The sequence below is a fragment of the Sphingobacterium endophyticum genome, from assembly GCF_009733535.1.
Classification (GTDB): Bacteria; Bacteroidota; Bacteroidia; order Sphingobacteriales; family Sphingobacteriaceae; genus Sphingobacterium; species Sphingobacterium endophyticum.
Map to the genome: position 1 here is coordinate 1 of NZ_SMMI01000010.1, position 57,671 is coordinate 57,671.

The window sequence follows — 57,671 nt, forward strand, 5'->3', positions numbered from 1 at the left end:
TTGAGGGTATGGTTCCGATTATTGGTAAGGGATGCCACCGCTCTGCGGTTTTGTGGTTCCGCCAATTAGTTAACGATAAAGTTCCGTTTGGTGATTGATGGTATGGTTCTGGTAATTGAGGTGATATGTTCAGTCTAGCGCTGTTATAGTACTATGGAGCATCAATTCAGGCCTCTTCCGATATTCCATCCAATTCCATCCAATTTCATCATTTGCGATCCTATTACACACTGATAATTCTGCCATACAACTTTCTTTTTTGAAATTAGACAATAGACAGCTGGACAGTCATCTTAATACTACCTACTAACTACTACCTACTACCTACTACCTACTACCTACTAACTACTAACCACTCTTTGTTACAATTCAGTTTTATTGTAATTCACTAATTGTTTTATAAATTAACTTGGAACATAGCTAATAATCATATTTTTGAGTGCCGTAAACTATGTTTTAATGTATAGTTTCACTTATTTTTTAATTTTACCCTTAGGTATAGTTTAAACTTTGTGATTATAAAATAATTAATTTATAAATAAAAATTATAATTTTGTTTATAGTTGTTTTCTGTTTGTCAATACAAATTGTATATTTATGTTACAGGCGAGTAGCCAAATGATTGATCCTAAATCAATCTAGTGAATTTAAGATAATAGTATATGCGAACAATTAAGTTAGGTATTATCGATGATAGTATCTTTTGTCGGAATTTGACCAAACTTCAGTTAATGAATGTAGATTCTGTACGGTTTGATTTTGTCTTGGAGGCTGAATCAATTGCCGATATGGAAACTAAAGTTAACCAATCAGAAGTTCCCTCGCTTATTTTATTAGACATTATGATGCCCGGAATAGATGGTATTTCAGGAATACCAATTATTAAAGCATTGTATCCTAATGTTCATATCATCATGTTATCTGATGTTACCAATCAATCCATCATTCGGAATAGTATTCTTGCGGGGGCTTATGCCTTTGTTAAAAAAGGGACAAATACAGGCGATCTTGTACGAATTATAAGAGATGTTTTGGCTGGAAAATCCTATGCATGCCCCGAATTAATTAAATCTTTGTTTTTTGGCCTTCAGAAACCACCCCAGGATAGACGTAAACTCTCTGAAAGGGAATTATTGATCGTGCATCAACTTTTGAATGGACTGAGTTTTGCAAAAATTGCAAGCTTGATCAAAACCAGTATTGAAAAGCTCCAGGAATTAATCAAAAGGATTCTAATCAAACTGAATATTAGCAATCAAGCTAAATTTTCCACTTAAATACTTATAGCTAATCTTTTGTAGGAATAGTATAATAACATTATTACACTATCCTATGCCTTTTTTTCCTATTTTTCAGGATAATTATACTTAAATAAATTACGCTTTTTAGCAGCCTGAAAATGAAGAGAAAATCAATCATAATTTTATTAATTGTAGTTCTTGTTATTGCTGGTATGGTATTCTATAGGATCAGTACCAATAAAGAGAATTCTGCAAAGCAAAATGGTCCGAGAGGAGCTCGATCTGCTATGAAAGTTTATGGCAAAGTTGTTCAAGGCCAACCTTTTTCAGATTTCCTTTCGCTTTCGGGAGCTATTGAGGCAGATGAACAGATTGAATTGCATTCTGAAATTTCCGGTATTGTAGAATCTATCAATTTTTCTGAAGGAGGACGAGTTAGTCAGGGTCAGCCCTTATTAAGAATTAATGATGCTGAGTTGCAAGCTCAATTGGCTCAAGCGAAGACAAGGAATAATTTAGCCGCAGAGAATGAAAGAAGGGCGAAACTGCTTCTTGAAAAAGAGGCCATTTCTCAAGAAGAATACGATATTGCAAGTGCTGATTTTCGTACTGCACAATCTCAAATTCAATTAATTCAGGCTCAACTAAATAAAACCGTTATCAAGGCGCCATTTTCTGGTAGGATCGGTCTACGTAATATTTCAAAAGGTAGCTATGTCACTCCCGCGACGGTTATTGCTCAATTAGTAAATACGAATCGATTAAAAGTATCTTTCTCAATTCCTGAAAAATATGCAAATAAGGTTAGGGTAAACAATTCAATCAAATTTACCGTACAAGGAGTTGAAGGGGAATATAGTGCCAAAATATACGCTACGGAGCCTGCAGTGGAAGCAAATACAAGAACCTTATTGGTGAAAGCCGTTACATCTAATCCTTCTGATCATATCATTCCAGGAACATTTGCCAATATTATTTTTCCATTAGAAACGTTAGATAATGGATTGCTTGTTCCAGCCGAGTCATTAATACCTGTGCAAAATGGAAAGAAAATTTTTGTGATGAAAAATGGAAAGGCGAATGAGGTAATGGTTGAAACGGGAGCTAGGACAGATGAGGATGTCTTAATTACATCAGGAATACAAGCAGGAGATACAGTGTTAACTTCTGGAGTTATGTCATTAAGAAACGGTTCGGCGGTTCAAGTCACCCTTCAATAATCCGAAGCCTATGAGTTTATCTACTTTAAGTATTAAAAGACCGGTTCTTACGATAGTAATGAATCTGCTCTTGATTTTATTTGGAATCATCGGATATACCTTTTTGGGCATTAGAGAGTTTCCGTCGATTGATCCAGCACAAATATCGGTACGTACAAATTATGCGGGGGCTAATGCGGATATCATCGAATCTCAGATTACTGAACCATTGGAGAAATCTATCAATTCCATCGATGGGATACGAAATATTTCCTCCTCATCAAACCAGGGATCTAGTAATATCACCATTGAGTTTAATCTAGGGAAAAACTTAGAAGAAGCGGCGAATGATGTTCGGGATAAAGTTTCACAAGCATTGCGCAGCTTACCACAGGATATCGATGCCCCACCAGTAGTGTCAAAATCTGACGCTGACTCAGAACCCATCATCACGATGACGATGCAGAGTTCGACAAAGAATGTACTGGAGCTCTCAGATTATGCTGAAAATGTTATTGCTCAAAGGTTGCAGACTATTTCAGGAGTGAGTTCAGTTCAGATTTGGGGTCAGAAAAAATATGCTATGCGATTATGGATAGACCCTGTAAAACTAGCATCATATGGATTAACTGTTCTAGATGTACGATCGGCATTGACGACACAAAACGTAGAATTGCCATCCGGAAAGTTGACCGGCGCTAATACTGAGTTGGCCATTAAAACCATCGGAAATCTTGCCAGTGAGGAAGAATTCAATAATATTATTATTCGTTCGGATAATAATAGGACCATTCGTTTTTCCGATGTTGGAAAAGCTGCTTTAGAAGCGGAGAACTTTGAAACTAAAATGTCAGATTCGGGTTTTCCAATGGTTAGTTTAGCAGTTATTCCCCAACCAGGAACCAATTATCTTGATATTGCAGATCAATTTTATAAAGAATACGATAGACTTCAGAATGAATTACCAGAAGGATTTGAACTTAATATAGCCATAGATAATACGTTATTTGTTAAAAGAGCGGTATTAGAAGTAGTTGAAACACTATTGATTGCAATAGTCCTTGTTGTCATCATTATCTATATTTTCTTCAGAAATTGGTCGATTGCCTTCCGTCCTTTGATTGATATTCCGGTATCCCTGATTGCGACATTTTTTATCATGTACTTATGCGGTTTTTCAATAAATGTATTGACCTTATTGGCGATCGTATTAGCGACGGGTTTGGTTGTGGATGACGGGATTGTGGTAACTGAGAATATCTTTAAAAAAGTAGAGGAGGGTATGCCACCTATACAAGCCGCAATCAAAGGTTCTAATGAAATATTTTTCGCAGTTATTTCAATTTCTGTAACACTTGCTGCAGTTTTTCTTCCTGTCATATTTTTAGAAGGATTTGTGGGACGGCTTTTTCGAGAGTTCGGGGTCGTTATTGGTGCTGCTGTATTAATTTCAGCATTTGTGTCACTGACCCTCACCCCGATGTTAAATGCCTATCTAATGAAAGGAGGAGAACAGAAGAAATCAAAATTTTATATGCGTACAGAGCGATATTTTGAGAAAATGAACTCAGAATATGCAGATTCATTAAAGGGATTTTTAAAGTTTAAGTGGCTTAGTTTTGCAACTGTATTAGGATGTTTTGCATTAATTTATGTCTTTTACCAATTATTACCCAAAGAAACCGCTCCATATGACGACCGTAGTTATATCAGTTTGAGAGCTACGGCTCCTGAAGGTGTATCTTATGATTATATGGATCGCTTTATGACCGATCTTACATTATTAATTAATGATTCCGTGCCTGAGAAAAAGGTAAGTTTAGTAATAACATCTCCTGGATTCGGATCGGCCTCTTCCAACTCAGGTTTTGTACGATTGGGATTGGTGCAACCCGATGAGCGCGAAAGAACTCAGCAGGAAATTGCTGACGATCTGTCAAGGTTGACCAGTGGGTATTCTGAAGGTCGAGTATCTGTTTCACAACAACCGACAATCTCGGTCAATAGGAGAGGTGGTCTACCTATTCAATATATTATTCAAGCTCCTAATTTTCAGAAATTAGAGGAAAAGATTCCAGAATTTATGGATGAGCTTTCCAATGACAATACCTTTTCCATAACCGATGTCAATTTGAAATTCAATAAGCCTGAGGTTTATGTCAGCATTGATAGAGAAAAGGCACAATCTTTAGGTGTATCCGTATTGGATGTAGCCCAAGTTCTTCAGATGTCTTTGTCTGGGCAGCGGTTTGGTTATTTTATGATGAATGGTAAGCAGTATCAGGTTATGGGACAATTTGATCGGAAAGATCGGTCGACCCCTATGGATTTGGCATCCATTTTTGTTAAGAACAATCAAGGGCAATTGATTCAACTGGATAATATTGTTGAAATTGAAGAGCGTAGTAGTCCACCACAATTATTCCATAACAATCGTTATATGGCAGCCACAGTTTCCGCGGGATTAGCACCTGGGAAAAGTATGGGCGATGGTATCGAGGCTATGGAACGTGTGAAGGCGAAGGTATTAGATGAAACCTTTACGACGGATTTAGGCGGGGAATCTAGGGATTTTGTGGAAAGTGGATCGAATACTATGTTCGCATTTGGACTTGCAGTATTATTGATTTTCTTGATTTTAGCTGCCCAGTTTGAAAGTTTTATTGATCCAATTATAATCATTATTACAGTTCCAATGGCAGTTGCGGGGGCAATGTTTTCACTTTGGTTATTTGGGCAAACCTGGAATATTTTCTCTCAAATTGGAACCATTATGCTGATTGGTTTAGTAACCAAAAATGGGATTTTAATTGTTGAATTTGCAAACCAATTAAGAGAAGAAGGATACAATAAGTACGATGCTGTTGTGACTGCTTCTGAAGCGAGGTTACGACCAATTTTGATGACTTCATTAGCAATCGCATTAGGAGCACTACCCATTGCATTATCTTTAGGAGCTGCCTCAACAAGTAGAATTGGTATGGGAGTAGTTATTGTTGGGGGAACTATTTTTGCGTTGATTTTAACTTTATTTGTTATTCCTGCATTCTACTTGATGATGTCAAGGAAAAAGAATCTACACCCTGAATTAGAAGAAATAAAAAAGCTTGAAGAAATTGAACAATAAAATGAAGAAACTAGTTGCTATTTTCCTTTTGATGCAATGCGCTAGTTTTATGCTAAATGCGCAGGGCTTGCTGACACCTAAAGATGCTGTTCAGATTGCTTTAGAGAATAATTTTGAAATCAAGCTCTCTCAAAATGATCTCAAAATAGCTCAGGAGAATACAACATATGGGAATGCTGGAATGCTTCCAAATGTTACCGGTAATTTTTCGCAAAGTAATAGTGTAATGAATTCCTCACAGGTGCAAGCCAACGGGGATGAGCGCTCTTTGTCCAATGCGAAGAATAACAATATGAGTTATGGAGTAAGTATTGGTTGGACGGTTTTTGATGGGTTTGCAATGTTCTCTAGATATGAGCAATTGAAAGAGTTGCAGAAACAAGGCGAATACGAATTAAAAAGAACTATCCTGGCCAAAGTCTCTGATGTTATTTCAACTTACTATACGATTGTTGAACAACAGAATTTGCTCAATGCTATTGACTCAAGCATTAATATTTCCATGGAACGTCTTCGCACGGCAGAAAATCGATTTATGATTGGGAAGGCCTCTCGCTTAGAGGTTTTAAATGTTCAGGTTAATTTAAATGAGGATGAATCAAGTAGGCTGAGACAAGCCAATGTGGTGAAGAACTTAAAGATAAATTTGAATAGCTTGATGGCACGTGCATTGGACATTGAGTTTGATGTAGAACGTGAGGTTGAATATGATGATTCATTAATTTATGATGAACTATTAGATAAGGCCAAGCAATATAATCCAGATTTACAGATCATCTCTATTAATAGAAGAATGGCGGAATTAGAGATTAAAAGAATCAAGGGGAACCGATATCCGGTAGTGAGACTGAACACGGGTTATAATTTTTCATCTTCTGAATCAAGTTTAGGATTCGTATCTAGTTCAAATTCTCGGGGACTCAACTATGGGGTTACTGCTTCGATCAATCTATTTGACGGATTTAATCAAAGAAGGAATGAAAGAGTGGCTAAAATACAGTTAGACAATTCTAATTTAATGATAGATCAGCAGCAATTATTGATAAAAACAGCGATGTCTACAGCTTTTCAATCCTATCAGACGAACCTATCATTGGCGAGGCTGGAGGAAAATAATGCGGATATTGCAAGGCAGAACTTGAATATTACATTAGAGAAGTATAAAATAGGGACAATATCAGCGGTAGAGTTTCGCGATGCGCAGGAAAATTTTATCAATGCGGTTTCAAGGTTCAATTCTTCACGGTTACAAGCCAAGTTATCAGAGTTGGAGCTGAAGGAAATGATAGGAAATATCAATTTATAAGGAATTGTCTCAAGAATTTGACAGAAAGCAAACGGTTGTGCAAATTGGGCAAACGTTTGCGTGCCTAAATAGTTTTTGTTTTATCAAAAATCATATTATAATTGTATTAGTGGTTTGATAATCAAGCCCCTCAACCAAATTATACCGTTCGTTAATTTGTGATAAATCAAAATTTGACTGTTTAGTTTGTTTTAAAATAGGTGATTTATAGGGGGACCATGTCCCCCTTAATTTGTACATTAGTTTGATAATAAATTTATACTATGAATAATTCCCGTAGAGATTTTTTGAAAAAGGCTGGTTTGTTGTCCAGTGTTGCGATAACATTGCCGTCTTTGCAAAACGAGGTTTTTGCATCTACTAACTTTAATATGTCTGGATTTGCAGCGCCAAAAATCGATAAGATTAAGGTGGCTATCATTGGTCTAGGTATGCGTGGTCCAGGTGCAGTGGATCGTATCTCTTATATTGAGGGTGCAGAAATTGTTGCATTATGTGATAAACATCCAGACCGCGTTGCCAAAGCACAAACTATTTTAACAGGAAAAGGCTTAAAAGAGGCAAAATCTTTTTCAGGTGAAGATGGTTGGAAAACCATGTTGAAAAACGAAGAATTAGATTTAGTTTATATCTGTACACCATGGGAATACCATGCTCCAATGGCGATCGAGGCAATGAAGTCAGGTGCACATGCTGCAACAGAAGTTCCGATCGGATTAACAATCTCTGAGATTTGGGAAGTTGTTAAAACCTCGGAAGCCACTAAAAAGCACTGTATGATGTTGGAGAACTGTTGTTATGATTTCTTTGAAATGCTAACATTAAATATGGTTCGTCAAGGATTATTTGGAGAATTAGTACATGCAGAAGGTGCATACATTCATGACTTATTAGATTTGAACTTTAACAAAAAGGGATATGACAATATGTGGAGATTGCGTGAAAACATTAAAATGAATGGAAACCTTTATCCAACACATGGAATTGGTCCAATTGCACAATGTTTGAATATCAACTGTGGAGATAAAATGAATCACTTGGTTGCTATGCAGTCGAATGATTTTATGATGGCTGATAAAGCAAAAGAGTTAGCAGGAAAGGATAGCTTCTTCCAGGAATTCGTAGGTAAACGCTACAGAGGAAACATGGATACAACCTTGATCAAAACAGAAAAAGGAAAAACCATCATGGTTCAGCACGATGTAACTTCACCACGTCCTTATTCACGTCTTCACTTATTAAGTGGAACCAAAGGGTTTGCACAGAAATATCCAGTTGAAGGAATTGCCTTCGGCCATAGTTTCGTAAAGCCTGAAGAGCTGAAAAAATTATATGATCAATATACTCCTGAATTGGTGAAATTCATCGGTGAACAAGCGAAAGAAGTAGGTGGTCACGGTGGTATGGACTTTATGATGGACTGGAGATTAATAGACTGTTTACGTAATGGATTGCCATTAGATCAAACAGTTTATGATGGTGCAGCTTGGAGTTCAATCGTTCCATTAAGTGTTGATTCAGTAGCTAAAAACAGTAGAACTGTTGATATTCCTGACTTTACAAGAGGAAATTGGAAAACAAATAAACCGCATGACATGACTTTGAATGGCGGTGGAAATACAACCATTCGTCCTAAGGTATCTGCAAAGGATGTTCAATTAAAAGTACAATAGTTAAAATCCCATATTTTCATGAAAGCTGCCTTTTTTTAGGGCAGCTTTTGTTTTTATGATTACCAAGCAAATTTCCCCTCAATTTTCGTTTTTAAATTACTCTATTATCTTTGTAAGAGGATATTCAAATCCTTAGTCTATGAACTTTATTAAAACCTTACCCTTAGCATTCGTATTATTTGCAGCATGTCAATCTGGTGCTAAGAATCATGATAAGCTCATATATCCTGATTCTGCAGCTGTTTGCCATACTGCGACCATTCCTTCACGATTTTCGAGTTTGAAACAAGATTCTTCTACATCACGTTTGGTAGGAGATGACCAAGGAGAAATGGTAAAAATTAATGGTGGTACGTTTGAAATGGGCAGTACTAGTTTTCAAGATGCCCAACCCTTGCACCAAGTTACAGTTGAATCCTTTTACATGGATGTTCATGAAGTGACGAATGCACAATTTGAGGCGTTTGTAAAAGCTACAGGCTATAAAACTGTCGCGGAACGTCCTTTGAATCCGCAGGATTTTCCGGGAGCTGATCCAGCTTTGTTAGTTCCAGGTTCGGCTGTGTTTAAAGCGCCTCAACAAGTTCAGGGATTGCAAACTCATTTACAATGGTGGGAATATGTGCCGGATGCCAATTGGCGTCATCCTGAGGGTCCTAATAGCTCGATAAAGGGAAAGGAGAATCATCCTGTTACCCAATTGGCTTATGAGGATGCAGAAGCATATGCGAAATGGGCCGGTAAGAGATTGCCGACGGAAGCTGAATGGGAATATGCTGCTAAAGCTGGTAAGCACCAAAATGAGACCTACTATTGGGGTTCAGAAAAATTGGAAGATGGTAAATGGTTAGCGAATATCTATCAAGGGGAGTTCCCTACAAAAAACACAAAAGAAGATGGTTTTGAGACGACATCCCCAGTGAAGTCATTTCCTGCCAACGCATACGGACTATATGATATGGAAGGGAATGTTTGGGAATGGTGTTCAGATTTTTATAGACCGGACTATTACCAAAGTAGTCCCAAAGAAAACCCTAAAGGGCCATCGGATTCCTATGATCCACAAGAACCCGGTGCAGTAAAACGAGTACAACGAGGAGGTTCATTCCTATGCAATGACCAATACTGCGAACGATACAAAGCAGGAAGTCGTGGAAAAGGAGAAATTAATTCACCGACAAATAATGTTGGATTTCGATGTGTGAAGGGGGCGGAATAGTAGTTAGTAGTTAGTAGTCCCTTCTCCCCCAGATTATGCGTGTCAATCTCCATCGCAAGATGAAGAAACTATTTTTAAGAAGAAACACGGAGCCATTTAACAAAAAAGCCGTATCAAAATTTGAAGTATTGATACGGCTTATATTATTCTAGTTAAGAATCTAAATACTTAATACTTAATACTAAATACTCATCTACTGTGCATTCAAGAACATTGATTTTTTGCTATATAATTCTCTGAAGTGAGGATCATTAAGGTCTTTGATAAAGCGAATGGCTTCACCGGTGGACTTCATTTCAGGACCTAATTGTTTGTCTACCTCTGGGAACTTAGAGAAAGAGAAAACAGGTTCTTTAATAGCATAACCATTAAGTTTGCGTTCGATGTTAAAGTCTTTCAGTTTGTTATGGCCTAACATAACCTTTGTTGCAATATTAATGTAAGGGACATCATATGCCTTAGCAATGAAAGGTACTGTACGTGATGCTCGAGGGTTAGCTTCGATTACAAATACGTTTTCATTTTTGATTGCGAACTGAATATTAAGTAAGCCTCTTACATTTAATGCTTTAGCTAGTTTAATTGTATATTCAGCCATTTTATCTTGCACTTGTTCAGAAAGGCTGAATGGAGGCAATACTGCAGAAGAGTCACCAGAGTGAATTCCTGCTGGTTCAATATGTTCCATCATTCCGATAATGTGAACATCTTCACCGTCGCAAATTGAATCAGATTCAGCTTCTTCAGCTCTATCTAAGAAGTGATCGATTAATATGTGGTTTCCAGGAAGATTCTTCAATAAGTTTACAACTGCTTTTTCTAAATCCTCATCATTGATTACAATACTCATTCCCTGTCCACCCAATACATAAGAAGGGCGAACTAATACTGGATAACCCACTTCATTTGCAACTTTGATAGCTTCTTCAGCTGAAGTAGCCACACCATATTTAGGATAAGGAATATCCAATTCTTTCAGAAGGTCAGAGAAACTACCACGGTCTTCCGCTAAATCCATGTTAGAGAAATTTGTTCCGATAATTTTAACTCCTTCCGCTTCTAGAAGTTCTGCCATTTTTAAGGCTGTTTGACCACCTAATTGAACAATTACACCTTCAGGTTTTTCAAGTTCAATGATTTCACGTACATGTTCCCAGAATACAGGTTCAAAGTATAGTTTATCAGCCATGTTAAAGTCTGTAGAAACCGTTTCAGGATTACAGTTTACCATGATAGCTTCATAACCACATTCTTTGGCTGCTAATAGGCCGTGTACACAAGAGTAGTCGAATTCGATACCTTGTCCGATACGGTTAGGTCCCGATCCAAGAACGATGATTTTTTTACGATCAGAAGCGATGGACTCATTTTCGTCCTCAAAAGTAGAGTAATAATAAGGAGTCTGAGCAGGGAATTCAGCAGCGCAGGTATCAACCATTTTATAAACGCGACGGATTCCTAATTCCTTACGGCGAGCATATACTTCATCTTCTGTTGTATTGCCTAGTAACCAAGCAATCTGAACATCAGAATATCCTTTTTGTTTTAAGGTCATGAAGAAGTCTCTAGGAATATTATTCAATTGATATCTACGTAATTCACCTTCTAATTGCACAAGTTCTTGGATTTGTAATAAGAACCATTTGTCTATAAGGGTTGCTTTACGAACAGATTCCAAAGGAACACCTAGTTCAAATGCATCTTTAATATGAAACAGGCGGTCAGCACTTGGATGTTCAAGGCTATGCATGATTTCTTCCAAGTTTCTAGATTGACGGCCATCGGCACCTAAACCAGCACGTCCAGTTTCAAGGGATTGGGCTGCTTTTTGAAGCGCTTCGATGAATGTACGACCAATTGCCATAACCTCACCTACAGCTTTCATCTGAAGACCTAATTCTTTATTTGCTCCTTTGAACTTATCGAAGTTAAAACGAGGTACTTTTACGATTACATAATCCAGAGTAGGTTCAAAGTAGGCAGAAGTATTTTTAGTGATTTGGTTTTGTAACTCATCCAAATTATAGCCAATCGCTAATTTTGCAGCGATTTTAGCGATAGGGTAGCCTGTAGCTTTAGATGCTAGCGCTGATGAACGAGATACACGTGGGTTGATTTCAATTGCAATAATTTCTTCGTTTTCAGGATTGACAGAGAATTGTACATTACATCCCCCTGCGAAGTTTCCAATAGAGCGCATCATCTTGATAGCTTGATTACGCATATCTTGGTAGCATTTGTCAGAAAGGGTCATTCCTGGAGCAACCGTAATGGAGTCACCGGTATGGATTCCCATTGGGTCGAAGTTTTCGATAGTACAGATGATAATGACATTATCGTTTGTATCACGAAGTAATTCCAATTCAAATTCTTTCCATCCAAGGACAGCTTGCTCTACCAAAACCTCATGGGTTGGAGATGCATGAAGACCTCTATTTAATGCTGCGTCAAATTCTTCTTTGCTGTGCACAAAACCACCTCCGGTTCCTGCCAACGTATAAGAAGGGCGAATTACTAAAGGAAATCCAATTAATTGAGCTGCTTCTTTACCTTCTAAGAATGAATTTGCAATTTTAGAATTTGCAACACCTACACCAATATCAATCATTAATTGGCGGAATTCTTCACGGTTTTCAGTTTTTTCGATAGCAGCAACATCTACTCCGATTACTTTAACATCGTATTTTTCCCAAAGGCCACGATTGGAAGCTTCGATACAAAGATTCAAAGCAGTTTGACCACCCATAGTTGGAAGAACAGCGTCAATCTGACGTTCTTGAAGAATCTGTTCGATACTTTCACAAGTAAGTGGCAATAAATAAACGTGATCTGCTACGACGCTATCGGTCATGATCGTAGCTGGGTTTGAGTTAATAATGGATACGGAGATACCTTCTTCTTTTAATGACAATGCTGCTTGTGATCCTGAATAGTCAAATTCACAGGCTTGTCCAATAACAATAGGTCCAGATCCAATGATTAATACCGAATTGATGGAGGTGTTTCTAGGCATTATTTTTTATTTCAATTGTTAAATACAAATAATTAAGCGGACAGTTGCAGACAGATTTTGCCTTAATGGGAGGTGTATTTCCGACTGCTTTGTCGGAGTGCAAAGTTACATTTTTATTTTAATAATGAACGAATTATTTCATCTAAAAATTGACGACCTGGCCTTCCGACATGTAAATATTCTTAAGAACATTGCAATTATCCTTAGGAAATTTCAAATGATACATTAATATATTACAATTTCATCAGCAAAAAGATAACCCTTCATCGGATTACTTGCTTTGATTTGAATATACCTAGCCATAACTGGTTTGTCTAATTTAATTTCAAATTTTTGAAATTTCAATGCAGGATCAGTATTGGAAATTTGGTTTACTACGGTTCCAAGTTCACGGTAAGTTTTACCATTATCTGACACAGATACCACAAATTCTCCTGGGAAATAAACTCCCGGACCTGGAATCTGCATAAAGTTCAATGCCACTGATTTTATTTCTTCGCGTCTTTCAAAATCAACGATAACATCTAGATCTTTGGTAAATCCTTGCCATTGACCATCTTGGTAGGTCAAGGTTCCTTTTATTCCATTTGTTAATGTTCTTTCACCCTGTGCTGGATATCCTTCCCATGCTGTTTTGTAAATAACCTCTTTTCCAATAGCTTTATGAACGTCTAGTTCGATCATTTCTATTGGACTAACGCGAGCAGAATCTAAGAATGAAGCTGCTTTAATGGTAGCAGATTTAGATAGTTCGATGGGTAAATTATAGGGCGTTGAACTATGTATAGGGTCTGAACCATCTGTTGTATATTTAATGTTTGGCTTGAATTGTTCTGAAGACAGAATTACGGTATTCTTACTGTGAAGGGAGTCGAATTGAACGGTATTTATTACATTATAAGACGGTCGATAATAGTTAACTTCCAGTTTTTGCAAAATTTTATAGTGGTTTTGCAGTCTTTTCTGAAAATCCTTCCATGATTTTTGGTCTTGATCGGTCCAGACAACTTCCGACAATGCCAATGCCCTTGGAAATGCCATATACTCTACTTGTTGATAAGTTGGAATATATTCTGTCCAAATATTTGCCTGAGCACCAATAATATGTTTCTTTTTATCCTCTTGTATATCCTTTGGTATAGGATTGTAACTGTAGACCTTTTCTAGAGGCAAGTATCCACCAATAGCTTCAGGTTGAGTCCTAGGGTCAGTTTGATACCCGTCAAAATAAAGGTATCCTCCTGGAGTCATAATAACATCGTGTCCAGCGTTTGCGGCTTTGATACCACCTTCTTCACCTCTCCAACTCATGACGGTAGCCCCTGCTGTTAATCCACCTTGTAAAATTTCGTCCCAGCCAATCAGTTTCCTTCCTTTAGACTGAAGGTATTCATCCATTTGCTTGATTGCATAAGCTTGAAGTTCATCTTCATTCTTCAAGCTATCTTTTTTCATTAATTCCTGACATTTTGGACAGGATTTCCAATGGGATTTGTCAGCTTCATCACCTCCGATGTGAATATAATGAGAAGGGAATATTGTTAAAACTTCATCAAGGACATTTTTTAGAAATTGATAACTTTCTTCATTTCCAAGGCAGAATTCACCCTGGGTATAAGGTTTACCTGTGCAAGAAAGCTCGGGATATACAGCAAGGACTTCTTCAGAATGTCCGGGCATTTCTATTTCCGGGATAATGGTAATTCCGCGTTTTTCGGCATAAGCAACTAATTCACGGGCTTGATCTTGGGTGTAAAAACCACCACTTGCATTAGGGCTACCTTGTTCAACATATTGTCGGCCATTGTTCCACCAATCTTTCCACAAGCTATGAGTTCTCCAAGCTGCTTTCTGAGTTAATTCAGGATATTTTTTTATTTCTAAACGCCAGCCAGCACCATCAGTCAGATGCCAATGAAAATAATTGAATTTATAGAGGGCAAGCAGATCAATATATTTTTTTAGAAAATTGAAAGGCATAAAATTTCTGGATACATCTAAATGCATTCCTCGATATTGAAATCTGGGTTTGTCGTCAATTCGGATATAAGGTAAAGATTTGCCATCATTCAAATAGCTTAATTGCATGATACTGTAAATTCCTGGGAGCATTGCTTTCGCTGAATGAGCTTTCAATAAGATTCCTTTATCGTCAATTTCTAATAAATAACCATTAGGATCAACACGGTCAAAATCTTCTGCTTTAAATAGCCGAATTCCAGATTGATGTTGTTTTTTTATTTTTTTTACGACTTCTGTATTTCCAATTTGTAATCCTGGGATTTCATTTAGGAGATCGGCAAGTTGTGCGAATTCATCAGTATAATGGAGGTCAATTTTCTGATTGAGGTTCATTTCACCTTCCTGCAGCAATATTTTGGTAGGTCTGGGGATGATTGAAATTTCCTGTTCTTGAGCAAATAAGAATAGGGGAAATAAGCAAATCAGAACCAATAGTTTTCGAAGATGAGTGATCATATTGGATAATAGGGGTTTGAATTAAAACAAATATCTTAAAAAATTAGTACTTGTTTAACAATAAAAGTTGTTACAAAGTTTTTATGAGATTATCCTAACATTCAATTCATATTCATAATGTAAATATGATTAACTTTGTTGCATGATTGAACTTCCTGTAATTCCAGCAAACCAGACGCAACGCAAACCAGATTGGTTACGTGTTAAGTTACCTGTAGGTAAAGAATATCGTCATGTACGAAGTTTGGTTGATGAACATAAACTGCATACAATTTGTGAAAGTGGTAATTGTCCTAACATGGGAGAATGTTGGGGGGCAGGTACTGCAACATTTATGATATTGGGAAATATTTGCACGCGCTCATGCTCATTCTGTGCAGTTGCAACAGGAAGGCCATTGGCGGTTGATTTAGATGAACCCAATCGTGTTGCCAATTCTGTTAAGTTAATGCAGGTTAAGCATTGTGTGATAACATCGGTAGACCGGGATGATCAGAAAGATGGTGGTTCACAAATTTGGGCAGAGACCATTTTAGCAATCCGCAGGGAGAGTCCCGAAACAACATTGGAGACCTTAATTCCTGATTTTAAAGGTCAATGGGAAAATTTAGACCGTGTCCTAGCTGTTCGTCCAGAAGTTGTGTCACATAATATCGAAACTGTGAGAAGGCTTACACGTGAGGTTCGAATTCAAGCAAAATATGATCGTTCATTAGAATGTTTACGTAGAATTTCTGAAGCAGGATTACGCACCAAATCTGGAATTATGTTAGGTCTAGGCGAAACAGAAGAAGATGTAATCGAAACTATGCAAGATTTGTTCGATGTTGGTGTTGATATCTTAACAATTGGACAATATTTACAGCCTACCAAAGCTCACCACCCTGTTATTGATTGGGTAACTCCTCAACAATTTGAAAAATATAAAGAGATAGGTTTGAAAATGGGCTTCAAGTATGTTGAGTCAGGACCACTCGTGAGGTCATCGTACCATGCTGAAAAACATCTTTTCGATATGCAATAAAATATAATCCTTAGAATTTCTAAGGATTTTTTTTTTGAAAACCTTAATTTTAAGGTTTATAAATCTACAAGACCATGTTTTTCAAGAAAGTATTCCTACCTATATTATTTCTTGAATTTGCTATTTTAATTTTTGTTAGCATCTGTTATGGATTTATGGTTTATACATGGAATGCTATCTGGCCAGAATGGACCGCCAATCTCATTCCAATACTTATATCATTACTTTTTCTTTTCTTAATAAAAAATAAGATTTTCGGGATTCTTCTACCGGATAATGAGGACGGAAAATCCGTTCGAAAGTTGACGGTCATTTTATTTCTTTTCCTTCCGATTTTAAGTGCTGTTTTGTTTTCTCCGATTTCCCAAAGTTTACGCTATAATTTGGGCAAAGTGCTAACAATTAATAGTATAAATGATTTAAAACGATATGAAACTCCTGCCTTTGTTCAGGTAAATGATTGGTACGTAGATAGGATGCGGGTTATTCCCTTAAAGACTGTCAGTAAGGCAAGTTATTTCGGTCTTGGAAAACATACCGTCAATTTACTATTGATAGTGCCGATTTTTTCGAATGATCAAGCATATAGGTCTTATGCAAGAGCTTTTTTGGCGTTTGAATATGAAGAGGAATTTACGGGTAAAGAACTAAGTGAAGGAAAAGATGAAACCTTTATTAATGGATCCTTGACACATTTTAAACGTATGAACATCCGGGATTTTAGATATTTAGAAGCATATCCGAGAAATGAGAAGCATATGGCATTTATAAGAATGGCCCAGATTCACAATTATTTTGAAAGTGGCTTTGGCAATGTCTACAAAGGGCAAGAAGTGGACCGAGATATTTTATCAGCACACTTCTTGAAGTATTTCTTGTTTTTATTTGTTGTTTTAGGGATTCCGATTTTGTTTTTGCTATCGGGAATTATTTGGAAATATTTATGGAAAACTTCATGAGGATTAATTAGAGGAGTTTAAATATTCAGTTTTTCCTGCAATGACAGTTCTTAAAGTTTTGATATTTCTTAGCTTTTCATTTGGTGCTTTCATAATGTCATCATCAAGGATTACAAAATCGGCGTCTTTACCTTTTTCAATACTGCCTCTTTTTTTCTCCTGGAAACAGGAGTAAGCAGCCCAAATGGTCATACCTCTAAGCGCATGTTCACGGGAGATTGCATTTTCCATTTGGAATCCACCATTTGGAAAACCCTCTTTATCGACCCGTGCTACAGCAGCATGAAAACCATAGAGTGGATTATAATGTTCCACGGGAAAATCACTGCCTAAAGCAAGCATTCCATATTCTTTTAAAAGTTTATTGTAGGCATATGCACCTTTCATTCGTTCAGGTCCAATGCGTTCTTCTGCCCAGTACATATCAGAGGTAGCATGGGTTGGTTGTACAGAAGGAATGATTTGAAATTCTTTAAATTTATCAAAATCATTAGGTGCGATAATTTGAGCATGTTCAATTCTCCAGCGTCTTTTTTTACCGTCTTTTAAATATTTTCCATAGGTGTCTAAGATAATCCTATTTGCAGAATCACCAATGGCATGGGTATTAACTTGGAAATTACTATTTGCTAATTTTTTGATGATTTTATCGAATTCATCAGGGCTTTGAAGAAGGAACCCACTTGTAGGGGCATCATGGTAAGGATGTAATAAACAGGCGCCTCTTGAGCCTAAAGCTCCATCTGCCATCAATTTAAAGGATCTTACAGTTAATCGATCCGACTCAAATGTTCCGGCTCTTAAATATTCCTTTATACTTTCATTGGTTGCCGCAACCATAGCATAGTCTCTGATAGCTAAAGAATCTTCGTTATAAAATATTTTGAGCGACTCGATTTGGTCTTTTGTAAGGCCGGCATCGACAATACTTGTTAATCCTACAGCAAGCAGAGAATCTTGAGCACGTCTAAGGATTTTTAGCAAGGCAGAATTTTGTTCTTTAGGAATATGATTTTTCACCAATTGCATGGCATTATCGATCAAAATACCATCAGGTATTCCTTGCTCATTTATAGAAATTACGCCCCCTTCAACAAAATAGGAACTATCCAATTGGGCTTTTGATAGGGCTTTTGAGTTTACTAGAGCGGCATGATAATCAACTCGAGTTAAGTATAAGGGTGTCTCAGGGAAATATTTGTCGAGCGAGTCTTTAGTAGGGAATTTTTGTTCTGGCCATAGGTTTTGGTCCCATCCATTTCCAACAATCCATTTTTTATCTGGATTTGCAGCAGCATAAGATTTTAAACGTTCTAATACTTCATCAAAAGATTTGGATCCGACCAAATTAACTTCATCCATTGCCTCTGCAAGCATAAAGAAATGAGCATGGGCATCGTAGAATCCTGGATAAATAAATTTTCCGTTAACGTCTATTTTTTCCTTTGCGTCATATTTATTCAACAGGTCCTGGGAATCTCCTAATTCTACAACTACGCCATTGTTAATGGCAAACGCTTCCACAGTAGTAAAAGCTGAGTCTACGGTATATACCTTTGCGTTATATACGATTAGATCAATTTGTTTATTTGTTGTACAGCTCAGGAAAAAGCCAATAATAGATAGAAATATTAGGTTTGTTTTAAGATTCATCGTCTTTTTTGGATGATAAAGAACAAATGTACTAAGAAAATGCTGAAATAGAATGTAATAGAAAAAGCTTCTTTTAATTTAAAAAGAAGCTTTTTCCTTATTCAAAAATCAAAATACAACGATTGTTAGCAGTACTCGTCGAAAGCAGCAACTAAGTTATCTGCAATCATTTGAGCAGGACGGCCTTCAATCATATGTCTTTCTATCATATGCACCAGTTTACCATCTTTAAACAATGCCATTGCCGGCGAAGAAGGAGGGTAAGGAAGCATATATTGACGAGCTTTGTCAACTGCATCTTTTTCCATTCCTGCGAATACAGTTACCAATTTGTCTGGGTGTTTGTCATTTTTTACGGCAGCCTTAGCAGCAGGGCGAGCATTTGCAGCAGCACATCCACATACTGAGTTTACCACAACAAATACAGTACCTTCAGCTGGAATAGCTGAATCTACTTCTTCTACAGTTTTTAATTCTTGAAATCCGGCGTCCACTAATTCTTGACGCATTGGAGCTACTAAATATTCTGGATACATATTTTTATCTTAATGATTTATGCAAATATAGGTCTAAAAGACAGGACAGTCAAGGAGCTATCCTCAAGAAAATGTCAATTTATAGTGAATATTACCACAATGTTTTGAATTGAGTTGGCTATCAAGTATTTTTGTGCTTCTATAACAAAAAGGAAAACTATGTCATCATTAGAAACTACGTACGTACCTTTCAAAGTAAAAGATATCACTTTAGCAGAATGGGGTCGTAAAGAAATAGAATTAGCAGAAGCGGAAATGCCAGGGTTAATGTCCTTGCGTAATGAATTTGGTGCTTCAAAACCATTAAAGGGAGCACGTATTGCAGGCTGTCTTCACATGACAATTCAAACAGCGGTCTTAATAGAAACATTAGTTGAATTAGGCGCAGATGTTTCATGGTCTTCATGTAATATCTTTTCCACCCAAGATCATGCAGCTGCTGCGATTGCCGCTGCAGGAATTCCAGTTTACGCGTGGAAAGGGATGAATGAGGAAGAGTTTAACTGGTGTATAGAACAAACCTTGTTTTTTGGAGAAGACCGTCAACCATTGAATATGATTTTGGATGATGGTGGAGATTTAACCAATATGGTTTTTGACCAATTTCCAGAATTAATCAACGGAATAAAAGGACTTTCAGAGGAAACTACAACAGGAGTTCACCGTTTATATGAGCGCATGAAAAATGGTACGCTTCATTTACCGGCAATCAATGTAAATGATTCGGTTACTAAGTCTAAGTTTGATAATAAATATGGCTGTCGCGAATCATTAGTTGATGCAATTCGTCGTGCTACAGATTTAATGTTGGCGGGTAAAGTAGCTGTTGTTGCCGGATATGGAGATGTAGGCAAAGGATCTGCAGAATCATTACGCTCAGCAGGTGTCCGTGTAATCGTTACTGAAATTGACCCAATTTGTGCATTACAAGCGGCAATGGAAGGATATGAAGTAAAGAAAATGTCTGATGCCATTAAAGAAGCTAATATTGTTGTAACAACAACAGGGAATAAAGATATTATCCGACCTGAGCATTTCAAAGCAATGAAGGATAAAACGGTTGTTTGTAATATCGGTCACTTTGACAATGAAATTGATGTTGCTTGGTTAAATGGAAACTATGGTAATAGTAAAGTTGAAATCAAACCTCAAGTGGATAAATATACGATTGATGGAAAAGACATTATTTTATTAGCAGAAGGACGCTTAGTAAATCTAGGATGTGCAACTGGTCACCCATCATTTGTGATGTCAAATTCCTTTACAAACCAAACTTTAGCGCAATTGGAACTGTGGACAAATACAGATCAATACAAAAAAGAGGTTTACACTCTTCCTAAACACTTAGATGAGAAGGTTGCTCGTCTGCACTTAGCGCATATCGGTGTTGAATTGGATGAATTAACTCCTGAACAAGCTGAATATATTGGTGTAACCGTGGAAGGACCTTACAAGCCTGAAGCTTATAGATATTAGGGAAGTATTTAGTATTGAGTAGTTAGTATTTAGATAGGTATAGCCTGTTAAGATAGTAGCTAGGATATTTTGAATAAGCGATATTTAATAAAAGCCTTTACTGAAAAGTAAGGGCTTTTATTTTAAGTTATGGAGTTTTAAAAGTTATTTTGAATTGCCTAATAATTCATTAAAAATGCTTTGACCGTATTCAGACCATTTTCTAGCCTTTGATTTTCCAAGCCAGATACTATAGTATAATTAGCCTGAACTTTATTAAGTTCATTTTTCCAAACATTCATAAAATGCTCTCTTTCGTTAGGGAAATCACGTAATGGATCATCTTCCCATGGTAAATCAATATCCATCAGGAGATATAAGTCGTATTTTCTCGTCTTAATTTCATCAGTAACTAATTCGGGGGTATGTTCAAAGAGATGATCTGACCAAATCTTTACAGTCAATATTGTTGTATCACAGATAATCAATTGATTATTGGCTAATGGAATAATGGCTTCTTCCAATGCAATTTGACCATGAAACATATTTACTTCATCTTGCAGACTGTATTGTCTGTTTAAATTCTCGCAATAATAGCGAGCATATTCAGGGACGCAGACCGTATTGAGATTTGCGGCAAGAAACTTTGCCATTGTAGACTTTCCAGTAGATTCTGGGCCAACGACGGCAATTTTTAAAAGAGATTCCTTTAATGATTTCATGGAAAGGCAATATTACTGAAAATTTTTAAAGGTTTTGCCCCAATCTCTATAGCCATTCCATGCAATCACTGCAAAAGCAAGGTAAAGGAAGGATGTAAGAACTAAATCTTTGTGTAAATAAAGTGGAATATAACAGATATCTACAAAAACCCATAAAAGCCAGTTTTGAAGGACTTTTCGAGTCATGAGAAATTGAGCGACGAAACTTGTTGCGGTACAAAAACCATCAGCATAGGGTACGTCTGTATCCGTAAACTTATCGAGGACAAAGCCGAGTATTCCAGAAACGGCCAGAATAATTATAATCGTCCAGAAGAATTGTCTAGTGCTTAAAGAACTGATTGGCTTTTCTTGGGAATGAGCTCTTTTGTTCCAATAATACCATCCATATACTGCTGTACCTAAGAAATATAGCTGCAATAAAGAGTCACCATATAGCTTATTTTGATAGAAAATATATAAATAGGTTAGTACTGAAACGATGCTGATTGGCCAATTCCATATATTTTGTTTAGCGGCGAGGTATACACATAAAAACCCTGTAATAGTTGCCAACCATTCCAATGAAGAAGTCATTAAGAATTGGTTGAAAAGCTGCTGGATTATGTCCATTGTTTTAATTGAGAAACTTGTTTTAAGGATTAAAGATAAAAACTTTATAACATGTATTATTTTTCAAGAGATCCTTTGATGGGAAAAAAATTAGAATTTGATGGAATAATTAGGGGAGAAGATTTCGACTGGCCTAATGGATTAGGTCAAAGAAGGGTGTTAATTGATAAAATCTTTAATTAATGAGATAATTAAAGACGAGATTAATTCTGCTAAGTTCTACAATGGGATTATTGAACTAGCTTATTGGCACAATTTGTACTTGCAAACGATTCAGGTTTTGCTTTAAAAATAAAACCCATACCAAGAATATAGCCCATGGCTTCTTTGAGTGCGGTATTGGATTGGAAATTGGGATTAGTATTGATGTCTGCATGGACTTCTAGATCGATTTGTTGCTGATCTAATAGAGGACAAAGTTCATAGGCTGTTTCGATTGAATGCTGAACTTCCAAGAGCATTCTTTCTTTGATTGTCATGTTGTGGCTTTTCTTATCTTTTCTGATAAACATAAAACCACCACGGTGTTCTCTGAGAAAAACTACGACAGTTGCAAACTCAACGGTACCTCTTTTAACTTGAGAGTCAGTACCAATAAAGACTTTGAGTTTATTGCCAGCCTTTTTTTCTCTAATGATGGTCTCTTCAACTGCGGACCATAAAGGACGTTTTAATGTCTCTCCATTGTATTTTTGCCATTCCATAGTATGAAAATTTGTTAACTAAATTTACGGATATGTACTTCATTATCTTTGTGTTATATGTTAATTAATTGCTAATTATTTGTTTATTAAAACTTAATGATTATTCTTTATTTCCAAAGGCAAGGTCCCCTGCATCACCTAATCCAGGAACTATATAGGATTTACTGGTCAATTCATTATCTACTGCCCCCACCCAAATATGGACATCGGGAAGAAAAGCCCTTACATGTTGCAATCCTTCTTCAGATGCGATCACCGTGGCTATATGTAATTCTTTGATATCGTAATCACTTAGGAGATCTTTACAGCATAAGACTAAGCTTCTTCCGGTAGCAAGCATGGGATCAGCCATGATTACTATTTTGCCGTCGAGATTAGGTGTGTTCTGATATTTTTTATGAATTTCAAATTCACCACTTTTTTTGGTATGTCTAAATGCTGCGATGAAAGCACTATCAGCAGAGTCAAAATAGTTTAGAATCCCTTGATGAAATGGTAAACCTGCACGAATTATAGTTGCTATGACCGGTTGCTTGCTTAAAAGATGTGTGTTTGCAACCCCTAGAGGCGTGTCAACATCGGAACTTTTATATTCGAAAGTTTTGGAGATTTCATAGGCCATGATTTCTCCCAATCGTTCAAGGTTACGTCTGAAGCGCATTCTATCGGTTTGAATGTTAACATCCCTTAGTTCTGCTAAGAAATGATTTGCGATGCTGTTTTGTTTAGTTAAGATTGTGACCATGACAAAAAGTCTTGTTGAATACCAAAATAACAATAATTTTTTGGATTATTTTGTTTGCAATCAAGATATCTAGAAAGGGAATAAAATTTGATAACTTAGGGGTACGAAAGGCATTCTATGAAATTTCAATTAACATCAGAGTATAAACCGACGGGCGATCAGCCAGCTGCAATTGAACAATTAGTAGCGGGAGTAAATCAAGGAGAAACATATCAAACATTGTTGGGAGTAACAGGATCTGGTAAAACATTTACGGTTGCTAACCTAATCCAACAAACTCAGAAACCAACTTTGATTCTCAGTCATAATAAAACATTGGCAGCTCAATTGTATGGTGAGTTTAAGCAATTCTTTCCTAATAATGCGGTTAATTATTTTGTGTCTTATTATGATTATTATCAGCCAGAAGCGTTTATTGCACATACGAACACCTATATTGAGAAGGATTTAGCTATTAATGAAGAGATTGAAAAATTACGTCTTGCAACCACTTCTTCATTAATGTCTGGTAGGCGCGATGTGATTGTTGTTTCGTCTGTTTCTTGTATTTATGGTATGGGAAACCCTGAAGATTTCTCAAGATCAATATTCCGATTTGGAGTAGGGACTACCATAAGTAGGAATGCTTTTTTACATAAGTTAGTAGAAATCCTTTATGCTAGGACCACATCTGAATTTAAGAGGGGAACATTTCGAGTAAAAGGGGACACGATTGATGTTTATCCGGCTTATCTGGATACTGCGTATCGGGTTTCATTTTTCGGAGATGAGATCGATGAGCTTAGTGAAATCGATCCGGTTTCTGGCAGGACGCTAGAAAAACATGAAAGCTTAGCATTGTTTCCTGCAAATTTATTTGTTACACCGAAAGAGAAATTCACCCAATCCATTTGGTCTATCCAAGATGAATTAGTGTCGAGGAAAACGCAATTGGAAAATGAAGGGAAGATGTTGGAAGCAAAACGCTTAGAGGAACGTGTTAATTATGATTTGGAAATGATGCGAGAATTGGGGTATTGTTCAGGGATAGAAAATTATTCACGATTTTTTGATGGGAGGGATCCCGGAATGCGTCCATTCTGTTTGTTAGATTATTTTCCAGAGGATTATTTATTAGTGATTGATGAAAGCCATGTTACGATTCCACAACTGAGAGCCATGTATGGTGGGGATCGGTCTAGGAAAATTTCCCTGGTAGAGCACGGATTTAGATTACCGGCAGCATTAGATAATAGACCCTTAAATTTTCCTGAGTTTGAATCGCTTACGAATCAAACTATTTATGTTTCAGCCACACCGGGAGATTACGAACTACAACAAACAGAAGGTGTAGTAGTTGAGCAAGTTATCCGTCCAACAGGATTATTGGATCCAGTAGTAGAAGTAAAACCAGCAATCAATCAGGTAGATGATTTCCTTGAAGAGGTTGATAAGACCATCAAGGAAGGCGGACGTATCCTAGCAACAACATTGACTAAAAGGATGGCTGAGGAACTTACGAAATACATGACTAAACTGAATATTAAGGTCAGATATATCCATTCGGAGGTGAAAACATTGGAACGAGTTGAAATATTAAGAGGACTTCGCCTGGGGGAATTTGATGTTTTAGTTGGCGTCAATTTATTGAGAGAAGGGTTGGATTTGCCGGAGGTAACTTTAGTAGCCATTTTAGATGCAGATAAGGAAGGGTTCCTACGATCCGAGAGATCATTGATCCAAACTATTGGTCGTGCCGCTAGGAATGATAAGGGTCGTGTTATCATGTATGCAGATAAAATGACAGATAGCATGCGTGTAACGATTGAAGAAACCAATCGAAGGAGAGAGAAGCAAGTTGCATATAATTTAGAGCATGGTATTACGCCTAGAACGGTAGGAAAAACGAAGGAAGAGATTCTTGAACAAACTTCAGTTGCCGATTTTAAAGGAGAACCTAAGGCTTATGTGGAACCAGAACCAGGAGCTTCAGTTGCAGCAGATCCTTTAATAGAATATATGAGTGATAAGGAAATGAAAAAAGCGATCGAAACTGTACGTAAGAGAATGGAAAAAGCAGCCAAAGAAATGGAATTCTTAGAAGCTGCGAAATTACGTGATGAAATGTTTGCTTTAGAGAAAGCTTATGAAGATAAATTTGGTATTAGCTAACTCATAATTCTGGCGTTAGTTTAAATATTTTTGCACCGGAGGTTTGAAATGTAATATTGATATTGGAGTCTGTTGAAGTTTCTTCCTGACTAATTAGGTCCTTTATTTTAAATTTCCCATCCAAACCCTCTTTGTTTAGATCATACGTGAGGGTTAAATTTTCATCTTTGAAATTGAACGCTATTAAATATAGTTGATCCGCATCATTTTTCAGGTAAAGATTACTTGTTTTGTTGTCGAGAATTACCTGAAGCGGTTTAAAGCTTTTGCCATTTTTTCCAATTTTAAGGATTTCAGGGTTTTGTAGGATTGGTTCCATAGACGTTTGCCATTCTTCATTTTTAGAAAAGTCATCGCCCAATATAATTGGACCGGCAACAACTGCAGATAACAGACGAGCAATATTAGTGTTGTTAGATTCTCCAGTAAAAACTACATGGTCAGCATCGATGAAATCATAAAGGAAAGTTTGCCACCAACCGAAAGTAACAGAATTCAAGGTGTATGCTGTTTGCTCCATGGTCTTCCAAGCGTCGCAGGCGATCCTTCGCATATGTGCATACCGATAAGTCGCTATGGAAGGAGAGATGGCCGCATAAATAAGCATTTGATTATCTAATACCTCATTCAAGTATTTCATTCCAACAGCATATGCTTGCATGCCAGTTGTAATTTTAGGGTCGTAAAAAGATGTAGATTCTATAGATGCATGGGAAAGAAAATCAATTTTAATCATTTTAAAGCCGCATTCTTTCAGTTTCTCAAGAATAAATTTCATTCTTGCTTGAGTTCCAGGGTGAGTGGGGTCTAAGGCTCTACCGCCATCCAAGTCGTGAAATCCATTGTCAGTTTTAGTCCATAATTCAGCAAAAGCATAATCGGACCCTTCAGCTTTTCTGTTTGGTCCGGATTTGTACCCCCAATCAGTAAATGGTGCCCAATATGCTCCTGGTTCCAAGCCAGCTGCTTTACAATAGTTTACAAATTCCTTAAGTTTACTATAATCACCTCCCATTCCTCCGGGAACCATATTGTCCCAAAATGAATCCAAATCGATAAAAGCCTTTCCGTTTTCATTTCTAAAGTTTGGAATCTTGTTTTTGAAATAATCCACATTCCCAGTAGCATTTTCCCAGGAGAGTTTATCCTGTATAACTCCCCAACTATTCCATCCAATCGGTATAGCACCTGTCCAGCCTTTTATGTTTGGTGGGAATAATTTTTTTTGAAGTTTTGCATAGCTTTCCATTCCATCCTGCCAATTGTTTGAAAATTCTAACAGAATTTTAGAGGATTTTATGATATTTCCATTCACAAACCCATGTTTAATGGAGTCTCTTGTGATATTCACGTCCGTAAAACCGTTTATCACTTGTAATTCTGTGTGGTTTAGTGAATCTTTATTACCAAGAATTCCTGTTTTCCAAGTAGATTGGTCTAAAGATGCTGTAATTAAGCCTTTTTGATTAGTTTTATCATATAAGATTCCGACTTCAGCACTTTGGTAGGGTTGATTCTCGAGTTCATTTTGATGGTAGGAAATGAAGGTGTCGTTATCAAAGGGGACGGAAATTGTGGTTATGGGATTGCCAGAGAAAAATTGTTGCGGTTTAAGGGCTATTGGAATAAGGGTATTTGATGAAATATTTTTACCCTTAATAACTAATTCCAAAATAAAAGAGGGATTCTTTTCATAAAAATAGAAATTCTGTATTGCTTTAATTCCATTTGCTAGTGGATGTTCTATAGAATAGCAAATGCCAGAGCCTACCTGATCTTTGAATTTTTGCTTTAGCGCTCTTGCATTGGCAGATTTTACTTCAATAGGGCCTTGATTTTTTAATTGAAAGATTGAAACTGCATTTTCAAATACAGGGATATTGTTTTCAAGTAGTGAAAAAGATCCTTTTTTAAGATCATATCTAAAGACCTGATTATTATTAAGCTTTACATCGATTTGAGCGCGAATGGATTGGTTTGGTATTAATAATATGGTCAATAACCATATTATGTAAAAGTATTTTAATTGCATTATGAAATAGGTTGGTTGATATAAAAATCAAAATTGGTAGTCTTGATTTTTTTTTCAATCTACGATTATAAATTGAATTTCAGAGGCATACTAATAAAAAAAGAGGCTTACAGTATAATTGTAAGCCACTTTTTACAATAACTTATCGAGTTACAATAATCGAGATGGGAATTGCTGTATATTTTCAATACTTAGTTGCTGCATGACCTGATAAAGTTGAGCTTTGAACATGTTGATTGTATGATCTGCACCATTATCTCCTAATGCTCCAACACCATACATAAAAGGTCTACCCATAAAATTAAATTCTGATCCAACCGCATAGGCTCTACCAAGATCAACTCCTGATCTTATTCCTCCGTCCATCATTATTTTTAATTTACTGCTATAGTTTGAGTTTTGGGTCAATCTGATAAGAGAGTGAATAGAAGATTCACCAGCATCGATTTGACGGCCTCCATGGTTAGACACAATAACGCCATCGACACCGATGGATATTGCGGCTTCCATATCCTCAGGTGTTGCTACTCCTTTTAAAACCAATGGACCTTTCCAAATATCACGGATAGCTTGTACTTTTTGTACATTTACCTTACCTGTAAATGTTTTGTTCATAAATTGCCCCAACTGGGAGAGGTCTAATCCTTTTTCCATGTAAGGTTTTAGGGTTGCAAAATTGGGAATTCCATGTTGTAGGGTTTTTATTCCCCATTCCGGGCATATCAATGCCTGAAGAATATTCGATATATTCATTTTAGGAGGCATGGATAAGCCGCTTTTAATTTCTCTATACCTCAAGCCGAAGGAAGGAACATCGACTAATACGACAAGTACTGGACATTCTACGGCTTTTAAACGGTTTAGTATATCGTCTCTTAAACGATCTTCAGTAGGATGGTAGAGTTGGAACCAAGCCTCTCCTTCAGATACTTCAGCTATTCTTTCAATGCTACTCGTGGAAACAGTACTTAAGATGTAAGGTACATTATTTTTAGCAGCTGCTTTGGCTAAGATTTCAGGTGCATTCGGCCACATCAAACCTTGTAGGCCAATAGGTGATATGCCGAATGGAGCGCTATATTTCTTTCCGAAAATTTCGACAGACATATCTATATCGCCCGAAACATGAAGGTATTGAGGTTTTAATAAAATGTCATCAAAGTCATTTTCATTTCTTGCCAAATTCAATTCTTCATTACATCCGCCTTCAAGATAATCAAAGGCAAATTTTGGGATTCTCCATTTTGCTTTTCTTTTTAAGTCTGCAACAGAAGGATACCCTGGGTTATAGGGATATTTAATCTTTACACTCATTATTATTTAAGATATAGGTTGTTAGAGAACAAAAGTACGGTTAAAAAATTATAATAACCATCCTGCACTGTTTGCTAATCTATATTTAAACGTTGAATGATTTCTTTTTTTTCATGGATTCCATAAAAAAGAATGTAATCTACTTTTGTGGATAGTCCAGAGGTCCCATCTTTTTGTTTGATATAGATTCTGTTTACAATGAATTTGATTCCGTTCACAGAGGTTTCTACAAAAGGCTTTCCTTTGGCGGGAATAATTAAATTAAATTTTTGAGAGGGCAGGGAGACTATGGTTGCTTCAAAAAAATGGTCATTGATTCTTTTGGTGTCAATTCCATATGCAAAATTTTTTTGGATGGTTGTTAGAGGTTTAATCTCTCCATTTTTATCAAAGATTTGACGGTACACCCGAATTGGATTTTCGAGGTTAATTTTACGATCGTCTGTAAGATTTAATGCGTAAATAAATGTGTTTTTTCCACGATTATGTTGTATATAGAACAATAATCCATCTTTTTCAGAGGGTTTTGGGTACCCCTCTTGAGCTTTGACATAACAAAATGATACGAATATCAGAACCACCGAAATGAATTTATTCATCCTTATTTGTTTTTCGGTAATTTACTGATATTCGCGTTAAGTGATGGTGAATTTTTAGTTAAAGTTAATTTGTGCCACCCCTTCCTCCAAACATTTTAGAGATGAGCCAAATTACAAGTACAATTGCACCTACCACCAATATAATGCCCCACCACATTCCTGCCTTAAATATTCCCTCAATTAATGAACAACTGCTAAATAGAGTTGTCGTTAGGGCAATCGCTAAAAATCCAATGTATCTATTCATATTTCTTTTTTTAGTAGTTATTATAGTACCTAAACAATATTGATGTATAAAAGTTTGTTATTTCCATGTAGATTGGATGTACGTTATGATTAGAAATTCATACATCCTGATTTAATTAAAAAATGATAGAAGAAAAATTTATTTTTTTGAAATGCGATAAAAATTGAGATCATAATTATTTGTACGTTTGAAAAATTAAAACCTATTTATGAATAAAAAACTCAATTTATGGGATTCCATAATGATTGTTATGGGCTCTATGATTGGCAGTGGGATTTTTATTGTATCCTCCGATATGATGCGTCAGTTAGGTTCTGGCTATTGGTTGATTGCAGTTTGGCTCATTACAGCGATAGCAACTATTGCTGCGGCAATTTGTTATGGCGAATTATCTTCCATCTTTCCAAAAGCTGGAGGACAGTACACGTATTTAACAGAAGTTTTTGGGAAAATGACGGGGTTTTTATACGGATGGAGTTTATTTGCTGTTATTCAGACAGGAACGATTGCAGCTGTTGCAGTAGCGTTTGGAAAATTTACGGCATATTTATTTCCAGAATTAAACGATGCTGCACCGATCTATCAAAATGGATCATTCATGATTACATGGATGCAGATTTTAGCCATCCTGGTAATTTTACTCTTAACGTTTATTAATACGAAGGGAGTTCAGAGTGGAAAAATAGTACAATCAATTTTTACTACTTCTAAAATTCTTGCACTACTTGTCCTTATAATAGGAGGTGCATTTTTAATTAAAGACAATCAATTTTCCAATAATCTTAGTTATGGTTGGTCCTCATTTCAGAACTTAGATTCTTCTGGCTGGAAGGAAATTTCTGGTGAGATACTATTAGGCGGAATAGCTGCAGCGATGGTCGGATCTATTTTTAGTAGTGTGGCATGGGAAAATGTAACATTCGTAGCCGGAGAGATAAAAGATGCGAAGAGGAATGTGGTTATTTCCATGGTAGTTGGTACGTCCTTGGTGATGTTACTGTATTTATTTTGTAATTATGTTTATTTGGCGAGTTTAAATCGAGATGAAATTGCATTTGCAGCAAATGATCGGGTAGCGATAGCATCAGCTGAAAAGTTACTTGGTCATATTGGGACCATTGTTATGGCGTTATTGGTGATGGTTTCAACTTTTGGCTGTGTAAATGGCATTGTTCTTTCTGGAGCAAGAGTATTTCAAAGTATGGCTAAAGATGGATTGTTTTTAAAGCAAGCTATCCCTAACAATAAACATGATGTTCCAGAGCGTTCTCTATGGCTTCAGGGGCTTTGGGCCTCATTATTATGTTTAAGTGGTCAATATGGTAATCTATTGGATATGGTTTCATTTGTTATTGTAATCTTTTATATGATTACTGTTTTAGCAATGATTTATTTACGTTGGAAAAAACCTGAGTTAGAAAGGCCCTATAAAACATTTCTATATCCTATTCCGCCAATTCTATATTTGTTGATAGGAAGTGCTTTTTGCATCCTTTTAATAGTTTTTAAGCCCCAATATACATGGCCTGGATTTATACTTATTTTGATTGGAGTTCCGATTTTTTATTTTGCTAAGAAGAATCGGCTGAAATCTTCATAAAAAAGGCCGTACGTTCTGTACGGCCTTCCTATTATATTTTATAATACTATTAATTTTTATTCAGCTCTTAAGATTTTAGCAGCTTCTACCATTGATTCTAAAGCGGCTTTAGTTTCTGGCCAAGCACGAGTTTTCAAACCACAGTCAGGGTTTACCCATAATTGTTCAGCAGGAACTACAGCTTTAGCTTTACGTAAAAGGTTGACCATTTCTTCAGTGCTAGGAACGCGAGGGGAGTGGATGTCATACACGCCAGGTCCGATATCGTTTGGATATTTAAAGTCAGCAAATGCGTCTAATAATTCCATTTGAGAACGAGAAGTTTCAATTGTAATTACGTCAGCATCCATAGCTGCAATATCTTGGATAATATCATTGAACTCAGAATAGCACATATGTGTGTGAATTTGAGTATCATCATCAACATTTGAAGAAGAAACACGGAAAGCACGAACTGCCCAATCTAAGTATTCTTGTTGATCAGCTTTACGTAAAGGTAGACCTTCACGGATTGCAGGTTCATCGATTTGAATGATTTTAATTCCTGCTTTTTCTAGTGCTTGAACTTCATCTAAAATTGCCAATGCAATTTGGTAAGTAGTTGTAGAACGAGGTTGATCATTACGTACGAAAGACCACTGTAGAATCGTAACAGGACCTGTCAACATTCCTTTCACAGGACGATTAGTTAACGATTGTGCATATGCAGACCAACGTACAGTCATGTCTTCAGGGCGGTAAACATCACCAAAAATAATTGGAGGTTTTACACAACGAGAACCATAAGATTGTACCCATCCATTTTGCGTGAATGCATAACCTGCTAATTGCTCACCAAAGTATTCAACCATGTCATTACGTTCGAATTCACCATGTACTAGAACATCGATATCTAAATCTTCTTGAAGACGGATAGTTCTTTCAGTTTCAGCAGCGATTTCTTTATCATATTCTTCTTGAGAAATTGTACCTTTTTTCAAGTCAGCTCTCCATTTACGAACATCTTTCGTTTGAGGGAATGAACCGATAGTTGTTGTTGCAAAACCAGGAAGGTTAAATTTAGCTTGTTGAGCTTCTTTACGATCGTTGAATGAAGAAGTACGTTTAGCATCTTCATCGGTAATATTACTAACACGATTTTTAACTTCTGGTCTATGAATTAGAGGAGAAGTACGACGGCTTTCCGCAGCTTGTTTATTGTCTTCAAAACGTTTTTGCGTATCCGCATCAACATCACCTTCAGCCAATACAGCAAGATCTTTAACTTCAGAAAGTTTTTGCTTAGCAAATGCCAACCAGTTTTTAACTTCAGCAGGTAGAGATTCTTCATTGTTTTCGTTGTCCAAATCAAAAGGAACATGTAATAATGATGAAGAAGGAGCAACCCAAACGCGGTCTTTACCTACAGCATCTACAGCTTGTTTGATTTTTTTCAATGAGTTTTCGTAATCATTTTTCCAAATGTTACGGCCTTCAACCACACCTAAAGAAAGAGTTAGGTTAGCAGGAACTTTTGATAATATAGAGTCGAGTTGATTTTCACCACGAACAAGGTCAAGGTGTAAAGCATGCACAGGAAGGTTAACGGCGATATCTTCGTTATTTCCTAATGCCTCAAAATAAGTAGCAACAATAAGTTTGATTCCTTTAGCTGCAGCAGCTAATTTTTCGAATACTTTTCCGTAAAGTGCTTTAGTAGCATCATCGATATCCAATGCCAAGAAAGGTTCATCGATTTGTACATATTGAGCACCAGCATCAGCAAGTTTACCTAAGATCTCTTCGTATACTGGAAGTAATTTGTCGATAAGATCAATACGGTTAAAGTCAGCTTCTTTTTCTTTACCCAACAATAGGTAAGTGATAGGACCAATTAGGACAGGTTTAGTTTCAATTCCTAATTGTTTAGCTTCGTTATATTCATTTAAGAATTTTTCAGAAGTAAGTTTGAATTCTTGGTTTTTTACGAATTCAGGAACGATATAGTGGTAGTTTGTATCAAACCATTTAGTCATTTCCATAGCAGTAACATCTACGCCACCTTCTTGGAAACCACGAGCCATTGCAAAATATAAATCAAGATTATATTTGCGATCGATTTTGTTTAATAAGGAGTTGTAACGAGCAGGAATAGCTCCAACAGTTAATGATAAGTCTAGAACTTGGTCATAGAATGCGAAGTCATTAGATGGGATCAGATCGATACCAGCATCTTTTTGAGTCTTCCAATTGCTTTCACGGATTTTAAGTCCAGCCTGCAATAATTCTTCCGCGCTGATCTTCTTCGCCCAGTAAGCTTCATTAGCTTTCTTCAATTCGCGGAAAGCGCCCACACGTGGGTAGCCTAAATTGTTTGTTAATAGCATATAGTTTTCTACTAAATTAATTATGTTTCAAAAATTCATTTGCTAAGAGAAGGCTACCAAGGATTCTGTAACCAGCTTATCTTTCCCAATCGGGGTAGAATGTAGCACCTTGTCAAGAGACAGGTTGCTAAGGCTTCATCGGGTCTAGTCCCTCTGCCTTTCTCTATAAGCGATGGCTAAGTTAGGTATTACATTTTTAAAATGCAAAAAAAGATTTTAGTTAGCTGCTAACTAACTAATAATTTGTATCCTTTACCGTGAACATTGACAATTTCAACATTTGAATCTTCTTTTAAATATTTTCTCAATTTACTTAAGAAAACATCCATACTTCTACCTGTGAAGTAATTGTCATCATGCCAAATTTTAATTAATGCTTCTTCACGAGTAAGAACATCATTTTTCTTTAAGCAAAGAAGTCTTAATAGTTCAGCTTCTTTAGTTGAGAGTTTTTGTTGCTGACCTTTGTAAGAAATAATTTGACTTGTATAATCGAAGAAATAATCACCGATTTCAAATTTATCTGAGATTTCTTCTTCCTTGTCTTTAGACGCTCTTTTGAGCAAAGCATTTATTCTCAATAAAAGTTCTTCAACTCGAAAAGGTTTGGTAATATAGTCATCACCCCCCAATTCAAATGCTTGGGTCTTATCTTCCATCATTCCTTTGGCTGTAGCATAAATGATAGGAACTGTTTGGTTGATTTTACGGATATCTTTCCCTAAGGAGAACCCGTCTTTCTTAGGCATCATGACGTCCAAAATACATAGGTCAAATTCTTCTTTACGGAATGCATCCATTCCTTCCTGACCATCTTTACATAGAACTACATCAAATTTTCCTTTTAATTCCAGATAATCCTTTAACAATTCGCCTAAGTTAGGATCATCCTCTGCTAATAATATCTTTTGATTCATACTTTTCTATATCTAATGATTATGCAACTTCCTTTGATGCATTTTTCAATGGGAGAGTTACTTCAAATTGTGTGCCTTTATCTTTTTCACTTTTAACGGTAATTTTACCATTTAAGCGTTTAATGATGTCGTTTACATAGCTTAGTCCAAGCCCGAATCCTTTTACATTATGGATATTTCCAGTAGGGATGCGGTAGAACTGATCAAATATTTTTTCTTGTTGATCCTTTGTCATTCCCATTCCTTTATCAGCAACAGAAATTACAATGTTATTTCCTCTATTAAAAGTCTTAAAAGTGATTTCTGGTTTTTCTTTAGAATATTTTATTGCATTATCCACCAAGTTAAACATCACATTGGACAAGTGCAATTCATCACCAACGACGAGGTCGTTTTGAGCAGCAATATCAACATGTAGAATTCCTTCGGCTTTATCCATTTGAAGCCTCATGCTTTCTAATACAGCATTAGCCAAGGAGTTAATATTTACATTTACTCGTTCAATTTTAAGGTTTTCTTTTTCTAGCCGAGCAATATTTAATACCCTTTCAATATGAGATCCGAGTCTTACATTTTCATCATAAATGATATTTGCAAGTTTATTTACTCGTTTTTCATCGGATGAGATTTCCGGGTCACGGAGCGATTCACTCGCTATCATAATAGTAGCCACTGGAGTTTTAAATTCGTGGGTCATGTTATTAATGAAGTCCGTTTTCATTTCGGAAATTTTCTTCTGTTTGAAAATGATACTCAATGTATAGGCAAAACATCCGATTAGAAGGGCTAATAATGCAAGAATAGTAGGGAATAACCAATAGCCCATAGTTTCAGCAATAATACCGCCTTTGTTAGGAAAATGAATGCTTAATTCCCCAGGAGCGTTTCCTCGGTCTCCTTGAAAAAGCCGAGCTGTATAAACCAATGGGTTCTGTACTTCTTTTAATTCTTCATTATTGAATTGATATACACCTTGAAAAACGGGTATTTTATTGAAGTCTTTAATTTCCATAACAAAAGAAGACTTTATACCACGGTCTCTTAATTCTCTAATGAGTAAGTCAACTGTTTTTTTACCATTAATCCGTTCAGCTAACGGTCTTTTAGATAATTCCATTCCCATTGCCACATCTGCGATTACAGAGCTTTTTTTACCACCTAATATGGCAATAGTATCATATAAAGTAGCTGCCTCCTTAAATTTTTGACTTCTCAAATTGTTTAATTTGATTTCTAGAGCCTCAATTTTTGTTAAGGTTCTAGAGTCATACCGAGGAGGTAAAGTTCGAATTTGATAGGCTATAGCCTCGGTTGAAGGAGGCGTAAATACAGGGATTAAGTATCTAGCACTATCATCTTTTTGCGCGACCCTTGGTACTACTTTAATGGCTTCTACGTTGGTGAATTCTCCAATTGTATTTTCAGAAGTAATACCCTGTTCCAAAGTTATCCTTACCAGGTGTTTATATTCTTTCCTATTGAGATAGGTTTCGAAGAATTCATTGCTAATAGGTACAGCAGGGAATTGTTGGTTTAATTCTCTTTCTAGATAATTGAATCGTTGAGTGTGTGCAAAAGCGGTCCTTTGAAGGGTTTTAATGCTGTCTTGATATTGTAATTGTAAGGCTAAAATTCTTTCATTTTTTTGAATTCGCTCCTGATCTATCCTAAACTTTTCCTGGTTTTGTCTTTCTTGTTCCCTTGCAAAATCGTAGATTTCCTGGCGTTCAATTTTATTAGCAACGGCAGATAATGAGGCCTTAACCTCCTCGTCAAAAAGTTTCGATTCTTTTATAAACGATTCTCTTACAAAATAATATTGCATGGCCATTACACCTATCAGTGCAATTGACATCAGCCATATGATTAATGCAATACTTCTCTTTTTCATTTGTTACAAAAATAATAAGGGAAAACAGCTAATTTTCTCATTTAACACTATTTAACAGCAGATTTTTAGCATTTTTAGCGAAATAAGTTTTGATTTGGTAAATTATAAACATTAAATAAGCTAATTATGAAGACTGTATTTCTCCTTTCGCTGTTTCTGCTGATTTGGAATTTTCCAAGCTTTGCTCAAAATACTGAAAAAAAATCACAATTAAAGCCATTGGAATTTCAAGTACAAAAGTTGAAACTTGATACTTTAAAAATAGATTGGAATAATATAAAAAAGGGTGAAGGGGATCCTTCAATAGAAATACCGAATGCATACAATTTTAAGAAAGTAATACCTTCATTACAAAATCCAGAATTCAATATTAATCCAGCTGATGATACGGTTATTTTACAGAAGAAGTTAGATGGCAGTGAAAGTTCAAGGATGCCGGGGACTGAAAAGCTGGAAGCATTTGGGCGAAATATAAAAATAGATACCCTAAAGGACAGCAAAAAAAATGTGCCTTTGAAGAAATAGTTGATTTTGCCTTATGAGCATTTAAAATAAAAGGAGCCTCTGATTTGAGGCTCCTTTTATTTTTATCTTACTTCTGAAACACGAATGGTATTTGTTCTACCTTTTTCGTGTAAAGGAGTTGATGATGTGTTGATTACGATCTGACCTGGTTCAACCAAGTGACGGTCTTTCAATAATCCGTTTACATCTTGGATAGTACCATCAGTTGATTCATATTTTTCATAGATGAAAGCTTTAACCCCCCAGCACAGACTCAATGTGCGTAAAAGGGTTTTGTTACCTGTGAAAACATAGATATCCGCGTCTGGACGGTAACTAGAAATCTCCATTGCCGTATATCCAGAAGAAGTCATTACAGCGATTGCTGAAGCATGAGTTTTTTCTGCCAAGAATATGGATGAGCTGCATATAGCGTCTGGGATTCGGGTAACAGGAACAGTTCCTAATTGTTCTTTATCACTATAGTAAGGGTAAGAAGTAGCCTCAACATGAGTAATTACCTTAGCCATTGTTTCGATAACGATTTCTGGAAATTCCCCAACCGATGTTTCGCCACTTAGCATCACAGCATCAGCACCGTCGATTACAGAATTAGCCACATCATTAACTTCAGCACGAGTAGGACGAGGAGTCGTGATCATACTTTCAAGCATTTGTGTAGCAATGATTACAGGTTTCGACAAGTTACGACATTTCTGAGCGATAATTTTTTGTAAACCAGGTACTTCCTCCATTGGAAGTTCAACTCCAAGATCTCCACGAGCAACCATGACAGCATCTGTAGCTTCGATAATACTATCGATGTTATCAATTGCTTCAGGTTTTTCGATTTTGGCAATTACTTTAGCGTGAGATCCTTTTTTCTTGATGATTTCTTTACATTGTTTGATGTCTTCAGCAGAACGTACGAACGACATAGCAATCCAATCAGCACCATGATCTAATGCAAAATCTAAATTATCAAGATCTTCTTCAGTTAATGAAGGGATAGAAACTTTTGTATTTGGAAGGTTGACACCTTTTCTTGAAGTAAGGATACCACCGTGAACAACTTCACAAGTAACAGTGTCCAAATGGTTAGTAGAAAGGACGCGAAGTTGAAGTTTACCATCATCCAAAAGGATAATTTCATTTTCTTTTACGTCGTTAGGGAAGTTATCATAAGTGATGTAAATTTTCTTTTCATCACCAATTTGTTCATGGGTTGTAATTTCAACAGTACTTCCATTAACAAGAATAGCGCCACCCTCTTTCATTTTGCCGATACGGATTTTAGGGCCTTGTAAATCTGCTAAAATACCTACATTGAAAGGGTGTTCTTGGTTGATTTCGTTGATTGTGTTGATCACTTTAAGGTGATCATCCTGAGAACCGTGTGAGAAGTTAAGGCGACAAACGTCAACTCCTTTAGCAATCATACGGGTTAAAACATCTTTTTTAGAAGAAGCCGGACCTAGTGTAGCTACAATTTTGGTCCGCTTTTTTAGTTTATCCATTTAAATTAAATTTTAAATTCATATTCTTAATACGTATCAAATACTGCTTTATTCTCCCCTTAAAGCAGGTGTTTAGGTTTGAGTGTAGATTTTACACTATCTAAATAATTCGCTAAAATATCAGATTTTCTTTAGATTTCAATATTGTTGGGTCTATTTCTTTTACTAAAAGTACTTCAGGAATAGACTTTATGTTTTCTAAAAGAGCATCTAAATCTTCATCATCAATATAATGTTTGACCATTAAGAAATAATCAAAGCTACTTATTTCGGGTATTAATGCAGCCCCTTCAAGAGATCTATTGCTGAGCAAGTAGAATTCAAATTCGAAAGACTGGTTATGATACCTAAAGATATTAAAGTGATTTTTAATAGTGGGTTTATTTTTTTTAGATTCGAAAATAATATGGTAGTCGAGTTCATCTTTGACCTTTTCTTTGGTATGCCCATTATGGTCTAGATAATCTTCTTTTCCATAGACAAATTGCAGACCAGTATGCTTGTTGATAAAATGGCAGAGTCTATAATCTCTGAGGACAGAGCTTATACCGATAAGGATAAAATCCAGTTCAAGGTCAAAGTCAGTTTCGAGTTTAAAGGTTATTTTGCTCAAGCCAATATTATTTGATGATGTACAAAATTACGTTTTTACGGCATTTAAGTTTGAAGAATACGTAAAAATATCATTAAATATGCATTAAGTTTGTAAAACTTTATTTGTTTTAGTATTATTGAATAGCGTTAATTAATAAGGTATTGAAAACTTTATTTAGGGTAACATTGTTCTTTATTTAATTTCAAAAGTCAAAAAGATTTGATTTTTGGGAATATTTATTTTTTCTTTGCACAGATTTATTAAACAATTAAACTAGAAAATCATGTCAGATATCGCATCAAGAGTAAAAGCAATTATCGTAGAAAAGTTAGGTGTAGACGAAAATGAAGTAACACCTGAGGCTTCTTTCACGAATGATTTAGGTGCAGACTCACTTGATACAGTTGAGTTGATCATGGAATTCGAGAAAGAATTCAACGTTGCAATTCCTGATGACCAAGCTGAAAACATCAGTACTGTAGGTCAAGCAATCGCTTACTTAGAAAAAAACGTTAACTAACTAATTTTATTAGGCCAAACATCATAAATGGAGCTTAAGAGAGTAGTTGTAACAGGATTAGGCGCACTTACACCAATCGGAAATTCGGTTTCAGAATACTGGGACGGATTGGTGAATGGTGTGAGTGGAGCCGCTCCTATCACGCATTTTGATGCGTCAAAATTCAAGACACAATTTGCCTGCGAGGTTAAAGGTTTTGATCCGCATTTGTATATGGACCGCAAGGAAGCCCGTAAGATGGATCCTTTCGTTCAATATGCTATTGCATCAACGGATGAAGCCATTAAAGACGCGGGATTAGATTTCGATAAATTAGACAGGACCCGAATTGGAGTGATTTGGGGATCTGGAATTGGAGGGTTGACGACTTTTACAGAAGAGGTTGCTCAATTTTCAAAGGGAGATGGGACCCCTAGGTTCAATCCATTCTTTATTCCAAAAATGCTTATTGACTTAGCCCCTGGTCATATTTCAATGCGCCATGGATTGCAAGGTCCTAATTTTTCTGCAGTTTCTGCATGTGCATCAGCAACCAATGCAATGATTGATGCTTTCACCTATATACGTTCTGGGCGATCAGATGTTATTATTACAGGAGGATCAGAAGCTACGATAAATGAAGCAGGAATTGGAGGTTTTAATGCGATGCATGCCCTTTCGACAAGAAATGATGATCCTAAAACTGCTTCAAGACCATTCGATAAAGATCGGGATGGTTTTGTATCAGGAGAAGGTTCAGGAGCGATTGTCTTAGAGAGCTTAGAGCATGCTTTAGCACGTGGTGCAAAAATTTACGCTGAGATTGTAGGTGGTGGAATGAGCGCAGATGCTTATCACATTACTGCATCGCATCCGGAAGGTTTGGGGGCAAAGTTAGCAATGACTATGGCAATCAAAGATGCTGGTATGGATTTTTCAGACATTGATTATATCAATGTTCATGGAACATCAACGCCAGTAGGGGATGTCAGCGAAACAAAAGCAATTGTTGACTTATTTGGTGAACATGCTTATAAATTAAATATCAGTTCAACAAAATCCATGACAGGTCACTTATTAGGAGCTGCGGGTGCTGTTGAAGCAATCGCCTCGATTTTGGCGGTTAAGAATGATATTGTTCCTCCAACAATCAATCATTTCACAGATGATCCTGAAATTGACAGTAATTTGAACTTTACATTCAATACTGCACAAAAAAGGGTAGTGAATGCTGCATTGAGCAATACCTTTGGGTTTGGAGGTCACAACGCAACAATTATAGTGAAGAAGTATAATGGTTAAAATAAATTCATTTTTGCCATGCTAATCATTTTGAATAGGTAGTTGCATCAACCAACTACCTATTTGCTATTTAGAGTAATCATGCCTATCACACAGGTTTATAATCTATATCTGTCCCCTAATCGTAATTACGTTCGAAAACTTAAGAACTTACTTGGTTTCGTGCCTGGAAATATACGTTTGTATCAAATGGCTTTCCGACATAAATCAGTCGCGGTACTGATAAAGGATGGTGTGAAAAATAGTAACGAACGATTGGAGTTTTTAGGCGATGCAGTATTGGGATCTGTAGTGGCGGAGTTACTTTTCAAACTTTATCCATATAAGGATGAAGGGTTTTTAACGGAGATGCGATCAAAGATTGTATCCCGGGCAAACTTAAATCAGCTATCGCGGAAATTAGGATTCAATGAAATGATTGAATTTGATGCCCGTATGATCAGTTACCCGAATAAACAGGGGTCTCTACTCGGAGATGCGTTTGAAGCATTGATCGGTGCAGTATATCTGGATAAAGGATATACTTTCACAAGGGAATTTTTACTTTCTAGAATTATTAAGCCTCATGTGGATATCCAAACTTTAGAAATTACAGAAACAAATTTTAAGAGTAGATTGATCGAGTGGTGTCAGCATAATAACAAAGAGATAAGTTTTGTTCAAGTTGATAATCCTGAGGGTGAATCTAATAAGATGTTTTCCGTAATTGCTGTTGTAGATGGAGAAGAATGTGGTTTAGGAAGGGACTTTAACAAGAAAAGTGCTGAGAAGATTGCTGCAGAAAGAGCTTGTGAATATTTAAAAATATTCGATGAATAGAATCGAATGATTCTCCTCTCATTTTTTTTATCTTTGCGGCTATGGCATCAATTAAACCATCGTTAGCAAAAGGTACACGTGATTTCTCTCCAGTGGAGATGGACAAGCGTAATCATATCTATAATACCCTAAAGTCAATTTTCAAAAAATTTGGTTATTCAGAAATCCAGACGCCATCGTTTGAGAATTTGAGTACATTGACCGGTAAATACGGGGATGAAGGGGATAAATTAATTTTTAAAATCCTTAATTCAGGTGATTATCTGGCAAAGACACCAGAATCCTTATTGGCTGAAAAGAATTCCAATTCATTAATTTCTCATATTTCAGAAAAGGCCTTGCGCTATGATTTGACGGTTCCATTTGCAAGGTATGTAGTGATGCATCAAAATGATATTACCTTACCCTTTAAAAGGTTTCAGATACAACCCGTTTGGCGCGCAGATCGTCCGCAACGTGGAAGGTACCGAGAGTTCTATCAATGCGACGTGGATGTTGTAGGTTCTCCATCCTTGTTGAACGAGGCTGAGTTTATCTTAATTTATAATGAAGCTTTGGTTGAATTAGGTTTGAAAGATTTTAATATAAAACTTAATAATCGTAAAATTCTTTCTGGTATTGCAGAGGTTGTGGGAAAACCTGAGTTGATTGTCGACATGACCGTTGCCATTGATAAGCTGGATAAAATTGGACTCGATGGAGTGAATAAAGAATTGTTGGAGAGAGGTTTTACAGCCAAAGATTTGGAGGTTTTAAAACCAATCATTGAATTAAAGGGTACTAATGATGAGAAATTACAATCGATGAAATCGGTTTTATCTGCCTCGGAAATCGGGATGAAAGGTATCACGGAAATTGAGGAGGTATTCGATTATATTAAGAAGTTTGGCCGGAAAGATTTGCTAGAACGGGTTGTTGAGGTTGACATTACCTTAGCAAGAGGATTAAACTATTATACTGGTTGTATTTTTGAGGTTAAGACGAATGAAGTACAGATGGGAAGTATTGGAGGAGGAGGTCGATATGATGACTTAACTGGGATGTTTGGTTTGAGTGGTTTGACTGGAGTTGGTGTTTCATTTGGTGCTGACAGAATTTTTGATGTTCTTGAGGAATTAAATCTATTTCCAGCAGCGGGAACGGCAAGGACAAAGTTATTAGTGGTGAATTTTGATGAAAATTTGGAATCCTATACCTTACCATTAATTTACAGACTTAGAGAATCGGGAATTGCTGTTGAGTTGTATCCATCGGCTGCTAAAATCAAGAAACAGATGAGCTATGCGGATTCGAAACGTATTCCCTATGTTTTGTTGGTGGGAGAGGAAGAAGTAAACTCTGGGATGCTTTCATTAAAAGACATGGAAACGGGTGCTCAAGTCAAGGTTAGTTTTGATGAACTAGTCGAGAAGTTAAAATAAAGAATAATAAGAACGGCCTTTTGGGGTCGTTTTTTTATGGATAGTATAAAGAGATGGCAGATGCTGATAAAATTGGTTTGTGGGTAGTTAGGGTGTTTTTTTGACACAATAGACAGAAAACAGTGAAATGTAACCTAAAATTTATCAGAAATCTCGTTAATATTGATTAAATTTGTAGTCAGTTTAGTAAAGAAATTCAATACTTAGAAATGAGTTCAACACCTATAACAAAAGAAACCTACCTGGAGTGGTATGAATCCATGCTGCTCATGCGCAAATTTGAAGAGAAATCTGGGCAGCTTTATGGACAGCAAAAGATTCGTGGATTTTGTCACTTATACATTGGTCAAGAGGCAGTAGTTGCTGGAACGATGTCTGTGATTAAGCCTGCGGATTCATTAATTACAGCATATCGTGATCACGCTCATGCCTTAGCAAAAGGAGTATCAGCGGATGCATGTATGGCTGAATTGTTTGGTAAAGCAACAGGATGTTCAAAGGGTAAAGGTGGATCGATGCACTTTTTCTCTAAGGAGCATAAATTTATGGGAGGACATGGTATCGTTGGAGGTCAGATTCCTTTAGGCGCGGGTATTGCATTCGCGGAGAAGTATTTAGGAACTGACAATGTAAACATTTGTTACATGGGTGATGGAGCTGTTCGTCAAGGAGCATTTAACGAAACCTTAAATATGGCGATGTTATGGAAGCTACCTGTAATCTTTGTTTGTGAGAACAATGGTTATGCTATGGGTACTTCGGTTCAGCGTACAACGAATATGATCGACATCTATAAGATGGGTCTTGGTTTTGATATGCCAAGTGCTGCAGTAGATGGTATGGATGTTGTTGCTGTTCACAATGCAATGGATGAGGCGGTTCAACGTGCACGTGCAGGTGAAGGTCCTACATTTTTGGAAATTCGTACATATCGTTATAAAGGACACTCGATGTCAGATCCAGCTAAATACCGTACAAAGGAAGAGTTGGAAGAATATAAAGAAAGAGATCCAATTGTTGCTGTAAAGCATGCTATTGTTGAGAATAAATATGCCGATCAAGCATGGTTTGATGAGGTTGAGGCTAAGGTTAAGAAAATTGTTGATGATTCAGTTAAATTTGCTGAGGAGTCACCTTATCCAGATGCGTCTGAAATCTATAAAGATATTTATGTACAAGAGGACTATCCTTTTGTCATGGATTAATAAATGATAATTACTTTAACTAAAATAGAACAATCCTAAACGATGGCTGAAGTAGTAAAAATGCCTAAGATGAGCGACACGATGACTGAAGGAGTGATCGCAAAATGGCACAAAAAAGTTGGTGATAAAGTAAATTCAGGAGACCTTATTGCAGAGGTTGAAACTGATAAAGCGACAATGGACTTTGAATCTTATCAAGAAGGTACATTGTTATATATTGGTCCCAAAGAAGGAGATGCGGTACCTGTTGATTCAGTGATTGCGGTGTTAGGAGATGAGGGTGAAGACTATGAAGCTTTATTAAAAGGCGAATCATCCGGTTCTGAGAAGAAAGAAGAACCAAAAGCAGAGGTAAAAGAAGAGAAAGCTGAAGAAACAACTTCAGAGGACTCGGGAAGTAATGTAAGTGCGGAGGATTTAGGTGTAACCGTTATTACTATGCCTCTATTGAGTGATACGATGACGGAAGGTGTTATTGCTCAATGGAATTTTAAAGTTGGAGATACCATTAAGTCTGATGATGCGATTGCAGACGTTGAGACTGATAAAGCAACAATGGAAGTAACTGCATATGCAGATGGTACTTTATTATACATTGGTGTTGAAGCTGGCCAAGCTGCGAAAGTTAATGATATTATTGCGATCGTAGGTCCTGCAGGAACAGATGTTACTCCGTTGTTAAATCAGAAGGCTTCTTCTGGAACGAAAGCTAAACCTGAGCCTAAACAAGAAGAATCAAAGGCAGTTGTACAAGAGAGTAAATCTGACGCACCTGTTGCTGCTTCAACTTCTAGTGATTCTAGAGTTAAGGCTTCCCCACTTGCAAAGAAAATTGCAAAGGAAAAGGGAATTGATTTAAGTCAGGTTAAAGGTTCTGCTGAAAATGGAAGAATTGTAAGAAAAGACGTTGAGAACTTTAAACCGGAGGCAGCTCCTGCGGCAGCAGCGGCTAAACCTGCAGAAACAGATTCTAAAACTATAAGTTTACCTCAATTCGTAGGTGAAGAACGTTTCACAGAGAAACCAGTTAACCAAATGCGCAAAACAATTGCACGCAGATTGTCTGAGTCATTGTTTACAGCACCACACTTCTATTTGACTATTAGTGTTGATATGGATAATGCTATGGCAGCTCGTGCTCAAATTAATGAGGTTGCACCTGTTAAAGTTTCATTCAATGACATCGTTGTAAAAGCGGTTGCAGTAGCATTGAAACAACATCCAAATGTTAACTCATCATGGTTAGGGGATAAGATCCGTTATAATGAGCATACAAATGTTGGGGTTGCGATGGCTGTTGAAGACGGTTTATTGGTTCCAGTTGTTCGTTTTGCTGATGGTAAATCATTATCTCACATATCCGCAGAGGTTAAGGATTTTGCTCAAAAAGCGAAAGCCAAGAAATTACAACCATCTGATTGGGAAGGATCAACTTTTACAGTTTCAAATCTTGGTATGTTTGGTATCGATGAATTTACATCTATTATCAACTCACCAGACGGGGCTATATTATCTGTAGGTGCTATTCAACAGGTTCCTGTTGTTAAAAATGGCGCTGTGGTTCCAGGTAATGTTATGAAATTAACATTAGGATGTGATCACCGTGTAGTTGACGGTGCAACTGGTGCACAATTCTTACAGACATTAAAAGGATTAATTGAAGCTCCAATTCGCTTATTAGCATAATTGGTAGTTTTAAAATATGGAAAAGGTCGCAATTCGCGACCTTTTTTGTTTTTATGTTTTTAGGATTGTATATCGACTTTCAAGATAAGGAGAATTGAATGATTAAAATGTAACTATTCTTTTATCAAAAGAAAGCTAAAATTTATTGTATTTTGTCACAATATATAGTAATTTGTCTTCATTGCGAATTATGTCAAGCATACTTAAAAAAATTAGTTTAGAAGCGTGTCAATTAAAAATTTATTAGTAGTATTTGGATTGGGAACAATAACACTGTTCTCTTGTTCTTCGCCAGAAGCAAAACAAAAAGAAATTAAGATAGACCAGGCAAAACAGGACAGTGTTGCTCTGGTTTATGATTCAACGCAAGCAGACAAGCAAATTGATGCTTTCATGCAAAATCTTCATAAGAAATCCGCATTTAATGGGAATGTTCTAGTTGCAAAAAAAGGGAAGATATTGTATCAAAACTCTTTTGGTTGGGCAGATTATTTATTAAAAGATAGTCTTAATATTAACTCTCAATTTGAGTTAGCATCAGCATCGAAACCAATAACAGCGCTTGGTGTATTGAAATTGGTGCAGGAGGGGAAGTTGAAGCTGGAGAATACGGTTAATGATTTTTACCCGAATTTTCCTTATCCCGGAATTACGATCGCTCAATTGCTTTCCCATCGTTCAGGATTGCCTAATTATGTATACTTTTCAGAAGAAGCCTGGCCGGATCGAAAGAAACCTATGTCCAACCAAGATGCTATGAATCTATTGATAGAAAAGCATCCCAATCGATATGGAGCACCAGATGGAAGATTTCATTATAATAATTCAAACTTTATGGTGCTGGCTTCCATCGTAGAGAAAGTGACAGGAAAAGATTTTGCGGTCTATATGAAGGAAAATATTTTTGATCCTGCTGGTATGAAAAACACAGCCGTTTATTCGACTGCAGTTTATGAAAAGACACCTTCTAATGTTATGGGGCATGATAAAGTATGGAGAAGATCGGTTGTAAGGAACTATTTGGATGGTCCTGTAGGGGATAAAGGAATTTATAGTACAGTTCAAGACATGTATTTATTAGATAGAGCTGTACGAGGGGGTAGAATCGTCAATGAGGCGGTTTTGGATTCAATGTACATGCCAAGGAGTGATGCTAAACGAAGTTTATTTAGTTATGGATATGGTTGGAGAACTTTCAGCCCCCCAGAAAATCCGATTGTTTATCACACAGGATGGTGGCACGGATTCAAGAGTTTGTATATACGTGATTTAAAGAATGATATAACCATTGTGTTATTAACAAATATGGCGAATGGAAGTTTGAATCATTTGGATGATTTGTATAAAATCTTAGAAATGCCTATTTTGAGACAAAATGCATATAATGCAAATGGAGATTTAGTTAATTAAGTAAACCTAATAACAACATATGAAAAAGACCTTGATTTTAGGTGCGAGTACCAATCCGGCAAGATATTCGTATTTGGTAGCCAATAAATTGGTGAGAAAAGGACATCCAATTGTAAATGTTGGGCGTAAGACTGGTAAAGTTGCTGGGGTAGAGATCGAGCCTGCAGAGGAAATTCATACAGATATAGATACAATGACTTTGTATGTAGGGCCACAGAATCAACCTCAGTATTATGATTATATTTTAAAGACAAAGCCAAAGCGTTTGATTTTTAATCCAGGAGCTGAGAATCCAGAACTAGCTGAACAAGCTCGTGAAAATGGAATTGAAGTTGTGGAAGCATGTACCTTAGTTATGCTTAATACAGGTCAATTTTAAAAATTGATATAAAATAGAAAGGGACAATGCTAAACATTGTCCTTTTTTTATGGAGTTAATTTTAGCTCTGAATGAAAACGTTATCGTAATTTAATGACCCGTTTTTGTAATTATAATTCCTATTTTGCTGATACCTAATTCAATCTAAAAAAAATTCTATGAAAACGATATTCACAACATTAGCCATCTGTATGTTCGTCTTACAGATTTCCCAAGCGCAGAAGAACAATTTAAAATTGTCGAATGATTTTATTAATAATCAATTGAAAGCCTCGGCAGAGCAATACAAGACATTGATTAATGAGGTTCCTGATGGTAAATTTCCAAAGACATTTGAAAATGGTGAACAGAAATATTCGAATTCTTCATGGTGGTGTTCAGGGTTTTATCCTGGAACTGTTCTGTATTTGTCAGAAGCTACAAATGACCAAGGATTAAAGCAAATTGGATTAGATAAGCTAAAAGATTTGGAGCAAGAGCAATATAATAAAGGTACACATGATTTAGGTTTTATGTTGTTCTGCAGTTTTGGGAATGCCCTTCGTTTAACAGGTGACAGTTCCAAGTATGAGCCTATTCTAAAAACTGGAGCTGAATCATTAATAAGTAGATTTAATCCAACGACAAAGACAATTCGATCATGGGACCACAATGTGTGGAAATTCCCGGTCATTATTGATAATATGATGAATTTGGAGTTTTTGATGCAACTTTCAAAAACGACAGGCAATAAGAAGTATTCCGATATTGCAATAACACATGCTAATACGACCCTTAAGAATCATTTCAGGGATGATTATAGTACATATCATGTGATTGATTATGATCCAAACAATGGTAGAGTTTTAGCAAGACAGACTGCCCAAGGTGCTGCAGATGAATCAGCATGGGCTCGGGGTCAGGCTTGGGGGCTATATGGATATACGATGATGTATAGGGAGACGAAAGATAAAGCATATTTAAATCAGGCTATAAAAATAGCTAACTTCATGTTGAACAGTCCTAATATGCCGAAGGATTTAATTCCATATTGGGATTTTGACAAGGATAAAATTCCTTCAGATAGTAAGACATATTCAAGGAGAGATTTAAGAGATGCTTCAGCCGCAGCTATTACTGCGTCAGCACTATTAGAACTTTCACAGTATACAAAAGGAAAAGAGTCTTCTAAGTATCTTACAAGTGCGGAAATTATTCTTACAAATCTATCTTCCAGTGAATATTTTTCCTCAAAAGGTGAGAACGGGGGGTATTTGCTAAAGCATAGCGTAGGAGCATTGCCATTAAATTCTGAGGTCGATGTGCCGTTGACCTATGCGGATTATTATTATGTTGAGGCTTTATTGAGATATAAGCGAATGTTGGATGGCGAATCGGTGATAAAAATATAAATTAATTAAAATGAGAGGCATGAATAAAAAATTCATGCCATTATTTTTAAAAATAATTGACTAACTATTTGATAGTTATAAAATTGTTTGTACTTTTGCAGTCCCTAAATGGGGAATTGTGTCTTGAGCGAAGCCCTACTGCTTCGATGGACGTTTAATTAATTAATTTATAACATGTCAGGAATTATTGGTAAAAAAGTAGGAATGACCAGCCTGTTCAATGCTGAAGGGAAGAATATCCCTTGTACAGTAATCGAGGCTGGGCCGTGCGTGGTTACGCAGATACGTACGGAAGAGAAGGATGGTTATTCGGCAGTTCAACTTGGCTTTGATGATGCTAAGGAAAAGAACACGACAGATCCTTTGAAAGGACATTTTGCAAAAGCAGGAGTTAGTCCTAAGCGTAAACTAGTTGAATTCAAAACTTTCACAGATGAGAAGCAACTAGGAGACATCGTTGATGTTACTTTATTTGAAGAAGGCGAGTACGTAGATGTAGTTGGTACTTCGAAAGGTAAAGGATTTCAAGGTGTAATGAAGCGTCATGGCTTTGGTGGTGTAGGAGGTGCGACACACGGTCAGCACAACAGACTACGTGCACCGGGTTCATTAGGAGCTTCATCATGGCCTTCAAGAGTATTCAAAGGAATGCGCATGGCAGGTCGTACAGGTGGCGAGCGAGTAAAAGTTCAGAATTTACAGATTTTGAAAGTTTACCCTGAACAAAACCTAATCGTTGTTAGTGGTTCCGTACCAGGAGCTAAAGGTTCATATGTAATCGTAGACAAATAGTAGAGATGGAAGTTAAAGTATTAAATTTATCAGGAAAAGAAACAGGTGCCAAGGTGCAACTTCCTGAGTCGGTATTCGGTGTAACACCTAGTGACCACGCTATCTATTTGGATGTGAAACAATACTTAGCGAACCAACGCCAAGGAACACACAAATCAAAACAACGTAACGAGATCGCGGGTTCAACTCGTAAATTACACAAACAAAAAGGTACAGGTGGTGCTCGTGCGGGCTCTATCAAATCTCCATTGTTTAATGGTGGTGGTCGTGTATTCGGTCCACAGCCACGTGACTATAGCTTTAAATTGAACAAAAAATTGAAGCAATTAGCACGTAAATCAGCATTGTCATACAAAGCACAAGAGAACAATGTATTGGTATTAGACGAAGTTAACTTCGATACAATCAAAACAAAGAACTATTTGGCTTTGATAAATGCGTTAAATGTAGCTGACGAAAAGACTTTATTAGTATTGCCAGCATACAATAACAATGTTTATTTATCAAGCAGAAACTTGAAGAAAGCAAAAGTTATCGTAGCATCAGATTTAAATACATATGATGTATTGAACGCTACGAAATTATTGTTAACTGCAGATTCTGTTAAAACTTTGGAGGAAGCATTCGCTAAGTAATATGGAGATTATTAAAAAACCTATTTTAACTGAGAAAGCTTCGATATTAACGGAGAAATTAAACCGTTATGCTTTCAAAGTAGATCATAGAGCTAACAAGATTCAGATCAAAAATGCTGTTGAGCAAATGTTTGGAGTTACTGTAGTTGCAGTTAACACAGCAGTTGTTGCGGGTAAGGCAAAGAGCCGTTACACGAAAGCAGGATTTGTTTCAGGAAGAAGCCCTAAATATAAAAAGGCCATCATTACAGTTAAAGATGGTGAAACTATTGACTTTTACAGTACACTATAATAAGAAATGGCAGTTAAAAGATTCAAACCGGTTACCCCTGGTACACGCTTCAGAGTAGGTGCTGATTATTCAGACGTTACAACAAACGTTCCTGAGAAATCATTAGTAGTTAGCATCAAGAAGTCAGGTGGTCGTAATAACTCCGGTAAAATGACTATGCGTTACATCGGTGGGGGACATAAAAAATCATACCGATTAATAGATTTCAAACGCGATAAAAAAGATATCCCTGCGAAAGTAGCAACTATCGAGTACGATCCGAATCGTACAGCACGTATTGCATTATTGCATTATGCGGATGGTGAGAAACGTTACATTATTGCTCCAGCTGGTTTAACAGTAGGACAAACAGTAATTGCAGGCGAATCAGTAGCCCCAGAAGTAGGTAATACTATGCCATTGGCTAACATTCCATTGGGTTCAATCATTCATAACATTGAATTGAATCCTGGACAAGGAGGTTCAATTGCACGTTCAGCAGGTACATATGCACAATTGTCTGCACGTGATGGTAAGTATGCTATTATTAAATTGCCATCGGGCGAGACACGTATGATTTTATTGACATGTGTTGCTACAATTGGTTCAGTTTCAAATGCTGAAAAAGCGAACCAAGTATTAGGTAAGGCAGGTCGTAAACGTTGGTTAGGTCGTCGTCCAAGAGTTCGTGGTGTTGCAATGAACCCGGTAGATCACCCTATGGGAGGTGGTGAAGGTCGTTCATCAGGTGGTCACCCACGTTCACGCACAGGTGTGTTAGCAAAAGGCTACAAAACACGCTACAAGAAGAAAACATCGAATCGTTACATCATTGAGAGAAGGAAAAAATAATGGCTCGTTCAATTAAAAAAGGTCCTTATATCGATCACAACTTAGAAAGAAAAGTTCTTTCTATGAATGAAACAAACAAGAAGTCAGTAATCAAGACTTGGTCTCGTAGATCAATGATTTCACCTGATTTTGTTGGCCATACCTTCGCAGTGCACAACGGGAATAAATTTATTCCGGTTTATGTAACAGAAAATATGGTTGGTCACAAGCTTGGTGAATTTGCGCCTACGCGTACTTTCAGAGGCCACGCAGAAAAGAAAAAATAATAGGTAATGGAAGCAACAAAAAAACTCAAAAAGTCTGTTTTAATTAAGCAGCGCAAAGAGCAGGAAAAAGCTCAAGTAGGAGGAGCTTCTACTGCCAAGTTATTGAATTGCCCTACTTCACCACGCAAAATGCGTTTAGTAGTGGATCTTATCCGCGGGCAGAAAGTAGAAAACGCACTTTACATTCTTAAACATTCAGGTAAAGAAGCATCCATTCGCGTTGAGAAATTATTATTATCAGCGATTAAGAATTGGGAAGCTAAAAACGAAGGTTCTTCAGTAGAAGACGGAGGATTGTTTGTAAAAGAAGTATCTGTAGGTGGCGGTCGTCAATTAAAGAGATTACGTCCAGCACCACAAGGACGTGGCTACAGAATTCGTAAGCGTTCTAACCACGTAACTTTGGTAGTAGATAGTTTTAATAACGTAAACAACTAATTATATTAAGAATGGGACAAAAAGCAAATCCAATAGGTAGCAGATTAGGAATCATCAAAGGATGGGATTCTAATTGGTTCGGAGGCAACAACTATTCTGATAAGTTAGTTGAGGACGAAAAAATCAGAAAATATCTTTCTGTACGTATCGCAAAAGGCGGTGTAGCAAAAGTTGTTATTGAGAGAACTTTAAAACGTATCACAGTTACAATCCACACAGCACGTCCAGGTATCGTAATTGGTAAAGGTGGTCAAGAAGTTGATAAGATCAAAGAAGAGTTAAAGAAATTAACTAAGAAGGATGTTCAGATCAACATTTTTGAGATCAAACGCCCAGAATTAGACGCGAAACTAGTTGCAGAAGGTATTGCTAAGCAATTAGAGGCACGTATTTCATTCCGTCGTGCAATGAAGACTGCTATCGCATCTACAATGCGTATGGGTGCTGAAGGTATCAAAGTAATGTGTTCAGGTCGTTTAGGCGGAGCAGAGATGGCTCGTACTGAACAGTACAAAGAAGGAAGAACTCCTTTACACACATTGCGTGCTGATATTGATTATGCATTAGCAGAAGCATTGACTACATACGGTAAGATTGGCGTAAAGGTTTGGATCTGTAAAGGAGAAGTTTACGGTAAGAGAGATTTATCTCCAAACATTGGTCAAGCATCAGGAGTAAAATCACGTGGTGGCAACGAGGGTGGTGATAACAACAACCGTCGTGACAACCGTGGTGGTCGCGGAGGAAACAACCGTGGCGGAAACCGTCGTGATAACAACCGTGGTGGTAAAAGAGATTAATTAACAACAAGATTAAGATTATCTGTTTAAGACAGATTTAAAAAAATACGAACATGTTACAGCCAAAAAGAACGAAGTTCAGAAAGATGCAGAAAGGCCGTATGAAGGGTAATGCCACTCGTGGAGCGGAATTAGCTTTCGGATCTTTCGGTATCAAATCAATGGAACCAGCATGGATCACAAGCCGTCAGATTGAGGCAGCTCGTATTGCGGTAACACGTTATATGAAGCGTGAAGGTCAAGTTTGGATCCGCATTTTCCCTGACAAACCTGTTACGAAGAAGCCTGCAGAGGTACGTATGGGTAAAGGTAAGGGAGCTCCAGAATATTGGGTAGCGGTAGTGCGCCCAGGCCGTATGTTATTTGAAGCAGAAGGCGTTCCATTGGAAATCGCTAAAGAAGCATTGCGCTTAGCTGCACAAAAATTACCGGTTCAAACGAAATTTGTGATTCGTAGAGACTACGTTGAAGCATAATAATCGTCGGTAATATCAAGAGTTTAGCCTTACTGCCGTTACCAGTAAGGCGACCAATAACTCGAGACAACCCGGCACAACAAATTGAAAAATGAAAAATTCAGAAATCGTAGAATTATCAACTGAGGATTTAACAGCTCGTCTTGTCGAAGAACAAGCTGCCTTGAACAAATTGAAATTTGCACACGCTGTTTCAGCTATTGAGAATCCAAACGTGATCAAAGCAGCTCGCAGAACTATCGCTCGTATCTCTACAGAGATTTCAAAGCGTAATAATGCAGCAAAATCTGAAACAGCCTCTGAGGCATAAAATTTAAGTCGAAATGGAAAGAAATTTAAGAAAAACAAGAATCGGCTTAGTAGTTAGCAACAAGATGGACAAATCTATCGTAGTGGCTGTTGAGCGTAAAGTAAAACACCCTATTTACGGTAAATTCGTTAAGAAAACTACTAAATTTAAAGCTCATGACGAACAAAATACCTGCGGTATCGGCGATACGGTATTAATTATGGAAACTCGTCCGCTGAGTAAAACTAAGAACTGGAGATTAGTAGAAATTTTAGAAAGGGCTAAATAAGATGGTACAACAGGAATCAAGACTAAATGTAGCTGACAATAGCGGTGCTAAAGAAGTTTTAGTAATCCGTGTATTGGGCGGTACGCGTAAGCGTTATGCATCAATCGGTGATAAAATCGTTGTTACCGTAAAGAGCGCTATCCCTTCAGGAAACGTGAAAAAAGGATCAGTTTCAAAAGCAGTAGTAGTACGTACGAAGAAAGAAATCCGTCGTAAAGATGGTTCATACATTCGTTTCGACGACAACGCTGCGGTATTATTAAATAACAATGATGAACCACGTGGAACACGTATTTTTGGCCCAGTTGCTAGAGAGTTACGTGAGAAACAGTTCATGAAGATTGTATCACTAGCACCGGAGGTTTTATAATTATGGCAAAGAATACAAACAAAACTACTCACAAGATCAAGATCAAAAAAGGTGATCTAGTGAAAGTTATCGCTGGTAACTCTAAAGGTGTTCAAGGTAAAGTATTACAAGTTATTATTGATACTAACAGAGCAGTAGTTGAAGGCGCTAACATTGTGAAGAAACACACTAAACCTAGCGCAGCAAACCCTAATGGTGGAATCATCGAGAAGGAAGCTGCAATCAACATCTCTAATTTATCTTTAATTGATCCAAAAACGGGTAATCCTACACGTGTTGGACGTAAAGTTAATGCAGATGGTAAAATAGTTCGTTACGCAAAAAAATCAGGGGAGGAAATTAAATAATGACTTACGTTCCAAGATTAAAAGCGAAATATGCGGAAGAAATCCGTACAGCGCTTAAGGAAAAATTCCAGTATAAGAGCGTTATGCAAGTTCCTAAGCTGGAGAAAATCGTTGTATCTCAAGGTATTGGTGCAGCAACAGCTGACAAGAAATTAATTGATAACTCAATCACTGAGTTAACAACAATTACTGGTCAACAAGCAGTTCCAACAAAATCTAAAAAGGATATTTCGAACTTCAAATTGCGTAAAGGTATGCCTATTGGTGCACGTGTTACTTTACGTGACAACAATATGTATGAATTCTTAGATCGTTTAATCGCGGTTTCTTTACCACGTATTCGTGACTTCCGTGGAATCAACGATAAAGGATTTGACGGACATGGTAACTACAACTTAGGTATTACTGAACAAATTATCTTCCCAGAGATCAACATTGACAAGATCAACAAGATCCAAGGTATGGATATTACTTTCGTAACTTCAGCTAAGAATGATATCGAAGCTTTAGAATTATTGAAACAATTCGGTTTACCATTCAAAAACCAAAATTCGAATAACAATGGCTAAAGAAGGATTAAAAGCACGCGAAGTTAAGCGTCAAAAATTAGTTGCTAAATTTGCGGAGAAACGTGCTGCTTTGAAAGCTGCAGGTGACTACGAAGCACTAGATAAATTACCAAAGAATGCATCACCGGTGAGATTACACAATCGTTGTAAATTAACTGGTCGTCCAAAAGGATATATGCGTCAATTCGGTATCTCACGTGTAACATTCCGTGAGATGGCATTAGACGGAAAAATCCCGGGAGTGAAAAAAGCTTCTTGGTAATCAAAAAAATATAATTACTTTTGCCCGGATAAACCACGAACAGTGGTTTATCGGGTTTTTTTTGCATTGCAATATTTTAACCGATAAAAGGTCTATGGCTTCGGTTAGTCATGGAAACCATTATCATAATTTTATACATAATGAATACAGATCCAATAGCGGATTACCTTACCCGAGTAAGGAATGCCATCAAGGCCAACCACAGGGTTGTTGAAATTCCTGCATCGAACCTTAAAAAAGAAATTACAAAAGTTCTTTTCGACAAAGGTTACATTGCTAATTACAAATTTATTGAAGAAGGTCCTCAAGGTTCAATCAAGATTGCTTTGAAATACCATCCAATTAGCAAAGTACCGGCTATTCGCACATTGACACGTGTGAGTAAACCTGGTTTAAGAAAGTATGCAAGTGTTGACAACTTACCTCGTGTATTAAACGGTTTAGGAATTGCGATTTTGTCTACTTCGAAAGGAGTAATGTCAGACAAAGAAGCTGCCGTACAAAACGTTGGTGGAGAGGTTTTATGTTACATTTATTAATCTAGGAAAAAGCACAGAATGTCAAGAATTGGAAAAGCGCCTATCGCTATACCATCAGGTGTATCGGTAACAGTTTCAGATAAGAATCTGGTAACTGTTAAAGGCCCTAAAGGTGAATTAACACAACAAATTGATCGCGACATTACCGTTAAAGAAGAAGACGGTAACATCGTAGTATCTCGTTCAACAGAACAAAAAAAGCACAAAGCATTACATGGCTTATACCGCGCCTTATTGCAAAATATGGTTGTAGGTGTAACTGAAGGATACAAAACTACTCAAGAATTAGTGGGTGTGGGTTACCGTGCTTCAAACACAGGTAATACGCTAGAGTTAACTTTAGGTTTCTCTCACCAGATTGTATTCGTATTGCCACAGGAAATTAAAGTAACAACAACTGCTGATAAAGGTAAAAATCCTACGATCACTTTAGAATCAATCGACAAACAATTGATCGGACAAGTAGCGGCTAAAATCCGTAGCTTCCGTAAGCCAGAGCCATACAAAGGTAAAGGTATCAAGTTTGCAGGTGAAGTATTAAGAAGAAAAGCAGGTAAATCAGCTAAAAAATAATAACCATGGCAGGAATTAAATCAACTCGCAGAGAGCGAATCAAAAAAGGAATTAGAAAACACCTGGCTGGATCAACTGAACGTCCTCGTTTGACGGTTTTTAGAAGCAACAAAGGAATCTACGCACAGGTTATCGACGATACTACAGGTAAAACATTAGCTTCAGCATCAACTTTATCAAAGGAATTTGCTGAATCAGGAAACAAAGTAGATCAATCGAAAGCAGTAGGTAAATTAATTGCTGAGAAAGCGGTTGCAGCAGGAATTAGCAAAGTAGTTTTTGACCGTAATGGGTACTTATACCATGGCCGTATCAAATCATTGGCTGAAGGTGCTCGCGAAGGCGGTTTAGACTTTTAATTAAAGAAAAAAATGGCATTAAGCAATATTAAA

Annotated in this window: 56 protein-coding genes and 1 riboswitch (1 of these 57 running past the window's edge); of the genes, 39 read left to right on the top strand and 17 right to left on the bottom strand. The window is 36.8% G+C overall.

Annotated elements, in window-relative coordinates:
* Positions 1-662: 662 nt before the first annotated feature.
* The 6 genes from E0Y80_RS12980 to E0Y80_RS13005 all read left to right on the top strand — a co-directional run bounded on the left by E0Y80_RS12980 (position 663) and on the right by E0Y80_RS13005 (position 9,765).
* Positions 663-1,277 carry a response regulator transcription factor gene (locus E0Y80_RS12980; RefSeq protein WP_156308109.1) on the top strand — a complete coding sequence of 205 codons (615 nt, stop codon included), beginning with the start codon at positions 663-665 and terminating at the stop codon, positions 1,275-1,277.
* A gap of 122 nt (positions 1,278-1,399) precedes the next feature.
* Positions 1,400-2,461, top strand: coding sequence for an efflux RND transporter periplasmic adaptor subunit (locus E0Y80_RS12985; RefSeq protein WP_156308110.1), 1,062 nt, complete (start codon positions 1,400-1,402; stop codon positions 2,459-2,461).
* Positions 2,462-2,471: 10 nt separating this feature from the next.
* On the top strand, positions 2,472-5,567 hold the full coding sequence (locus tag E0Y80_RS12990) for an efflux RND transporter permease subunit (RefSeq protein WP_156308111.1): 3,096 nt from the start codon (positions 2,472-2,474) through the stop codon (positions 5,565-5,567).
* Between the two features lies 1 nt (position 5,568).
* Complete coding sequence (locus tag E0Y80_RS12995) at positions 5,569-6,873, top strand: TolC family protein (RefSeq protein WP_156308112.1); 1,305 nt, start codon at positions 5,569-5,571, stop codon at positions 6,871-6,873.
* Between the two features lie 263 nt (positions 6,874-7,136).
* The gene (locus E0Y80_RS13000; RefSeq protein ID WP_156308113.1) at positions 7,137-8,546 is read left to right on the top strand and encodes a Gfo/Idh/MocA family protein; all 1,410 of its coding nucleotides are present in this window, start codon (positions 7,137-7,139) and stop codon (positions 8,544-8,546) included.
* 139 nt (positions 8,547-8,685) lie between these two features.
* Positions 8,686-9,765: a formylglycine-generating enzyme family protein gene (locus E0Y80_RS13005; RefSeq protein WP_156308114.1), complete on the top strand. Its 1,080-nt coding sequence runs from the start codon at positions 8,686-8,688 to the stop codon at positions 9,763-9,765.
* 193 nt (positions 9,766-9,958) lie between these two features.
* Here the strand turns inward: E0Y80_RS13005 and carB are convergent, their stop codons facing one another.
* Positions 9,959-12,778: a carbamoyl-phosphate synthase large subunit gene (gene carB, locus E0Y80_RS13010; RefSeq protein WP_156308115.1), complete on the bottom strand. Its 2,820-nt coding sequence runs from the start codon at positions 12,776-12,778 to the stop codon at positions 9,959-9,961.
* A gap of 225 nt (positions 12,779-13,003) precedes the next feature.
* Positions 13,004-15,256, bottom strand: a complete 2,253-nt coding sequence (locus tag E0Y80_RS13015) for a glycoside hydrolase family 20 protein (protein ID WP_156308116.1) — start codon at positions 15,254-15,256, stop codon at positions 13,004-13,006.
* Positions 15,257-15,398: 142 nt separating this feature from the next.
* On the opposite strand from E0Y80_RS13015, the gene lipA reads away from it, so the two are divergent.
* A complete protein-coding gene (gene lipA, locus E0Y80_RS13020; RefSeq protein ID WP_156308117.1) occupies positions 15,399-16,280 on the top strand; it encodes a lipoyl synthase in 882 nt (293 codons plus the stop codon).
* 74 nt (positions 16,281-16,354) lie between these two features.
* Positions 16,355-17,239, top strand: coding sequence for a hypothetical protein (locus E0Y80_RS13025; protein ID WP_156308118.1), 885 nt, complete (start codon positions 16,355-16,357; stop codon positions 17,237-17,239).
* A 3-nt stretch (positions 17,240-17,242) separates the two neighbouring features.
* On the opposite strand, the gene E0Y80_RS13030 is transcribed toward E0Y80_RS13025, so the two are convergent.
* Positions 17,243-18,892: an amidohydrolase gene (locus E0Y80_RS13030; RefSeq protein ID WP_156308119.1), complete on the bottom strand. Its 1,650-nt coding sequence runs from the start codon at positions 18,890-18,892 to the stop codon at positions 17,243-17,245.
* A gap of 125 nt (positions 18,893-19,017) precedes the next feature.
* Entirely contained in the window at positions 19,018-19,428 is a 411-nt protein-coding gene (locus E0Y80_RS13035) for a BrxA/BrxB family bacilliredoxin (RefSeq protein WP_156308120.1), read from the bottom strand.
* A 159-nt stretch (positions 19,429-19,587) separates the two neighbouring features.
* Between E0Y80_RS13035 and ahcY the strand changes: the two genes are divergently transcribed.
* Entirely contained in the window at positions 19,588-20,904 is a 1,317-nt protein-coding gene (gene ahcY / locus E0Y80_RS13040) for an adenosylhomocysteinase (RefSeq protein WP_156308121.1), read from the top strand.
* A 158-nt stretch (positions 20,905-21,062) separates the two neighbouring features.
* Here ahcY and E0Y80_RS13045 read toward each other — a convergent pair whose 3' ends face one another.
* From E0Y80_RS13045 to upp, 4 genes are all read right to left on the bottom strand, one after another.
* Positions 21,063-21,605, bottom strand: coding sequence for an AAA family ATPase (locus E0Y80_RS13045; protein WP_156308122.1), 543 nt, complete (start codon positions 21,603-21,605; stop codon positions 21,063-21,065).
* 12 nt (positions 21,606-21,617) lie between these two features.
* A complete protein-coding gene (gene pnuC, locus E0Y80_RS13050) occupies positions 21,618-22,217 on the bottom strand; it encodes a nicotinamide riboside transporter PnuC (protein ID WP_156308123.1) in 600 nt (199 codons plus the stop codon).
* 230 nt (positions 22,218-22,447) lie between these two features.
* On the bottom strand, positions 22,448-22,921 hold the full coding sequence (locus tag E0Y80_RS13055; protein ID WP_156308124.1) for a ribonuclease H-like YkuK family protein: 474 nt from the start codon (positions 22,919-22,921) through the stop codon (positions 22,448-22,450).
* A 100-nt stretch (positions 22,922-23,021) separates the two neighbouring features.
* Positions 23,022-23,666 (bottom strand): uracil phosphoribosyltransferase, encoded by a 645-nt coding sequence (gene upp / locus E0Y80_RS13060; RefSeq protein ID WP_156308125.1) that lies wholly within the window; start codon positions 23,664-23,666, stop codon positions 23,022-23,024.
* Between the two features lie 117 nt (positions 23,667-23,783).
* On the opposite strand from upp, the gene uvrB reads away from it, so the two are divergent.
* The gene (gene uvrB / locus E0Y80_RS13065) at positions 23,784-25,817 is read left to right on the top strand and encodes an excinuclease ABC subunit UvrB (RefSeq protein ID WP_156308126.1); all 2,034 of its coding nucleotides are present in this window, start codon (positions 23,784-23,786) and stop codon (positions 25,815-25,817) included.
* Between the two features lies 1 nt (position 25,818).
* Here the strand turns inward: uvrB and E0Y80_RS13070 are convergent, their stop codons facing one another.
* The 4 genes from E0Y80_RS13070 to E0Y80_RS13085 all read right to left on the bottom strand — a co-directional run bounded on the left by E0Y80_RS13070 (position 25,819) and on the right by E0Y80_RS13085 (position 30,009).
* Positions 25,819-27,849: an alpha-amylase family protein gene (locus tag E0Y80_RS13070; RefSeq protein WP_156308127.1), complete on the bottom strand. Its 2,031-nt coding sequence runs from the start codon at positions 27,847-27,849 to the stop codon at positions 25,819-25,821.
* A 150-nt stretch (positions 27,850-27,999) separates the two neighbouring features.
* Complete coding sequence (locus E0Y80_RS13075; protein WP_156308128.1) at positions 28,000-29,163, bottom strand: alpha-hydroxy acid oxidase; 1,164 nt, start codon at positions 29,161-29,163, stop codon at positions 28,000-28,002.
* Between the two features lie 74 nt (positions 29,164-29,237).
* Complete coding sequence (locus E0Y80_RS13080) at positions 29,238-29,762, bottom strand: DUF4833 domain-containing protein (protein WP_156308129.1); 525 nt, start codon at positions 29,760-29,762, stop codon at positions 29,238-29,240.
* Positions 29,763-29,826: 64 nt separating this feature from the next.
* The gene (locus E0Y80_RS13085; protein ID WP_156308130.1) at positions 29,827-30,009 is read right to left on the bottom strand and encodes a hypothetical protein; all 183 of its coding nucleotides are present in this window, start codon (positions 30,007-30,009) and stop codon (positions 29,827-29,829) included.
* A gap of 208 nt (positions 30,010-30,217) precedes the next feature.
* Between E0Y80_RS13085 and E0Y80_RS13090 the strand changes: the two genes are divergently transcribed.
* Complete coding sequence (locus E0Y80_RS13090) at positions 30,218-31,609, top strand: APC family permease (RefSeq protein WP_156308131.1); 1,392 nt, start codon at positions 30,218-30,220, stop codon at positions 31,607-31,609.
* A gap of 56 nt (positions 31,610-31,665) precedes the next feature.
* On the opposite strand, the gene metE is transcribed toward E0Y80_RS13090, so the two are convergent.
* The 3 genes from metE to E0Y80_RS13105 form a co-directional block, all read right to left on the bottom strand.
* A complete protein-coding gene (gene metE, locus E0Y80_RS13095) occupies positions 31,666-33,975 on the bottom strand; it encodes a 5-methyltetrahydropteroyltriglutamate--homocysteine S-methyltransferase (protein WP_156308132.1) in 2,310 nt (769 codons plus the stop codon).
* 73 nt (positions 33,976-34,048) lie between these two features.
* Positions 34,049-34,147, bottom strand: a riboswitch (SAM riboswitch).
* Between the two features lie 55 nt (positions 34,148-34,202).
* Positions 34,203-34,892, bottom strand: a complete 690-nt coding sequence (locus E0Y80_RS13100; protein WP_156308133.1) for a response regulator transcription factor — start codon at positions 34,890-34,892, stop codon at positions 34,203-34,205.
* A gap of 19 nt (positions 34,893-34,911) precedes the next feature.
* The gene (locus E0Y80_RS13105) at positions 34,912-36,783 is read right to left on the bottom strand and encodes a sensor histidine kinase (protein ID WP_156308134.1); all 1,872 of its coding nucleotides are present in this window, start codon (positions 36,781-36,783) and stop codon (positions 34,912-34,914) included.
* A gap of 126 nt (positions 36,784-36,909) precedes the next feature.
* Between E0Y80_RS13105 and E0Y80_RS13110 the strand changes: the two genes are divergently transcribed.
* Complete coding sequence (locus tag E0Y80_RS13110) at positions 36,910-37,308, top strand: hypothetical protein (protein WP_156308135.1); 399 nt, start codon at positions 36,910-36,912, stop codon at positions 37,306-37,308.
* Between the two features lie 62 nt (positions 37,309-37,370).
* Here E0Y80_RS13110 and pyk read toward each other — a convergent pair whose 3' ends face one another.
* Together pyk and E0Y80_RS13120 are read right to left on the bottom strand one after the other, a co-directional pair.
* Positions 37,371-38,804: a pyruvate kinase gene (gene pyk / locus E0Y80_RS13115; RefSeq protein ID WP_156308136.1), complete on the bottom strand. Its 1,434-nt coding sequence runs from the start codon at positions 38,802-38,804 to the stop codon at positions 37,371-37,373.
* A 112-nt stretch (positions 38,805-38,916) separates the two neighbouring features.
* Positions 38,917-39,417: an IPExxxVDY family protein gene (locus E0Y80_RS13120; RefSeq protein ID WP_156308137.1), complete on the bottom strand. Its 501-nt coding sequence runs from the start codon at positions 39,415-39,417 to the stop codon at positions 38,917-38,919.
* A gap of 265 nt (positions 39,418-39,682) precedes the next feature.
* Between E0Y80_RS13120 and E0Y80_RS13125 the strand changes: the two genes are divergently transcribed.
* The 27 genes from E0Y80_RS13125 to rpsE all read left to right on the top strand — a co-directional run.
* On the top strand, positions 39,683-39,919 hold the full coding sequence (locus E0Y80_RS13125; protein WP_079643602.1) for an acyl carrier protein: 237 nt from the start codon (positions 39,683-39,685) through the stop codon (positions 39,917-39,919).
* Between the two features lie 27 nt (positions 39,920-39,946).
* Positions 39,947-41,200: a beta-ketoacyl-ACP synthase II gene (fabF, locus tag E0Y80_RS13130; protein ID WP_156308138.1), complete on the top strand. Its 1,254-nt coding sequence runs from the start codon at positions 39,947-39,949 to the stop codon at positions 41,198-41,200.
* Positions 41,201-41,281: 81 nt separating this feature from the next.
* Positions 41,282-42,019, top strand: coding sequence for a ribonuclease III (gene rnc / locus E0Y80_RS13135; protein WP_156308139.1), 738 nt, complete (start codon positions 41,282-41,284; stop codon positions 42,017-42,019).
* Between the two features lie 41 nt (positions 42,020-42,060).
* The gene (gene hisS / locus E0Y80_RS13140; protein WP_156308140.1) at positions 42,061-43,440 is read left to right on the top strand and encodes a histidine--tRNA ligase; all 1,380 of its coding nucleotides are present in this window, start codon (positions 42,061-42,063) and stop codon (positions 43,438-43,440) included.
* Positions 43,441-43,649: 209 nt separating this feature from the next.
* Positions 43,650-44,645 carry a pyruvate dehydrogenase (acetyl-transferring) E1 component subunit alpha gene (gene pdhA / locus E0Y80_RS13145; RefSeq protein ID WP_156308141.1) on the top strand — a complete coding sequence of 332 codons (996 nt, stop codon included), beginning with the start codon at positions 43,650-43,652 and terminating at the stop codon, positions 44,643-44,645.
* A 42-nt stretch (positions 44,646-44,687) separates the two neighbouring features.
* Complete coding sequence (locus E0Y80_RS13150) at positions 44,688-46,331, top strand: 2-oxo acid dehydrogenase subunit E2 (protein ID WP_156308142.1); 1,644 nt, start codon at positions 44,688-44,690, stop codon at positions 46,329-46,331.
* 225 nt (positions 46,332-46,556) lie between these two features.
* On the top strand, positions 46,557-47,741 hold the full coding sequence (locus E0Y80_RS13155) for a serine hydrolase domain-containing protein (RefSeq protein ID WP_156308143.1): 1,185 nt from the start codon (positions 46,557-46,559) through the stop codon (positions 47,739-47,741).
* A 19-nt stretch (positions 47,742-47,760) separates the two neighbouring features.
* On the top strand, positions 47,761-48,120 hold the full coding sequence (locus E0Y80_RS13160) for a CoA-binding protein (protein WP_156308144.1): 360 nt from the start codon (positions 47,761-47,763) through the stop codon (positions 48,118-48,120).
* A gap of 158 nt (positions 48,121-48,278) precedes the next feature.
* Positions 48,279-49,511, top strand: coding sequence for a glycoside hydrolase family 88 protein (locus tag E0Y80_RS13165; protein ID WP_156308145.1), 1,233 nt, complete (start codon positions 48,279-48,281; stop codon positions 49,509-49,511).
* Positions 49,512-49,685: 174 nt separating this feature from the next.
* The gene (gene rplC / locus E0Y80_RS13170) at positions 49,686-50,303 is read left to right on the top strand and encodes a 50S ribosomal protein L3 (RefSeq protein ID WP_156308146.1); all 618 of its coding nucleotides are present in this window, start codon (positions 49,686-49,688) and stop codon (positions 50,301-50,303) included.
* Between the two features lie 5 nt (positions 50,304-50,308).
* Positions 50,309-50,938 (top strand): 50S ribosomal protein L4, encoded by a 630-nt coding sequence (rplD, locus tag E0Y80_RS13175; RefSeq protein ID WP_156308147.1) that lies wholly within the window; start codon positions 50,309-50,311, stop codon positions 50,936-50,938.
* Between the two features lies 1 nt (position 50,939).
* Positions 50,940-51,230 carry a 50S ribosomal protein L23 gene (gene rplW, locus E0Y80_RS13180; RefSeq protein ID WP_156308148.1) on the top strand — a complete coding sequence of 97 codons (291 nt, stop codon included), beginning with the start codon at positions 50,940-50,942 and terminating at the stop codon, positions 51,228-51,230.
* Between the two features lie 6 nt (positions 51,231-51,236).
* On the top strand, positions 51,237-52,061 hold the full coding sequence (gene rplB, locus E0Y80_RS13185) for a 50S ribosomal protein L2 (protein WP_093100410.1): 825 nt from the start codon (positions 51,237-51,239) through the stop codon (positions 52,059-52,061).
* A complete protein-coding gene (gene rpsS / locus E0Y80_RS13190; protein ID WP_002997495.1) occupies positions 52,061-52,327 on the top strand; it encodes a 30S ribosomal protein S19 in 267 nt (88 codons plus the stop codon). The genes rplB and rpsS overlap by 1 nt, the downstream gene beginning before the upstream one ends.
* A gap of 6 nt (positions 52,328-52,333) precedes the next feature.
* On the top strand, positions 52,334-52,765 hold the full coding sequence (rplV, locus tag E0Y80_RS13195) for a 50S ribosomal protein L22 (RefSeq protein WP_156308149.1): 432 nt from the start codon (positions 52,334-52,336) through the stop codon (positions 52,763-52,765).
* 11 nt (positions 52,766-52,776) lie between these two features.
* Positions 52,777-53,565, top strand: coding sequence for a 30S ribosomal protein S3 (gene rpsC / locus E0Y80_RS13200; RefSeq protein ID WP_156308150.1), 789 nt, complete (start codon positions 52,777-52,779; stop codon positions 53,563-53,565).
* A gap of 53 nt (positions 53,566-53,618) precedes the next feature.
* Complete coding sequence (gene rplP, locus E0Y80_RS13205; RefSeq protein WP_094257903.1) at positions 53,619-54,041, top strand: 50S ribosomal protein L16; 423 nt, start codon at positions 53,619-53,621, stop codon at positions 54,039-54,041.
* A 91-nt stretch (positions 54,042-54,132) separates the two neighbouring features.
* Positions 54,133-54,351, top strand: coding sequence for a 50S ribosomal protein L29 (gene rpmC, locus E0Y80_RS13210; protein WP_156308151.1), 219 nt, complete (start codon positions 54,133-54,135; stop codon positions 54,349-54,351).
* Between the two features lie 13 nt (positions 54,352-54,364).
* A complete protein-coding gene (gene rpsQ, locus E0Y80_RS13215) occupies positions 54,365-54,619 on the top strand; it encodes a 30S ribosomal protein S17 (RefSeq protein WP_013665010.1) in 255 nt (84 codons plus the stop codon).
* A 1-nt stretch (position 54,620) separates the two neighbouring features.
* Positions 54,621-54,989 carry a 50S ribosomal protein L14 gene (rplN, locus tag E0Y80_RS13220; RefSeq protein ID WP_037498951.1) on the top strand — a complete coding sequence of 123 codons (369 nt, stop codon included), beginning with the start codon at positions 54,621-54,623 and terminating at the stop codon, positions 54,987-54,989.
* 2 nt (positions 54,990-54,991) lie between these two features.
* Positions 54,992-55,336, top strand: a complete 345-nt coding sequence (gene rplX / locus E0Y80_RS13225; RefSeq protein ID WP_156308152.1) for a 50S ribosomal protein L24 — start codon at positions 54,992-54,994, stop codon at positions 55,334-55,336.
* On the top strand, positions 55,336-55,905 hold the full coding sequence (rplE, locus tag E0Y80_RS13230) for a 50S ribosomal protein L5 (RefSeq protein WP_099370338.1): 570 nt from the start codon (positions 55,336-55,338) through the stop codon (positions 55,903-55,905). Before rplX ends, rplE begins: the two co-directional genes overlap by 1 nt.
* Entirely contained in the window at positions 55,898-56,167 is a 270-nt protein-coding gene (rpsN, locus tag E0Y80_RS13235) for a 30S ribosomal protein S14 (RefSeq protein WP_156308153.1), read from the top strand. Before rplE ends, rpsN begins: the two co-directional genes overlap by 8 nt.
* A gap of 140 nt (positions 56,168-56,307) precedes the next feature.
* Entirely contained in the window at positions 56,308-56,706 is a 399-nt protein-coding gene (gene rpsH / locus E0Y80_RS13240; protein WP_099365470.1) for a 30S ribosomal protein S8, read from the top strand.
* Between the two features lie 18 nt (positions 56,707-56,724).
* Entirely contained in the window at positions 56,725-57,279 is a 555-nt protein-coding gene (rplF, locus tag E0Y80_RS13245; protein WP_156308154.1) for a 50S ribosomal protein L6, read from the top strand.
* Positions 57,280-57,284: 5 nt separating this feature from the next.
* A complete protein-coding gene (gene rplR, locus E0Y80_RS13250; RefSeq protein ID WP_156308155.1) occupies positions 57,285-57,638 on the top strand; it encodes a 50S ribosomal protein L18 in 354 nt (117 codons plus the stop codon).
* A gap of 12 nt (positions 57,639-57,650) precedes the next feature.
* Positions 57,651-57,671, top strand: partial view of a 30S ribosomal protein S5 gene (gene rpsE, locus E0Y80_RS13255; RefSeq protein WP_093100392.1) — the 5' end (the start) only. It continues 498 nt past the right edge of the window; only the first 21 of its 519 coding nucleotides appear in the window; it begins with the start codon at positions 57,651-57,653; the stop codon falls past the right edge of the window.

What these genes read in the sequence shown, in the direction of transcription:
- E0Y80_RS13150 (WP_156308142.1), top strand. Translation starts at nt 44,688, where the DNA reads ATGGCTGAAGTAGTAAAAATGCCTAAGATGAGCGACACGATGACTGAA.
- E0Y80_RS13165 (WP_156308145.1), top strand. Translation starts at nt 48,279, where the DNA reads ATGAAAACGATATTCACAACATTAGCCATCTGTATGTTCGTCTTACAG.
- rpsN (WP_156308153.1), top strand. Translation starts at nt 55,898, where the DNA reads ATGGCTAAAGAAGGATTAAAAGCACGCGAAGTTAAGCGTCAAAAATTA.
- rplV (WP_156308149.1), top strand. Translation starts at nt 52,334, where the DNA reads ATGGAAGCAACAAAAAAACTCAAAAAGTCTGTTTTAATTAAGCAGCGC.
- E0Y80_RS13080 (WP_156308129.1), bottom strand. Translation starts at nt 29,762, where the DNA reads ATGAATAAATTCATTTCGGTGGTTCTGATATTCGTATCATTTTGTTAT.
- E0Y80_RS13045 (WP_156308122.1), bottom strand. Translation starts at nt 21,605, where the DNA reads ATGAAATCATTAAAGGAATCTCTTTTAAAAATTGCCGTCGTTGGCCCA.
- rplB (WP_093100410.1), top strand. Translation starts at nt 51,237, where the DNA reads ATGGCAGTTAAAAGATTCAAACCGGTTACCCCTGGTACACGCTTCAGA.
- rnc (WP_156308139.1), top strand. Translation starts at nt 41,282, where the DNA reads ATGCCTATCACACAGGTTTATAATCTATATCTGTCCCCTAATCGTAAT.
- E0Y80_RS13070 (WP_156308127.1), bottom strand. Translation starts at nt 27,849, where the DNA reads ATGCAATTAAAATACTTTTACATAATATGGTTATTGACCATATTATTA.
- uvrB (WP_156308126.1), top strand. Translation starts at nt 23,784, where the DNA reads ATGAAATTTCAATTAACATCAGAGTATAAACCGACGGGCGATCAGCCA.
- E0Y80_RS12995 (WP_156308112.1), top strand. Translation starts at nt 5,569, where the DNA reads ATGAAGAAACTAGTTGCTATTTTCCTTTTGATGCAATGCGCTAGTTTT.
- rpsC (WP_156308150.1), top strand. Translation starts at nt 52,777, where the DNA reads ATGGGACAAAAAGCAAATCCAATAGGTAGCAGATTAGGAATCATCAAA.
- E0Y80_RS13005 (WP_156308114.1), top strand. Translation starts at nt 8,686, where the DNA reads ATGAACTTTATTAAAACCTTACCCTTAGCATTCGTATTATTTGCAGCA.
- E0Y80_RS13105 (WP_156308134.1), bottom strand. Translation starts at nt 36,783, where the DNA reads ATGAAAAAGAGAAGTATTGCATTAATCATATGGCTGATGTCAATTGCA.
- rpsS (WP_002997495.1), top strand. Translation starts at nt 52,061, where the DNA reads ATGGCTCGTTCAATTAAAAAAGGTCCTTATATCGATCACAACTTAGAA.
- rpsQ (WP_013665010.1), top strand. Translation starts at nt 54,365, where the DNA reads ATGGAAAGAAATTTAAGAAAAACAAGAATCGGCTTAGTAGTTAGCAAC.
- rpsH (WP_099365470.1), top strand. Translation starts at nt 56,308, where the DNA reads ATGAATACAGATCCAATAGCGGATTACCTTACCCGAGTAAGGAATGCC.
- E0Y80_RS12985 (WP_156308110.1), top strand. Translation starts at nt 1,400, where the DNA reads ATGAAGAGAAAATCAATCATAATTTTATTAATTGTAGTTCTTGTTATT.
- E0Y80_RS13100 (WP_156308133.1), bottom strand. Translation starts at nt 34,892, where the DNA reads ATGAATCAAAAGATATTATTAGCAGAGGATGATCCTAACTTAGGCGAA.
- lipA (WP_156308117.1), top strand. Translation starts at nt 15,399, where the DNA reads ATGATTGAACTTCCTGTAATTCCAGCAAACCAGACGCAACGCAAACCA.
- rpmC (WP_156308151.1), top strand. Translation starts at nt 54,133, where the DNA reads ATGAAAAATTCAGAAATCGTAGAATTATCAACTGAGGATTTAACAGCT.
- carB (WP_156308115.1), bottom strand. Translation starts at nt 12,778, where the DNA reads ATGCCTAGAAACACCTCCATCAATTCGGTATTAATCATTGGATCTGGA.
- pdhA (WP_156308141.1), top strand. Translation starts at nt 43,650, where the DNA reads ATGAGTTCAACACCTATAACAAAAGAAACCTACCTGGAGTGGTATGAA.
- pyk (WP_156308136.1), bottom strand. Translation starts at nt 38,804, where the DNA reads ATGGATAAACTAAAAAAGCGGACCAAAATTGTAGCTACACTAGGTCCG.
- metE (WP_156308132.1), bottom strand. Translation starts at nt 33,975, where the DNA reads ATGCTATTAACAAACAATTTAGGCTACCCACGTGTGGGCGCTTTCCGC.
- rplW (WP_156308148.1), top strand. Translation starts at nt 50,940, where the DNA reads ATGGAGATTATTAAAAAACCTATTTTAACTGAGAAAGCTTCGATATTA.
- E0Y80_RS12980 (WP_156308109.1), top strand. Translation starts at nt 663, where the DNA reads ATGCGAACAATTAAGTTAGGTATTATCGATGATAGTATCTTTTGTCGG.
- rplD (WP_156308147.1), top strand. Translation starts at nt 50,309, where the DNA reads ATGGAAGTTAAAGTATTAAATTTATCAGGAAAAGAAACAGGTGCCAAG.
- E0Y80_RS13085 (WP_156308130.1), bottom strand. Translation starts at nt 30,009, where the DNA reads ATGAATAGATACATTGGATTTTTAGCGATTGCCCTAACGACAACTCTA.
- pnuC (WP_156308123.1), bottom strand. Translation starts at nt 22,217, where the DNA reads ATGGACATAATCCAGCAGCTTTTCAACCAATTCTTAATGACTTCTTCA.
- E0Y80_RS13015 (WP_156308116.1), bottom strand. Translation starts at nt 15,256, where the DNA reads ATGATCACTCATCTTCGAAAACTATTGGTTCTGATTTGCTTATTTCCC.
- E0Y80_RS13035 (WP_156308120.1), bottom strand. Translation starts at nt 19,428, where the DNA reads ATGTATCCAGAATATTTAGTAGCTCCAATGCGTCAAGAATTAGTGGAC.
- E0Y80_RS13110 (WP_156308135.1), top strand. Translation starts at nt 36,910, where the DNA reads ATGAAGACTGTATTTCTCCTTTCGCTGTTTCTGCTGATTTGGAATTTT.
- hisS (WP_156308140.1), top strand. Translation starts at nt 42,061, where the DNA reads ATGGCATCAATTAAACCATCGTTAGCAAAAGGTACACGTGATTTCTCT.
- rplN (WP_037498951.1), top strand. Translation starts at nt 54,621, where the DNA reads ATGGTACAACAGGAATCAAGACTAAATGTAGCTGACAATAGCGGTGCT.
- upp (WP_156308125.1), bottom strand. Translation starts at nt 23,666, where the DNA reads ATGGTCACAATCTTAACTAAACAAAACAGCATCGCAAATCATTTCTTA.
- E0Y80_RS13090 (WP_156308131.1), top strand. Translation starts at nt 30,218, where the DNA reads ATGAATAAAAAACTCAATTTATGGGATTCCATAATGATTGTTATGGGC.
- E0Y80_RS13030 (WP_156308119.1), bottom strand. Translation starts at nt 18,892, where the DNA reads ATGAATCTTAAAACAAACCTAATATTTCTATCTATTATTGGCTTTTTC.
- E0Y80_RS13160 (WP_156308144.1), top strand. Translation starts at nt 47,761, where the DNA reads ATGAAAAAGACCTTGATTTTAGGTGCGAGTACCAATCCGGCAAGATAT.
- ahcY (WP_156308121.1), top strand. Translation starts at nt 19,588, where the DNA reads ATGTCATCATTAGAAACTACGTACGTACCTTTCAAAGTAAAAGATATC.
- E0Y80_RS13055 (WP_156308124.1), bottom strand. Translation starts at nt 22,921, where the DNA reads ATGGAATGGCAAAAATACAATGGAGAGACATTAAAACGTCCTTTATGG.
- rplF (WP_156308154.1), top strand. Translation starts at nt 56,725, where the DNA reads ATGTCAAGAATTGGAAAAGCGCCTATCGCTATACCATCAGGTGTATCG.
- rplE (WP_099370338.1), top strand. Translation starts at nt 55,336, where the DNA reads ATGACTTACGTTCCAAGATTAAAAGCGAAATATGCGGAAGAAATCCGT.
- E0Y80_RS13025 (WP_156308118.1), top strand. Translation starts at nt 16,355, where the DNA reads ATGTTTTTCAAGAAAGTATTCCTACCTATATTATTTCTTGAATTTGCT.
- E0Y80_RS13075 (WP_156308128.1), bottom strand. Translation starts at nt 29,163, where the DNA reads ATGAGTGTAAAGATTAAATATCCCTATAACCCAGGGTATCCTTCTGTT.
- E0Y80_RS13125 (WP_079643602.1), top strand. Translation starts at nt 39,683, where the DNA reads ATGTCAGATATCGCATCAAGAGTAAAAGCAATTATCGTAGAAAAGTTA.
- rplX (WP_156308152.1), top strand. Translation starts at nt 54,992, where the DNA reads ATGGCAAAGAATACAAACAAAACTACTCACAAGATCAAGATCAAAAAA.
- rplP (WP_094257903.1), top strand. Translation starts at nt 53,619, where the DNA reads ATGTTACAGCCAAAAAGAACGAAGTTCAGAAAGATGCAGAAAGGCCGT.
- rplC (WP_156308146.1), top strand. Translation starts at nt 49,686, where the DNA reads ATGTCAGGAATTATTGGTAAAAAAGTAGGAATGACCAGCCTGTTCAAT.
- E0Y80_RS13000 (WP_156308113.1), top strand. Translation starts at nt 7,137, where the DNA reads ATGAATAATTCCCGTAGAGATTTTTTGAAAAAGGCTGGTTTGTTGTCC.
- fabF (WP_156308138.1), top strand. Translation starts at nt 39,947, where the DNA reads ATGGAGCTTAAGAGAGTAGTTGTAACAGGATTAGGCGCACTTACACCA.
- rplR (WP_156308155.1), top strand. Translation starts at nt 57,285, where the DNA reads ATGGCAGGAATTAAATCAACTCGCAGAGAGCGAATCAAAAAAGGAATT.
- E0Y80_RS12990 (WP_156308111.1), top strand. Translation starts at nt 2,472, where the DNA reads ATGAGTTTATCTACTTTAAGTATTAAAAGACCGGTTCTTACGATAGTA.